Origin of the sequence: Corynebacterium sp. MSK012 (assembly GCF_030232435.1) — a bacterium.
Lineage (GTDB): Bacteria > Actinomycetota > Actinomycetes > Mycobacteriales > Mycobacteriaceae > Corynebacterium > Corynebacterium jeikeium_D.
Genome location: NZ_JASPJU010000013.1, coordinates 1 through 57061, shown reverse-complemented (window position 1 = coordinate 57061; position 57061 = coordinate 1). Strand labels below are relative to the sequence as shown.

The following is a 57061-nucleotide window of genomic DNA, read 5'->3' as shown; positions in this document are numbered from 1 at the left end:
GATGTCCCCATGATTGGCCGCGTGGCTCCAGGACTGACCGTGTCCACCGGCTACTTCCGTCACGGCATTCTGCTTACGGCCATCGGTTCCAAGCTCACGGCCGATGTCGTCGCAGGTCGAGAAAATGATAACGACCCAGCGCTTCTTTCCGCCGTCGATCCATTCCGCTTCAGCGACTAGAGGAGGCTCGCTTATGTCCACCACAACACTCAATGGCGAAGGCTACACACCGGCTGCGGGGGAGATGGTCGCAGATCTCGTCGCAAAGCACACGGGGCACGCGCTTAACGACGACGGCACCGCCGCGAACGGTACCCGCCTGGGGATTGCAGTAGCCGTGGATGGTGCGGTGATTCCGCGTGCCAAGTGGGCGACCACGCCCGTGGCAGGTGCAATCGACATCGTGACAGCAGTTCAGGGAGGCTAGAGATGACCGAGAATTCCGCACAAGCAAATATGTCCGCGCAGGAAAATGAAACCGGGACGGCGAGCGGACTTACACGCGAACCGCTGCGCATTGGCGGACTGGAGTTGAACTCCCGTCTGATTATGGGAACTGGCGGTGCGACCAGCATGGATACGCTGGAGCGCGCGCTGGTGGCTTCGGGCACTGAGCTGACTACGGTGGCGATGCGCCGCTTTACGCCCGGTACGAAGCAGAACGTTTTTGAGATTTTGCAGCGCAACAATATTGCGGCGCTGCCGAATACTGCGGGGTGCTATACCGCTCGTGACGCGGTGCTGACTGCGCAGTTGGCCCGCGAGGCGCTGGAAACCAACCTGCTGAAGCTCGAGGTCATCGCCGACGAGGACACGCTGCTGCCCGACCCGGTCGAGCTGGTCGCGGCAGCGGAGCAGTTGGTAGCTGACGACTTCGTCGTTTTCGCCTACACCAACGACGATCCGGCGCTGGCCAAGCGGCTGGAGGATCTGGGCTGTGCAGCTGTCATGCCGGCGGGCTCGCCGATTGGTACTGGCCTGGGCATTCTTAACCCACACAACATCGAGCTGATTGTGGACCGCGCGAATGTGCCCATCATCCTGGATGCGGGCATCGGTACCGCGTCTGAGGCAGCGCAGGCGATGGAGCTTGGCTGCGATGCAGTGCTGTTGGCATCCGCAGTGACCCGTGCACATGATCCGGTGGGCATGGCCACGGCGATGCGCTTCGGCGTTGAGGCAGGACTGACTGCTCGCGAGTCCGGCCGCATTCCACGGCGTCGACTGGCCCAGGCGAGCTCGTCGTTTGAGGGCATCATCACTGAGCGCGTCAGCGGCGCACGCGAGCAGGATTCTCTGTAATGGCGGAGCAGGGTGTCAATCTTTCGGACCGCGACCTGCGCCGGTACGCGCGGCACCTAACACTGCCGGGCTTTGGTGCCGAGGGGCAGCGAACTTTGCGATCCTCCCGCGTCCTCGTTATCGGAGCTGGTGGCTTGGGATCGCCTGCGCTGTTATACCTGGCCGGGGCAGGGGTCGGGCATATCACAATCATTGACGATGACGTGGTCGACGAGTCCAATCTTCAGCGCCAGGTCATTCACCGTGAGTCCGATATTGGTCGCCCGAAGGCCGAATCTGCCGCGGATGCCGTGCGGCGCCTTGACTCCGAGGCATCGGTGACCGCAATCGTCGGCAGGTTAAGCGTCGACAATGCTGAGGAGCTCTTCGCCACTCACGATGTAGTGCTCGACGGCGCGGACAACTTCGCCACGCGCTACCTGTCCTCCGATGCCGCGGAGCTGACCGGAACGCCGCTGGTCTGGGCCACGATTCTGCAGTTCGCAGGGCAACTGTCCGTCTTCTGGCCTGGCCACGGCCCCATGCTTCGCGATCTTTACCCCGACATCCCCGATCCCGGCTCCGTGCCGTCGTGCGCCGCAGGCGGTGTCCTCGGCGCAATGGTCGGACAGATCGGCTCCATGATGGTCGTCGAAGCTATCAAGGTGCTCACTGGTGTCGGCAAGGTCGCCGTCGGCAAACTCGTGCTTATCGACGCCCTGGAGGCAACCACCCGCCCACTGTCCTTTGCAGCCGACCCGGAGCGCGAACCCGTTTCCGACTTGACCGAAATTGCGCAGGTGTGCGCAGCTTCGTGGACCGAGGATGAGGAGGCCCCGGCGCAGAGCATGCGCAGCATTGGCCCCAACACGGCGCACGAGCTTCTTGCCGAGGGTGTGCCTCTCATCGATGTACGCGAGCCTGAAGAACACGCGGAGGCTGCCATTGCCGGATCTGTGCTTGTGCCACTCGGCAACATTCGCAGCCGTGGGTGGGCTGCGATTCGCGAAGCGTGGGCTGAGCGGAACCTCCAGTCGAACTACCCACGAGTTCTGATTCACTGCCACTCGGGTGCCCGCTCGCAACAGGCAATTGAGCTGTTGGCCAGCGAGATTGAGGCTGATGGCGCCATACCGGAGCTCATCAATCTGGACGGGGGCATTGTGGCCTGGCAGGCTGCGGGGCAGGAGACCGTCGTAAAGCGTGGCGGAACGCACTAATTAGTGGCTACCGCCACGCGCTGTTGAACAGTGTGCCTACGCCTGCGGCTTCAGCGTTGTCGACCACAACTCGGTGCCACGAGTGGTGAGCAGACGGACGGTCATCTCGCGTGAGTCGCCGTCGATATCGACTTCGCCGAAGTGCTGGAAATCCTGTGTGGGGTCGGCGTTGGCATTGTCTTTACCCGGTGCGTGGACGTACTCCACCTTCGGCCCGAAGGTCGAATCCATTTCGTTGGGGCCGAATGCGCCCGCGTGGAGAGGACCGGAGACGAATTCCCAGAAGGGTGCGAAGTCGGTGAACTGTGCGCGCTCTGGGCTGTAGTGGTGAGCCGCGGTGTAGTGCACATCGGCGGTGAGCCAGACGACATTTGAAACATCTTTAATGGCGCTGAGCAGGCGGGCGATTTCACGTTCACGTCCTGCAGGTGCACCGGCGGCACCATTGGATACGCTTTCTTGGTCACCATCGTCGCCGTCGGGGACGATGATTCCAAGCGGTAGGTCATTAGCAACAATCTTCCACGTCGCGCGGGAGTCCTTGAGGGAGTCGATTAACCAGTTGGTCTGCTTTTCGCCAAGGATTGGTTCTTCGGTTGTCGAGCGCGGATTATTGGAAGTGTTTTCTCCCTTGTAACTGCGCATATCCAGAATGAATATGTCTAGCAACGGGCCGTAGGAAACCTTGCGGTAGACGCGCCCATCTACAGCCATTTGTTGATCAATTGGCTGCCACTCATGGAAGGCCTGGTAGGCACGCTTGGCCAGGGTGTTGACATCGCGCTCGGTATAGCGATCATCGTCTAGGACTTCGTTGGGGTACCAGTTGTTGACTGTTTCGTGGTCATCCCACTGGACTAGCTGCGGAACCTGCGCATTGAAGGCCAAGTAGTTCTTGTCCATGAGGTTGTAGGAGTACTGGCCGCGATAATCCTCGAGGGTTTCAGCAACTTTGGATTTGGCTGTCGTGACATGGTTGCGCCACACAGTGCCGTCGGAAAGCGTGACGGATTCATCCAGCGGACCGTCGGCATAGCAGGTGTCGCCTGAGTGAATGAATAGGTCTGGATTGCGCTCCATCATGGTGGAAAAGCCGGTGTATCCACCGATTTCGTCGTTAATTCCCCAACCCTGACCTGCGACATCGCCGGACCAGTGCAGGCGGATGTTGGATGCGCGGTTTGGGGCAGTACGGAAGGTGCCGATAACGGGATCAGAGCAGATTCCAGTATCTGCCTCTTCGAGCGTGACACGATAGAAGATTTCCTGCCCCGGTTCGAGACCGACGACACGTAGACGTCCGGTGCCGTCAGTGTCTGGAGTTAACAGAGAGTTACTGCGGAATACCTTGGCATTCTGGAAGCTCTCAGTTGCAGCAGTTTCAACCACCATATGGGCGGGGCGGTCTGAGCGAGCCCAAATCAATGCGCCGTCGCCGCGGATATCGCCACTTGCAACGCCGTGGGTGAGCTGTGGCCGAGAACGCAGTAACCCTGGGGAGGCCAGTGACGGCGAACCCGGTGTAGCTGAAGCCGCAGCTCTAGAGGCATGAGCGAGCGTGACTGAAGTGGCAAGTGCGGTGGATGCGCCTAAACGTAGAGCGCTGCGACGGGAAAGCTGCATGGAGTCGAACGATAGGTTTTCCACTTTGACGTTCAGTTAAACCAGCGTGAACTCGAAGGAAAAAGTCGCAATTACAGCACAAAGGCTTAGTTATTGAGAATGACTGGGCTTCCTTTTGTAACGTAGATAACCGACTTGGGAGGAATGTGTCTTCCGAGCTGTCTTTTCTGAGACAGACAATCTAGAAGTGAAAGGCGCTGACCCCGATAATGGGATCTACACAAACGCCACAAGTAAAAACGCAAGAAAAGAAGTCGGGCGGTTTTCTTAAGAACCTGCCGACCGACCCGTTGATCTTCACGACAGCGATGGGTTTCATTGTCCTCTTTGTGGCAGTGACCATAGCGCTGGGGGATACCGCTCGGGATGCCTACTCGGCCGCTTCCGATTGGGTTACGTCTAACATGGGCTGGCTGTTCATCGGTGGTGTCTCGGCAAGCTTTATCTTCCTCATCGGCTTGTTTGTGTCCCGCTACGGACGCATCCAGCTTGGCGATGATGACGAAGAGCCCGAATACACCATCGCCGAGTGGTTCGGCATGCTCTTCGCCGGTGGTACTGGCTCCATGCTGATGTTCTGGGGCGTGGCTGAACCACTCAACCACGCTTACAACCCGCCGTTCGGTCAAGAGCCGATGAGCCGCGAAGCTCAGAACACTGCGATGGCATTTACCATCTACCACCTGGGTATTCACATGTGGGTCATCATGGCGCTGCCGGGGCTCGCGCTGGGGTACTTCATTTACAAGCGTCACCTGCCGCCGCGCGTCTCCTCCATCTTCGCGCCGCTGCTCGGTACCCGCATCTACTCATGGCCGGGCAAGCTTATCGACGCCGTCGCCATCATCGGTACCGTCGTCGGTATCGCGGTATCGGTGGGCATGGGTGCGCTGCAGATTAACTCCGGTGCTGCACGTGTAATCGGTACCCCGGAAAGCTCGATGGTGCAGCTCATTCTGATTGCCATCATTATTGTGATTGCCTCGATTTCCGTGGCCCGCGGTCTGGACAAAGGTATTAAGGTGTTGTCCAATGCGAACATTTGGGCCGCCATGGCATTGATGGTCTTCGTGCTGCTCATGGGCCCGACATTGACGCTGCTGCGCCAGACCGTCGATACGACAGGTGTCTACTTGGATGCGCTGCCTCGCATCATGTTCTGGACTGACTCCTACGACGTCAACCCGAATTGGAAACAGGGCGCCTGGACGGTCTTCTACTGGGCCTGGACAATCTGCTGGTCGCCATTTGTGGGCATGTTCGTCGCCCGTATTTCCCGCGGCCGTACAGTCCGTCAGTTCATTGCCGGTGTGATTGCACTGCCGACAATCGTGTCAATCATGTGGTTCTCTATCTTCGGCCGCGCTGGCTTCGAACTGGAAAATGAGCAGCCGGGCATTCTGACGGAACCAGTCGTCGAAGGAGGGGATCCCTCGCCGGCTCTATTTATCCTGCTGGAGCAGTACCCACTGGCAACCCTTGTCAGTGTGTTTGCGCTCTTTGTGATTATGATCTTCTTCGTCACCTCCATTGACTCCGCTTCGATGGTGATGGACATGATGTCTACCGGTGAGGAAAACAAGGCTCCGACCTTCTACCGCGTGCTGTGGGGCGTCATGATTGGTGCTGTGGCAGCTTCTCTGCTGCTGATTTCTGGTGAAACCGCACTGGAAGCGCTGCAGTCTGCCGTGATTGTTATCGGTGTACCGTTCTTCTTCCTCCACTTTGTGATGATGTACTCCTTGGTCAAAGGCATGAGTGATGACCACATGGCAGTGCGCAAGCCGGTTACCCGCCAGTGGGAGAAGACCGATACTCCAGAGAAGTTGGAGAAGCACGAAGCCGCACCCGCGCCGGGCTACGACGAAGAGGGCAATGAGCTGCCGCGCTTTGAGTACACCCACGATGAAGAGGGACGTCTGGTTATTCAGTCCGATGTGGTCGTTGAAGGTGAGTTTGAGTCTGGCGAGAAGTCGGAATCAGAGAGCCCAGAGGAATCGGAGACCAAGTCTGAGTCGTAGTAGAGCACGGTCGCAGTAGTGCCCGGCACTTGTGGCCACGCTATTCACCTATCGTTGCGCTGTAGCGTGGCCATCAGTGAGTAGTGCATCGATAAGAGCGAAGGCAGAGGCCGTAGCCAAACAAAAACGCCGCCCAGCGGAAACCAAAAGTAGTTTCCATGGGCGGCGTCGCTGTGTTCGTCGTAAAGCGAGTGCGGCAGTAAGCCGTGATTAGCTTTACTCGTAGGTGCCTCGGAGGTCCTTGTAGTCCTCATCGTGCCAGTCCACGTTGGCCTGGTCCTTGGTGGTGACACCGACATCAGGCTGCTGCGGAACCTTCGCAATGATGTTGCGGCGGGCGCGGCCGGCGCGGAGCTGGCTTTCGATACGCTCGGCAAGGTTGGCAAGACCGAAGTTGATGGCAATGAGAATGATCGCCACGACGACCAGCGATGGAATCATGGCGCCGTAGTACTCGCCAAGCTGGCGGCCGGAGCGGACAACCTCGACGTAGCCAATCATGTAACCCAGCGCGGAGTCCTTCAGCGCAATAACCATCTGCGAGATAATCGCCGGCAACATGGCGGCGACTGCCTGCGGCAGCAAAATAGTGACCATCGTCTGGCGGTGGGAGAGACCCAGCGCAATCGCGGCCTCACGCTGGCCCTTCGGCAGCGACTCGATGCCGGAACGCAGCGTCTCGCCAATGACGGAGCCGTTGTACATGGTCAGGCCAAACACAACGGCGGCAAAGCCGAGGTAGTTCGACGGAAACAGCTGCCAAAGCGCGAACACCGAGTAGGCGAACAGCATGAGCACCAGCACCGGAATGGCGCGGAAGAACTCGACAATCACCGAGCACAGCCAGCGCACCGGTGCGACCGGGCTCAGCCTGCCGACGCCCAGGAGAGCACCAATCACCAGTGCCAACACAATAGAGACGACAGCCGCGACAATGGTGCTGACCAGACCGGGCAGAATGTACGTGGTCCAAGTGGTGGATTCGAGGAAGAACGACCACTTATTCGCCTCGAACTGGCCCTTGTCGGCCAGTTTCATTCCGACCCCGGCGAGGATCGCAACGGTGATTGCAGCCACGATCCAGGTGAGGGTTCGGTTGAAGCGCTGAGCCTTGGGGCCCGGCGCGTCGTAAAGAACTGTTGCGCGAGTAGCCATTAGCGCTTCACCGCCCATCGCTTGCCAGCCCAGCCGAAGAACAGGCCGGTCGGCAGAGTCAGAATAATAAAGCCGACAGCGATGATGCCGAAGATAATCAGGATATCGCTGGCGTAGTTTTCGGTCATGGTCTTCATCAGCAGCGACGCTTCAGCCACACCGATTACCGAGGCAATCGTGGTGTTCTTGGTCAGCGCGATCAGGGTGTTGCCGAGCGGCACGATAGCGCCACGGAACGCCTGCGGGAAGATGATGTAGCGGAAGCTCTGGCCGAAGCTAAGCCCCAGGGAGCGGGCGGCTTCGGCCTGCCCGAACGGCACAGTATTAATACCGGCGCGCAGGGACTCCGCAACGAAGCACGAGGTGTAGGCAACAAACGCCAACACCGCGAGACGGAAGTTCTGCTTGACAATGAAGGAGTCATTCTCCGCAGCCAGCAGCAGCCCCAAGTTGTAGTAGAGACCCATCGAGGCCAGCAGCACAATCAACGTCAGCGGGGTATTGCGGACAATGTTGATGTACCAGGTCGACAGGGTACGCAGGATTCCCACGGGGCTCACGCGCATAGCGGTGAGAAGCGTGCCAAAAATCAGGGAACCAATTGCCGAAGCAATCGTCAGTTTGATGGTTACCCAGAAAGCCGGAAGCAGTTCCGGCCCCATTTCACTCCATAGTTCTGGATTCATTGTTTGCTCGCACCCCTTCCTACTTCTTCTCTACGAACGACAGATCGCCGATTGCCGGCTTGTCGTCGAGCTCGAACTTGTCGCCCAAATGCTTCTTCAGGATCTTCTGAAGCTCACCGGTGTCGTACAGCGACTCCAGCGCCTCATTGATGGCCTCACGGCTGGCATCATCACCCTTGGGCAGGCCGATGCCGTAGTACTCATTGGTCCAGTAGGAACCATCGGGGTTGCGCAGCTCGACCACGCGGAAGTCGTCGCCGAAGCGTTCCTTGTAGCGCTGGGCGAAGCCCGCGAGAATAGTCGCATCTGTGGTCAGGGCATCGACGACACCCTGCTTCACACCCTCCGCGCATGCGGCGTAGGTATCGAACTCCTGCAGCTGCACCTCCGGTAGAGCGTCCTTGACTTTCTGCGCTGGGGTGGAGCCGGATACAGAACACAGGCGAGTGCCCGGGGCGACGTCGTCAAGCCCCTGAATGCCCTCGGAACCGCGCACCAACAGTGCCTGGTGCGTGACCAGGTACGGGCCGGCGAAGTCGACCGCAGCCAGGCGGCCAGCGTTGATGGAGTAGGTGGCGGCGATCATGTTGACCTCGCCGTTGTTAATCAGCGTCTCGCGCTGAGCGGACGGGGTCTCGCGCCACTCCATCTCGGGCACATCCCAACCGTTCTTGTTGGCGATGTACTCAATGACGTAGCGGGAAACATCGTTGTCGACGCCCGCGAACTCACGGTCCGGGGTGCGCTCGCCGAGACCCGGCTGGTCAAACTTCGTACCCAGCGTCACGTGCCCGGCTTCGATATCGGCCAGCAGGTTTCGGGGTCCGCCGCTACCGCAGGCCGCGAGGCTCATTGTCGTGGCAACTGCTACGACAGCCGCCGCAACTCGCTTGCCGACGACACCTCGGCGGCCCTGGTTGCGACTGCGACCATGGCCTCCTCGTAATAGTGAAAGCTTCATGGTGACCAGCCCCGCCTAGTGTCCGACGATTTTGGCCAAGAAGTCCTTGGCACGATCGCTCTGCGGGTTGGTGAAGAAGGTCTCCGGGTCGGTGTCTTCGACAATCGCACCGTCGGCCATGAACAGGATGCGGTCGGCCACGCGGCGGGCGAAGCTCATCTCGTGGGTGACACAGACCATGGTCATGCCGCCCTTGGCCAGGTCGGTCATGACATCGAGGACCTCGTTGATCATTTCCGGGTCGAGCGCGGAGGTGGGCTCGTCGAAAAGCATGACCTTCGGGTCCATGGCCAGGGCGCGTGCGATGGCGACGCGCTGCTGCTGACCGCCGGAGAGCTGCGCCGGGTACTTGTCAGCCTGTTCCGCAATGCCGACACGGGCGAGCAGCTTGTCCGCACGCTCGCGGGCCTCGGCTTTGGAGATCTTGCGGACCTTCAGTGGGGCCAACGTGACATTGTCGCGAATGGTCATGTGGCTGAAGAGGTTGAACTGCTGGAAGACCATGCCGACCTCAGCGCGCAGGCGGGTGAGTTCCTTACCTTCTTCGGGAAGGAGCTTGCCGTTGATGCGAATTTCGCCGCTGTCGATGGTTTCCAGGCGGTTGATGGTTCGGCACAGTGTGGATTTACCAGAGCCGGAGGGGCCGAGGATAACTACGACCTGGCCAGCTGGGATTTCCAGGTTGATGTCGCGCAAAGCGTGGTAATCGCCGTAGTGCTTGTTCACCTCGGCAATCGAAATCATGCTCTGTGGTGTGGATGATTCAGTCATGGGGGAAAGTATAGGTGACTCACGACACATAACTGCTATCGGTGTTCCTTGTCCGATATTCACCTGTAAAAAGTGACTGCACACCAATTAGTTCTAAAGATCCACGCGATGGCGCCTCGCAACAGGCTTGCGGCCATGCACGAACCAGTAGAAGACGGCCGCGAGAACCACCACAACCGCCAGGCCTGCGTACATCTTGTCGAAGCCCATAGTGGCGGCTACCGAACCAAGCACGATTGGGCCGAGGCCGATGCCCGCGTCGACAAGCAAGAGCAGCGTCGAGATGCCCGTGCCCAACTTGTGTGCCGGGGCCAGGTGCACAGAGATGGTCTGGCAGGCCGGCATCAGCGTGCCGTAGCCCAGGCCGCAGAGCGCACCGGCGGCGATAACGTGCCAGTCAGCGCTAGCGAAAGCCAGAACAAGCAGTGAGATGGTGAAGCACACCAGGCCGATGGCGATGACGGGGTTGTCGCCGCGGCGATCTTGTAGGCGTCCCAGTGAGAAACGCGCCGCCATCATCGCCACCGCATAGGCGATGAAGAAGAAGCTGGCGCCCCTAGTCAGGCCGCTCAGCTGCGAGTATCGGTTCAGGAATGTAATCACGCCCGCATACGCCAGGCCGACGAGCAGCATGAACAGGCCGATTGGCACCACTCTCGGCGTCATGATGTCATCGAAGGAAAACGTGCGCTTCGTCTCGCTTGCCGACGAGTCTTCGGTGGCCTCGTCCTTGGTTGCCACAGTGGCAGGCTCGTTGGGTTGTGGCAGAACGAGCGCCAGCACCAGTCCGACAATGGACAGGCCGAGGGCTGTGGCAAAGAGGACGCCGTAGCCGACCGAACCAATAAGGGCAAGGCCGAGAGCTGGGCCAATCGCTGTGGCCAGGGTGGTGCCGAGCGAAATGTAGCCAGTTCCCTCTGCGCGCCGCGAAGCCGGAATAGCGGTTTGGGCGGCGGCCATCACGGCGGTGGAAGCGAATGCGTAGGTCAGGCCGTGGATGATGCGGATTGCAATCAAGACCGGCAGGGATGCGGCCCACAGGTAGGCGGCACAGGCCGCCACGATGACAGCGAGCGAGCCAAGCATGATTCTGCGACCACCGAAGGTGTCCACCAAGTAGCCGGAAAAGAGACGAGCGATGGTGGCGCCGACCACGAAAGAACTGGCGGCGAAGCCACCGGCGGCATCGGAGGCGGAGAAGCGCTGGACGGCGTAGAGCGCCATGACCGTGATTGAAAGGTAGAACACCAGGTACATGCTGAAGTTAATCAGCCAGCTGATGATGAACGCGGGGGAGAAGAGCTTGTCCTGCCCGTGCTGCTCGTCCTGCTCGTTCTGTTTGTGCCTGTTCTGTGTGGTCGTATGCGTTGTCATGCTGAAGATACGGTCTCTTTTCTCGTTTGAAAACGATCGTGGAATTAGTGCTTTGGCGAAACTGCTTTCCGGCATTTGTATCATGCAAAAATGCAGTTAGGGCTCGAATTATAACAATTGGTTTGTATGATGCAAATGTGCTTTTTCGGCCTTAACCGCATCCGTGGCGCGCTAGAATAGGGGCTGTTCAGCAAACAGATACATCCCGCAGGCCCATTAAAGGGCCGACAAATAGGCGACAAGAGGATTGACTGCCATCGTGCGAAACGACGACCTAGCCGCGCTCGTTTACGAGAACATGCTGCTATCCCGGGTGAGCTCCAGCGGCTACCGACCACATCGTAAGGACATCCTGTTGGATCGCTCCGCCGCAGCACTACTGGCGCGACTGGAAGCGCAGCCGGATATGACAGTCGCCGAGCTTTCCGATGCGCTGGGGCTGGACATTTCTACGGTGCACCGCCAGCTGGCCGCCGCCATGCGGCAGGGGTATATCGCGAAGAGACCCGCGCCGTCGTCAAGCGCGAAGGTGCATAGCGCGACCGACAAGGGGCTAGAGCTGCTGCACCGGGAAATCGAGGCGCGTAAGAAAACCGTCGATGACATTACGCATGGCTGGGAGGACTCGGAGCTCGCGGAGTTCGTGCGATTGATGCGCAAATTCAACGAAGGCGTGGAAGAAATGCGTGGTCATCCATGGCCTAGATAACCGCGGATGCCGGGGTCATGGAATACTTGAGGGCGTGGCTGAGAAAAAGAAGATTGCAAACGTCCTTGCTAACCGATACGCTTCTGCGACTCTGGCGGAGTTGTGGAGCCCTGAGTACAAGATCATCCTCGAGCGCAAGCTCTGGATTGCAGTTTTGAAGGCCCAGGTCGCCCGCGGAATTGAGGTTCCGGAGGGCACTATCGAGGCGTATGAGAAGGTCATCGACCAGGTTGACCTCGATTCCATTGCCGCCCGTGAGCGTATTACTCGCCACGATGTGAAGGCCCGCATTGAAGAGTTCTGTGAACTGGCTGGCACCGAGCACATTCACAAGGGAATGACCTCACGAGACCTGACTGAAAACGTCGAGCAGCTGCAGGTACTGGAGTCGTTGAAGGTTGTGCGTGACAAGGCTGTCGCTGTTGCTGCTCGCACCGCCGAGAAGGCCTCCGAGTACCAGTCGCTGGTCATGGCGGGTCGTTCCCACAACGTCGCCGCGCAGGCAACGACTCTGGGCAAGCGCTTCGCCTCCGCTGCGGACGAGATGCTGCTGGGGGTCGAGCGCGTAGAAGACCTGATCTCCCGCTACCCGCTGCGCGGCATCAAGGGCCCGATGGGCACCGCCCAGGACATGCTGGATCTGCTTGACGGTGACGAGTCCGCACTGGCCTCCCTGGAAAACGAAATCGCTGAAGGCCTCGGCTTCGACCGCGTCTTTGACTCCGTCGGTCAGGTTTACCCGCGCACCCTCGACTTCGACGCTCTGTCCGCGCTGGTCGAGCTCGGTGCAGGTCCGGCATCGCTGGCCACCACCATCCGCCTGATGGCCGGTAATGAGACCGTCACCGAGGGCTTCAAGGAAGGCCAGGTCGGCTCATCCGCCATGCCGCACAAGATGAACGCCCGCTCCTGTGAGCGCGTCCACGGTTTCCAGGTCATTCTGCGCGGCTACATGACCATGCTCTCCGAATACGCCGGTACTCAGTGGAACGAAGGCGACGTTTCCTGCTCCGTGGTTCGCCGCGTTGCACTGCCGGATGCTTTCTTCGCCATGGACGGCATGTTCGAAACCTTCCTCACCGTCCTGTCCGAGTTCGGTGCATTCCCGGCCATGATCGACCGTGAGCTGGAGCGCTACCTGCCGTTCCTGGCTTCCACCAAGATCCTCATGGCAGCCGTTCGCGCTGGTATGGGCCGCGAGGAAGCCCACGAGATCATCAAGGAGCACGCCGTCGCCACCGCACTGGATATGCGCGAAAAGGGTGCTGAGCAGAATCTCACTGAACGTCTCGCTGCAGATGAGCGTTTCCCGCTGGATGCCGCAGGGCTTGCCGACGCTCTGGCGAACCGCCATGCGTTCATCGGTGCCGCGGAATCCCAGGTTGACCGCGTAGTTGCACGTGTGCAGGCTGTCGTGGACAAGTACCCAGAGGCCGCGGCCTACAAGCCGGGCGAGATTCTGTAGCTTCGCGAGCGTCACGCGCGAAACGCGTAAACGCAAAAACGTAAAGACGTAAGGTCCCTTGAAAAACTCTGTCACGTTGGTGGCAGAGTTTTTCTTTGTTTGTTGGCGAAAGCACCAGTGAGCAGCCAAGTTCCTCGGTACGATGAGCGATAAGTATCGAAACCTCTACTCGAAAGGTGCCCGACGTGACATCGGCTGTTAGGACTTCGCTTTCTCGCCCAGGTGCCACATTGAATGTGCTGCGCTGGGTTCCAGAAAATGACAAGGGCGCGCCCATTACTCCTAAGGGAGTGGTGCAGATTGTCCACGGCATGGTCGAGTACGCCAACCGCTACGCCAAGTTCGCCGAGTACCTCGTATCCCAGGGCTATGCCGTCGTCGCGCACGACCATCGCGGCCACGGTATGACTAAGACGGATGCTGGCATCCCGGGCTACTTCGCTGACTACGGTGGCTGGAACTTGATTCTCGAAGACCTCCACGCGGTGCGCCAGTACGTTGATGTAGAATTCCCAGGTAGCAAGCACTATATTCTCGGCCACTCCATGGGGTCGCTTCTGACTCGTAACTACATCGCCAAGTACGGCGAGGGGCTCACCGGTGTCATTATCATGGGCACTGTGTCGTGGCCAGGGGCTAAGGGCGACGCGGGAATGAAGGTGGCAAACCTGCTGGCTAAGATTCGTCCTACCGCGCCGGGCAAGCTGCTCAACACTCTCACCTTTGCTGATTACAACAAGGACTTTGAGCGCCGCACTAAGTTTGATTGGCTCACCCGCGACCACAAGATTGTCGATGCTTATATTGCGGACGACAAGTGTGGTTTCGTTCCCACCAATGCCTTTTTCCGCGACCTTCTCGTCGGCACGCACTACGCGAACTCGCCTGAAGCCTATGAGAAAGCGCCTGATGAGCTGCCGCTTTTCGTGGTTTCCGGTGCCGTTGATCCGGCGGGTGGCGCTGCCTGTGTGACTGAGGTCGTGGGCAAATACCTGAACGCGGGCAAGAAGGACGTGCGCTTTAAGGTCTATCCGGATGGTCGCCATGAGATTCTCAACGAGTTGAATAAGGAAGAGGTCTACTCTGACATTGTGGCGTGGTTGGAGTCCCGCTAGGGGAGCTGGTTAATAGACAAAAAGTATGCCCGTTCGGTGGGGTCGACCGGTGGGCATCTTTTGCTACTTATCCCAATGCGAGTTACTGACTGCGTTTATGTCAGCGGCGGCGGGCCAATGCAAGTTACTGACTGCGTTTATGGCAAAAATGGCCTGAACCTACCGCCTGAAAGTGTCATAAACTCATACAGTTTCACATTTGCAGCCCGTAATCATATTTGGCACCCGTAATATTTGGGTCTGCCCAGTCATTATCTTGAGAATCAGACATACTTTTGTCATGTAACGTTCTTTTTACGCTTTCAGATTTACGCTTGAAGAAAAGGAACCGGCCACATGATCAGAAGAAGACAACTCTCGGCGGTCGTGCTCTCCATCTCCGTGTTGCTGGTGCTCGTAGGCTCTTTTGCGGGAATCACAACAGGGCGTGCACAGGCGCAAGAGGCCGCGAGTACTATCTCGCCAACCATGGTGATCCTGGATGCTTCAGGGTCAATGCTTGCCGACGACGCGGGCGGCCAGACCCGAATGGAGGCAGCGAAGACTGCCACGAGTAAGTTCGCGGGATCGGTGTCAGAGGACTCCGAAATTGGGTTCATGGTCTACGGCACGGAAGTTGGCAATTCGCCGGAGGAGCGGGAAGCTGGCTGTCAGGACATCACCACGCTGCTGCCCGTGCAGGCGGGTAACTCGGCGAAGATTCCTGCTGAAGTAGGAAAGGTCCAAGCCTCCGGCCACACCCCGATGGGGCCTGCGCTGCGTCAGGCTGCCGATGAGTTGCCGAAAGAAGGGCAACGTTCGATTGTGTTGGTCTCCGATGGTGAGGACACCTGTGCTCCGCCACCGGTGTGCGAGGTAGCCAAGGAACTCAAGCAGCAGGGCATTGACCTGGTCATCAACACAGTTGGTTTCCTTGTTGATGCAGGTGCACGTGCTGAACTGGAGTGCATTGCTGAGGCCACTGGCGGTGAGTACCTGGACGCCCAGGACTCCGATTCGCTGGCTGAGTCCATGAAGACGCTGGCGACCCGCACCGCACGCACCGCGCAGTCCAGCGCGCAAGAGATACAGGGTGGCGACGCTCCTACGAGCGCTACCCAGGTGCCTGCCGACGTGGAAACGTTCTCGACCAAGCTGCGGGAAAAGAATCCTGAGTCCGAGCGCAGCATCGGTAATCAGGAAGGCGACGGTGCTGAGTACTTCTCCGTCCCGGTTGCTGAGGGAGAGCGGCTTGCAATTAGTGCGGCTACCGTGCCGGGAGCGTCGTCAGGCGCGACGTTGATGGACCTAGATGTTCGCAACTTCGCGCTCACTATGCATTTGGATGACAGCAGTTGCTTCCTTGCCAATGATTTCGGCAATGGCATCATCGACTCCAATGGCCCCTTTTTCGCATCGATAACAACCAAGCAGTCCGGGGGCGCTGAGGGGGACTGTAAGCCGGGCAATATGGTGTTCTCCGTGGCTCGGAAAGGCGGCCCGTTTGAAGGCCAGGACATTCCTGCAGAGGTGACTATCAAGCGCTTCGCCAACGAAAACCTGACCGATGTGCCGGAGGCCTTCCCGTCCGACAAGGAGAGCTTGAACCCTCCACCCGCGACACCAGAGGTAGATCAGGCTAAGAAAGTCACCCCAGGTTCGTGGTTCGATGACGCCACGGAACTTACTGCCGACAGCATCAGCAGCGTCACGGCCGACATCGTTCCTGGTGAGACACACGTGTACAAGATCAAGTCCGAGTATGGGCAGCAGCTCCGCGGCGCCGTCAAACTCATTGACGCCCCAGAAGCGGACAAGCTTGCACAGATCTCCGGCCTGGATATCAAGACGCTGAACTCGGCACGCCAGCTCGCCGGCAGCGAGGAAAACCGTCCGGCCAATGAACACCAGATCGGTGAAGAGACTACATTTGGTAACTCGGCCCGGATTAACTATCGCAATCGGATCGGCGAAGATAGTGAAAAGTCGGGCGATTACGAGGCTGAAAGAGCCTGGTTGGATGGCGACCAGTACATCGTTGTCTTCTTCAACAACAGCTGGGGTGCCGGTCAATCCCACGATGTCGCGGGTGTTCAAAACGTCCCGGTGACTTACCAGCTGACCACGGAGTTGGTCGGCGAGAAGATTCCGGGCCCAGCTTTTGAACAGGTCGCGCACAAGTCGCCAAGTAGCGAGGCCCCGACTAGTAGCCAGCAGAATCCGAAGGGCACCGAAGAAAACGAGGATGACGGCTCTTCCAACATGATGTGGTTCTCTATTGGTGCAGTTCTGTTAGCCGTCGTCGGCGCGGCAATCGCGTTGACCCGTAAGTAACGCTAGAGCGTCCAGTACACGCCGAATCGGTCAGGCTTGACGACGGCTTCCGTGCCCTCGGCAACCTCAGCGCCTGTTAGGCCAAGCGCTTGGCAGGCGCTTTCGACCTCTTCGGCCGAATCGCTGGAGAGGCGCATCGCCACACCGTCGCCGAAGGTGAAATTGTGCATGCCCGGCGAGTCGAGCGTCATGAAATTCCCTGACCCGAAAAGCCGGTTGTATACCTCGGTGGCGGCGGCAGCCTGTGGTTCGTCGCCTGTCCACATGAAGTAGGGAATAACGGCGGGATTCGCTGTCTTTGCGGCAGCGTCCGTGCTTGCAGCCCCGCTGGTTAAGGAATCAATCATCAGTTGCCAGTTGACCCCATTGCCGTCGACCAACCAGCCAAAGAGCGGCGAGAAATCGTAGCTGGTCAGGGGCATGAGCGTAGCACCACCGCTGATGGTTTCATCACCCGCCATCAGATGCTCCCACAGTCTGCGCAGCTGGTTTTCCTGACCAGGGGCAAATCGCACCATAAAAGACACAGCGGGGGTTAATCGGCGGTTCCCGTTCTCAATGAGTTCAAAGTCCATCCCGCCGATGGTGAGCGTGGTGGAGTTGGGCTTGATGTTGGAGTGAAAACCTTCGGCGTAAAACCGCGCAGCGGCGCGGGGGTCGTCGTTAAGCGCGATCACGGCCGAGATAGAAACAGTCATGAAAATGAGCCTAACGACGAGCGCCTAACCGCGCAGAGAACGCAGCGTTTGATCCTAGTCAGTGAAGAATCTTCATACGGCGATATCCCCAGTAACGCTGCGCTGATTAGGGGATTTCAGTTAGTGGCGTGGGCTCTGCTCGCGAACTAGGTCTGCAAATCTGTTGATGTAGTCGCGAACAAAGTCCTCAGTGCTTGACGACGTGAATTCTCCTTGTTCGTCAATGAGTGTTGGCGATTGTCCCAGGAAGACCTCTGGCTGACCGAGCATCGGCATGTCGAAGTACGACAGCGCGAGTCGCAAGTTCTTCTGAGAGCTATAACCGCCCATACGGCCGACGGAGTGGCTGATAATTCCCGCGGGCAGGTTCTTCCATGCCACATCACCGTTGGGCTTAGATCCGATGTCAACGGCATTCTTCAGAGCTGCAGGAATTGTGCGGTTGTTTTCTGGGGTGACAAATAGGATGCCATCGCTGGCTTTAATGGTTTCCCGGAAACTGGTGTATTCCGCGGGAGTCGCAATATCGGACACTGCGGGGTCGTCGTAGTCGAAGTTGTAGAGAGGGAGGTCACGAATCTCGACGATGTCGACTTTGAAGTCATCGGGGAAGTACGTGGCTGCCTTGAGTGCAATCTTTCGTGCATAGGAGGCTCGACGCAAGCTTCCTACCAGGATAGAAATCTGTGCAGTCATGCGAATGTTCCTTTCTTAGGATGTATGGGGAAAGACGTGGATTTAGAAATCCCAGTCTTCATCTGCGGTGTCTTCGGCTTTTCCGATGACATATGCGGAGCCAGAACCGGAGAAAAAGTCGTGGTTTTCATCTGACCCCGGGGTGAGGGCGGCGAGAATCTCGGGCTTGAATGCGGTCTCATCATGGTTAAACCGCTGCGGGTAACCCAAGTTCATGAGCGCTTTGTTGGCGTTGTATCGAATGAAGTTGGCAACGTCGTCGTAAAGCCCGAGTGGTTGGTATAGGGCTTCGGAGTACCTTAGTTCGAGCTGGTATAGCTCGTCGAGAAGCTCGAAGACGAAAGCCTTCATCTGCGCTTGCGTGGCGCTGTCGTAGGTTTCTACGCCTCGCTGGAACTTGTAGCCGGAGTAATAGCCGTGAACAGCTTTGTCGCGCAGAATCAGGCGCACCATGTCGGCGGTGTTGGTCAGGATGCCTCGTGATGCGAAGTGCAGCGGGAGGTAGAAGCCGGCGTAGAGCGAGAAGGACGAAAGAAGCGTTGCTGCCGCCTTTCGCTTGAGCGGAACGTCGCCATAATAGTGTTTGAGCACAGCTTTTGACCGAGCCTGCAGGATGTCATTGGCGACTGCCCATTGGTAGGCAGCGTCGATGTCAGGGGTATTGGACAGCGTGGAAAATACTGAAGAATAGGACTTTGCATGCACTGCTTGCATGAAAGCGATATTCGTGTAGACGGCCTCTTCATGTTCTGTGCGGGCATCTTGAATTTGGGAAATCTCTCCGACAGACGCCTGGACTGTGTCGAGCATGGTCAGTCCGGTGAAGACCTTCATGGTCAGCTCGCGTTCTAGATCGGTGAGGCGTCGCCAGTCTGCAAGGTCATTGGACAGTGGGACTTTTTCGGGCAGCCAAAAATTTGCTGTTAGGCGATTCCACACTTCGAGATCTTTGTCATCGTGCACTCGGTTCCAGTTGATTGGCCGAAGGCGGGCAGCTGGGTCCTTGCGAAAAGACGGTGGCGTAGTTGAATAGCTGTAGATGTTCAAGAAGTAGCGCTCCTCCAGAATTTTTCCAGGCCCTCTTTGACGTTTTCCACATCGTGGTCTGTCCCCAGTAACTCGTAGTGGTATAGCTCCGGGACCTGGCATTTTGCAGAAATGATGGCTCCGGCTATGCAAAAGTCGGTGCCGAAATTTGTGTTGCCCGAGGTGATGACACCGCGGATGAAACTCCTGTTGGTTTCGTCGTTGAGAAAAGCGATGACCTGCTTAGGCACCGCGCGGCGCCGACATCCGCCGCCATAAGTCGGTGTGATCAGGACAAATGGGCTGCGAACGCGAATCATTCCGTCTTTTCGCGGATGTAACGGGATGCGTGCTGCTGGTTGAGCCAGCTTTTGGACGAACCGGTGAGTGTTTTCAGAAGCACTGGAGAAGTACACGATTCGGGGTGACTCCTCCGGTGGGAGTTCCGTGAAAGTCAGCGGCGTCTTCGATGATGAAGACACTCGATTACCTCCTATGTTCAATCGATTGAACATAGAATAGAGGAGTGAATGGGATGTCAACAAGGCGTTGCTTACGTGCGGTTGAACAGTGCTTAGTCACGCAACTGCGAAGTAAAGCCGCGACTCTGCATTAACGGCGGAAAAATCCAGCAGCTAACTATCAAGGCGAGAAAGTGGCGGGGTTGCCGGCGGGGGGGGGGGGAAGGAGACGGTGTCTCTCTGGGGGGGGGCATGCCAGTGGTGCCCTCGGCAAAAGCACAACTGGGAAAACAAAAACGCCACGCTTTGGAAAGGTCCAGTCAATGAGGAGACTGGTTTTCCAAAGCGCGGCGTTTTCTACAGCGCTTTCGTGTCAACTACTTCAGCGGACGAACACTTCCGGTGAAGTGCGGACGCTTCTTCTTGCGATCCCACGCGACAATGTTGACTGCGCGGCCGATGTTGGAGCTGCCCTCAGTCAGGTTGTGAGCAGCACCTGCACCGTCACCGGTGTGGGTGAGTGCGACATTGATGGTGGTCGGCAGAACGACCGGCGCACCGAAGGAAATCTGGAACTCGTACGACTGACCCGGCAGAACCTGTGCCTCAGCCAGCGCGCGGGAGGCGGTGTACATGCCGTGTGCAATCGCTGCTGGCATGCCCAGAGCCTTCGCGGAGACAGAGGTGATGTGAATCGGGTTCCAGTCACCGGAAACCTTGGCCCACTTGCGGCCGGTGTTGCCAGCCAGCTTCCACTGAGCGGTGGGGAAGGGAACCTTGAACTGCTCGCGTTTGATGGTCTCGGCGCCGGACTTGATGGCCTCACGCTGTGCCTGGACCTCTTCGAAGCCCTCGGCATCCTTCAGGCGAACGCCCTTGGCCAGATACACCGACTGCTCCTCGACCAAGGTGGCGCCGGATGTGGACGATGTAACAGTTGACTCCAGAACAACCTCAGTGCCCGAGCGGTGAGCGCGGAATGCGGCAACCTTCACCGCGATATCAACTTTGCCACCGAGTGTGACAGGCGAGATTTCGCGGTAGGTGTTCTCGGTGTGGACCAGGCCCATCATCGGCAGCGGGAAATCATCCGCAGCCATTAGCTCCATCTGGATGGGCATGATTAGGGCGTGGATGTGGCCGAAGAAAGCCTGTTCAGACTTCGGGGCGCCAACGACGTCGCGGAAGTCCTGGTCACGGTCGGCATCGACAGTGACGCCCTTGACCACTAGTTCATCGACCTTGATTTCGGTGGAGTTCGGGCGTTTCTTCGCCGAACCAGCAGCTGCCTTGGCGTAGAGCGGAACCAGATTGGGAATGGCATCCAGGGTCTTAGCCATAAGTTTTCCTCTTTCCTCCTTATCGGGAGCCTATGCGGAAGCCGCGACTTCGCTTAGGCGCCGACGATGTTCTGACCGCAGACGCGCAGGACGTGACCATTGACGCCGAGAGCGCGGTCGGAGACCAGGAAGGCGATTGCCTGGGCGACATCGCCCGGCTGGCCACCCTGCTGCAGCGAGTTCACGCGTCGAGCAACCTGGCGGTTGACGAACGGAATAGCAGCGGTCATGTCGGTCTCGATGAAGCCCGGAGCAACAGCGTTGATGTTGCCGCCGCGCTTAGCGAACTCCTCAGCGTAAGCCTCGACCATTGCGATAACGCCGGCCTTAGAGGTGGCGTAGTTGGTCTGACCGCGGTTACCTGCGATACCGGAGGTGGAAGCCATGGTGGCAATACGCGGAGCCTTCTCGAAGGCCTTGTGGTTCAGCAGCTGCTCGTTCATTTTCAGCTGAGACTCGATGTTGACGGCGATGACCGAGCCCCACTTGGCGTCGTCCATGTTGGCGAACATCTTGTCGCGGGTGATGCCTGCATTGTGGATGACGATGTCCAGGCGGCCGTAGCGAGCTACAGCGGCATCTGCAATGGCGTTGCCGGCGTCGTCGGCAGTGATGTCCTGCTGCAGAGCCAGGCCACCGAGCTCGTTGGCAACCTTGGACAGAGCCTCGCCAGCCTGCGGAACGTCGATGACGATGACCTCTGCGCCGTCAGCCTTGAGCTGGCGAGCGATAGCGGCACCGATACCACGGGCGGAACCGGTGACAGCGGCAACCTTGCCAGCCAGCGGCTTATCCCAGTCGGCCGGGATCTCACCAGCGTCGGAGGTGACGCGGAGGAACTGGCCGTCGATGAAGGCCGAGCGGCCGGAGAGGAAGAAGTGCAGGGAGGAAATCACGGACGGTGCGGTGACCGAGACACCCGGAGCAACGAGGATACCGTTGGCGGTGGAGCCGCCACGAACCTCGTGGCCGAGGGAGCGAATCAGGCCCTCGATACCACCGGCGACAGCGTTCTCAGCGATCTCGGCCGGGGTTGCGTTGTGGTGAGCATCCTTGGCGCGGGAGACGGTGACGATGCGGCCACCCTTGTCCAGCTTGCGCATGTGCTTTGCAGCAGCGAGCACTGGGCCCTGCAGCTCTGCCGGACGCTTGGCCTCAGTGGCGACGAGGACAATGGCACCAATCTTGTCGTCAGCGGCGGTGCCACGACGGACCTGCAGGCCCCACTCAGCCAGCTGGGCTGCAACTGCGTCTGCATCTGCACCCTCGCCGGTGACGAGCACCTTGTCGTTGTTCAGCAGCGGACCGCCCGGCTTGTGGCGGCGCAGGAACGGTGGCTGCGGCAGGCCAGCGGCCTTAGCCAGTCCAGTGAGCGGACCACCGTTGACGAGTTCCTGGTACTTATCGGTCATGGAAAATTCTCCTTGAAAGTAAAAGTGTCTTTATCGGTGGTGCGCTTTTAGACGCGAGCCTCGAGAACTGCGACAACACCCTGGCCGCCCGCAGCACAAACGGAGATCAGGCCGCGAGTGGTCTTGCCGGTCTCGTCTGCCTTCTGGCGAAGCATCTTGGCGAGGGCTGCCACAATGCGGCCGCCGGTAGCGGCGAATGGGTGGCCGGCTGCCAGGGAAGAGCCCTTGACGTTGAGCTTCTCGCGCGGGATGGAGCCCAGCGGGCCTTCCAGTCCGAGCTTGGTGCGGCAGAACTCCTCGTCCTCCCATGCCTTCATGGTGGACAGGACAGTGCCGGCGAAGGCCTCGTGGATCTCGAAGAAGTCGAAGTCATCGAAGGTCCAGCCGTTGCGGGCCAGCAGGCGCGGGGTGGCGTAAGCCGGAGCCATCAGCAGGCCCTCGTCGCCATGGACGAAGTCAACTGCGGCTGCCTCGGAATCGACGACGTCGGCAAGCACCGGCAGACCGCGCTCAGCGGCCCACTCCGGGGTGGAGACGAGGACGGCGGAGGCGCCGTCGGTAAGCGGAGTGGAGTTACCAGCGGTCATGGTCGGCTCTGCTTCCAGACCGCGGCCGAAGACTGGCTTGAGCTTGGCCAGCTTCTCCGGGGTGGAATCCGGGCGCATGTTGGTATCGCGGGAAACGCCCTTGTACGGGGTGACGAGGTCAGTGAAAAAGCCCTCGTCGTAAGCGTTTGCCATGTTCTGGTGGGAAGCGGCGGCGAGCTCGTCCTGCTCAGCACGGGTAACGCCCCACTTGGCGGTGGTGATTGCCTGGTGCTCACCCATGGACAGGCCAGTACGCGGCTCACCGGTCGACGGGGTGTCCGGAGCCAGGTCGGATGGACGAGCCTTCAGGAAAACCTTTGCCATGTCCAGAGTGGACTTCTGGCGGCTGGCCTCCAGCAGGATCTTGCGCAGACGGTCGTTGACAGCAATCGGAGCGTCGGAGGTGGTGTCCACGCCGCCGGCGATGGCGGAGTCAATCTGGCCCAGCTTGATCATGTTGGAGACAGAGTTGAGGGCTTCCATGCCGGTGGCACATGCCATCTGAATGTCGAAAGCCGGGGTGTCCGGCGCCAGTGCGGAGCCGAGGACACACTCACGGGTGAGGTTAAAGTCACGGGAGTGCTTCAGCACAGCGCCGGCGGAGACTGCACCGAGGCGTTCGCCGCCGATACCGAAGCGGGCGACGAGACCGTCGATTGCAGCAGTCAGCATGTCCTGGTTCGACTCGTTAGCGTATTCCTTATTAGAACGAGCGAACGGAATGCGGTTACCGCCGACGACGACTGCGCGGCGCAGAGAGTTATTGTTGGCCTGAGCTGCCATGTGATTGTTCCCTTCAAAATCCTTGAAGTGTGACGTGAATTACTAAATTTAGACAATACTGGTATCGGTGTTTTCTGTCACGTTTTTAGAAATATTTTTGCCCAGTCATCTACCGTGCGGGGGAGGTGAGGGGTAAACACCGTCGTTTACCTGTGAAAAATTCGATGGGCAGCAGTCCGGAATCTCAAAATTTTTCCCGCCTGACGACGGTAATTGCGTCAATCCCCACTAGTTGGGGTGGTGGCCGGAGGTATCAATAGAGTGCAAAGGCGTATAGGGGTTTAGACTTTATCGCCATGCGACCTGAACTTTCCTCGTATAACCATCTTTCCGCGGGCAAGGTCCGGGAAATCTACGAGATTGACCCTGAGACTCTGCTGCTTGTGGTCAGTGACCGTATTTCTGCCTTCGACCACATTCTGGAGACCCCGATTCCTGACAAGGGTCGAGTGCTCACCGCGATGAGCGTGTTCTTCTTCGACGAGATCGACTTTCCGAACCATATGGCTGGCCCGGCTGACGATGAGCGCATTCCGGAAGAGTGCCTCGGCCGTGCGCTGGTGTGCAAGAAGCTGGACATGCTGCCATTCGAGTGTGTCGCACGTGGCTACCTAACCGGCTCGGGTCTCGTCGAGTACAAGGAAAACGGCACTGTCTGTGGCATTGAGCTGCCAGAGGGCCTCGTCGAGGGCTCCAAGTTGCCAGAACCGATTTTCACCCCGGCCACCAAGGCCGAACTGGGCGAGCACGACGAGAATGTCTCCTTCGACGCCGTTGTGGAGTCCCTGGGGCAGAAGCGTGCCGAAGAACTGCGCGATGCCACCCTGCGTATCTACACCCAGGCTGCTGAACTGGCTGCTAAGCGCGGCATCATCCTGGCCGACACCAAGTTCGAGTTCGGTCTCGACTCCGACGGCAACCTGGTGCTGGCCGACGAGGTCCTCACCCCGGACTCCTCCCGCTACTGGCCAGCCGACTCCTACCAGGAGGGTTCGGTTAACCCGAGCTTCGACAAGCAGTACGTCCGAAACTGGCTGACCTGCTCCAAGTCCGGCTGGAAGAAGGACGAGGGCACTCCGCCGCCAGCGCTGCCGGGTAGTGTTGTGGAAGCAACTCGCGAGCGGTACGTCGAGGCCTACGAACGACTGTCGGGCCGCCGCTTCTCGGACTGGATTGGAGAACCTGCGTGAGCGAAGTGACCTTGGACTCGGCATCCGTCGGCAAGCCTGCAAAAAAGGATTTGCCCGCACCCCGTGCACAACGGAAGCCGGTGACTCGGTCCTTCCACGGAAGGGACTTCACCGATAACTTCGAGTGGCTCCGCGATAAGGAAAACTCCGAGGTTATCGACTACCTAGAGGCTGAAAATGCCTATACGGAGGCTTTTACCTCCGATCTTGACGGCACCGCGGACGCGATTTTTAAGGAGATCAAGTCGCGCGTGCAGGAGACCGATATGTCGGTCCCAACTCGCCTTAATGGCTGGTGGTACTACTCGCGCACGCAGGAGGGTAAGTCCTACGGGATGAGCTGTCGCGTGCGTGCGGAGGCCGGTGACGGTCTTGCCGCGTGGACTCCGCCGACCATCGCCGACGATGCCCCGGCACCAGGAGAACAGGTCATCCTGGATGCCAACGAGCTGGCCGAAGGCCATGATTTCTTCGCCCTCGGCGCAGCGAGCGTCTCCGCGGACGGCAATCTGCTGGCCTATTCCACCGACGTCACAGGCGACGAACGCTACACGCTGCGCGTAAAGGATCTGCGCACGGGCGAACTGCTTGACGACGAAATTGCGGGCATCGCCGCAGGTGCTACCTGGGTCGGCTCCGAGTGGATCTTCTATCAGAAGGTCGACGAAGCCTGGCGGCCGGATTCCGTGTGGCGTCACCGCGTGGGCACCTCTACCGAGGATGACGTCTGTGTCTTCCATGAGCCCGATGAGGCCTACTGGGTCGGAGTCGGTACGGTACGCAGCGAAAAGTACCTGATTATTGAGAGCTCCTCGAAGATTACCTCCGAGGTTTGGTACCTGGACGCCAGTGACCCGACCAGTGAGTTCGCCTGCGTGCGCCCGCGCGAGTCCGGTGTTGAATACGACATCGACCACGCCGTCATTAGTGGCCAGGATATGTGGCTGATTACACACAATATGACTGGCTCGAACTTCGCACTGGCCATGGTGCCGGTGGGGTCTTTCGACAGTATTTCGGATCTCACTGAGCTGGTCCCGCACCGCGATGACGTCCGTGTCGAGGGCGTTGACTGCTTCGCTGGGCACATCGCGTTTGGGTACCGTCGCGGCGGTATTGGGCGTGTGGCGCTGGCGGTATTGGCGCAGGACGAGGATGGTGCTGGCTCCGCTGAAACGGGCGATGCTGCCGACCCAGTGCCAGCGTCCGCTGTGAACTTCGTCGAGCTCGAATTCGACGAAGAGCTCTACTCCGCAGGCACTACCGGCAACGCTGAATGGGACACCCCGGTGTTGCGCTACGCCTACGGCTCCTTCACCACGCCGTCGCAGCTCTGGCAGATTGATATTGCCTCGGACAAGCGGGTGCTGCTCAAGGAGCAGAAGATTCGGGGGGAGTTTAATCGCGGTGATTACGTCGCCAAGCGTGAATGGGTGAGTGCAGCCGACGGTGCCCAGATTCCGGTATCGATTATCCACCGCGCGGACCTGGACCTGAGCAAGCCGAATCCGACGCTGCTCTACGGCTACGGTTCCTATGAAGCCTCGATGGATCCTGGCTTTTCCATCGCGCGACTGTCGCTGCTGGATCGTGGGATGATTTTTGTCATTGCACACGTCCGCGGTGGTGGCGAAATGGGCCGCGGCTGGTGGGAGAACGGTCGCGCAACCACGAAGAAGAACACATTCACTGACTTCGTCGCCGTCGCTGACTACCTGCTGGATTCTGGGTGGACCACACGCGAGCAGCTGGTAGCACTCGGCGGTTCGGCGGGCGGCATGCTGATGGGCGTGGTCGCGAACATTGCTGGCGATAGGTTCGCGGGCATTCAGGCCGTGGTCCCGTTTGTCGACTGCCTGACATCCATGCTGATGCCAGAGCTGCCGCTGACCGTGGTGGAGTGGGATGAGTGGGGCGATCCCTACCACGACCCGGAGGTCTACGACTACATGGCCTCCTACGCGCCGTACGAGAACATCTCGGCCGATGCGAAGTACCCGAAGATTCTCGCGATTACTAGTTTGAACGACACCCGCGTGCTCTACGTGGAGCCGGCAAAGTGGATCGCCAAGCTGCGCGAGGTTGTCGGAGGTCAGCCGGGGCAGTTCCTGCTCAAGACCGAGATGTCCGCAGGTCATGGTGGTGTTTCCGGTCGTTACGAACGCTGGCGTCAGACTGCCTTCGAGTACGCCTGGATTGTCCACACTGCTGGTGCGGTGGAGTAACGGCATGGATATGCGCACGCTGCTGTCCGCGCAGGGTTTTGACACCGATTCGCTTTCCGACGATCAGTTGGCCGTCTACCACACCCTTTTTCGGCGGCGGGATGTGCGCCGCGAATTCGCCGGAGAAGTGGTGGACAGGGAGCGATTGATGCGCGTGTTGGCGGCGGCCCATGCAGCCCCGTCGGTGGGGCTGTCCCAACCGTGGGACTTTCATATCATTCAGAATCCGGACCGCCTGCAGCAGTTTGCCGACCACGTAGCCGGACGTCGCGCTGAATTCGCGGCCAAGCTCGAAGGCGAGCGGCGTGAGACCTTCAATCCGATTCAGATTGAAGGAATCGTGGACTCGGGAACGGGCATCGTCGTCACCTATGACCCGACCCGTGGCGGCAAGAACATTCTCGGCCGCGACACCGTCGATGACACCGGCCTCATGTCAGTCGCGCTGGCTATTCAGAATCTGTGGCTGGCTGCTACGGCAGAGGGGCTCGGCGTCGGCTGGGTCAGTTTCTACCATGAGGATTTCCTGGCTGACTTTGTCGGTGTCGAGGCACCCGTGCGCCCGGTGGCCTGGCTGTGCATTGGTCCAGTAACGCACCTGGCCGAGGAGCGTGACTTGGAGAAGTTCGGTTGGCGCAAGGGACTGGCTCTCGATGAGGTTGTGCATTGGGGATAATCCGCGCTGCAGACGCACATTGATGTGCTGCGATGGCGCTTTTTGAACTCTTATTTGAAAGGCTTCTGAGTATTCTCCAAGCCTTGTCCTCTCCGTTACCAAAAATTTACATACGCCTGTTTTTGTTGAATCCATGGCAGGCAGTGGGGTGCAAGAACAGATTCGGACGACCGACCAGGTCATTCGTCCAGCGGGCAAAGAGCTCGTAACTGTTGACGGTGGTGTGGTCGGTTCGCCGCTTTTGGTGTCGGTGTCGGGTTTGCGCGATGGCACATTGCTCGACGTCGCTCGTTTCGTGGCAGCGATGGAACAGCGCGGTATTACACCGTCTCTGCTGGTAGCGCCGCATGCGGGTAAAAACTGGTCGTTGCGGGAAGCTCCGGCGGTGCTGGATTGGCTCCGCCGTCGTAGCGATGACGGCATCGAGATTGTTCTCGCGGGGTTCGATCAGTCAGTTCGAGGCCGAGGCGCGGAATTTGCGTCGTTAAGCGAACATGAAGCGCGTTTGCGCCTGACCGCCGCAACGCGCCAGATGCGTGCGATGGGTTTTGAGACGGACGTCTTTGCACCACCGAAGTGGACCATGTCGCCCGAGACCATGAACGTGCTGCCGGAGCTGGGCTTCCGAGTGGCAGCGGACCGAAATGGTGTCCGCGACCTGACCACTGGTGCTGTTGATCCGACTCGCGTGCTGGCTATCGGCGAGGGCTTCGGCGGCGCCGGTTGGTGGCGCCGTGCGGTGCGCTCCTCGGTGCAGCGCTCGCTGGAGAAGGGCCGCGCGGTGCGCATCTCCGTTAACGCTTCGAAACTGCGGGAGCACAAGCTGCGCCAGGATGTTGTCGGCATCATTGACCAGGCGGTCGATGGGGGTGCGCAGCCGGTCAACCACTCTTCGGTGCCGCTGGGCCGCGAGCTCTTTGAAGGCATGGAGCAGGTCGGCTAGTCGCTACCTCTGACGGCTATCGGGGGACTGCCCTAGTGTGGGGTTTATGAGCAATCTCTTCGACATCCCAGTGACCACCATCGACGGCAACGAAGCAACGATGAATGACTGGGCAGGCCACGTTCTGCTTATCGTCAACACCGCCTCGGAGTGCGGTTTCACGGATCAGTACGACGATCTGCAAGGACTTTTCGACGAATTCGCACCCCGTGGCTTCTTCGTCCTCGGCTTCCCCTGCAATCAGTTCGGTGGGCAAGAGCCCGGCAACGCCGAGGAAATCAAGCAGTTCTGCCAGCGCGAATTCGGCGTTACCTTCCCGCTCTTCCAAAAGACGAAGGTCAACGGCCATGGCGCGCACCCACTGTACAAGCTGTTGAAGGAAACCCCGGACGCCGACGGCGAGGCTGGGGATGTGAAGTGGAACTTCGAAAAGTTCGTTGTCTCGCCCGAGGGTGAGGTCATCGGCCGTTTCCGCTCCAAGGTCTCGCCTGACGACGATGCTCTGCGCGACCTCATCGAGGAAAACTTGCCTATTTAAACTTGGCTATTTGGTGGCGTCCAGCGGTGCCTGCTCGAAGTAGCCCGTGGCACCGTAGCCCACGATGCCACCTCGGTTGCGCAGGGTCATGCTAGCTAGACCGACCTTGCCAAGCTCATCGCCACCGATGGTGACCCAGTCACCCTGAACCGCGACAACCATGTTGGCGTGCACCCCAAGGCCTGCGGGGTAGCGGTAGAAAATGATGTCACCCACCTGAGGAGAGAAGTCCTTGTCGGTGACGAAAGCATCATGTGCCTTGTAGGCATCCATGAGCTGTTCGACATCCGTAACCAGCCATGGGTTCTCGGCTGCGGCAGCCGAATCCTCGGGCGTATCAAAGACCGGAACACCCGCGGACGCGAGCAGGAATGACAAGAATGGCGCAGTCCAGGAACCGGAGCAGTCGACCGTGTTGCCGAATGCGTCAAGGTTTGGATTCAGCTTCGCGGTCTGGTTCGCAGCTGTGGGTGCAGAACCCGGCCTGGTGGCAGCAGCGGCGGCGACGGCATCTGCATCAGCAGTTGGGTCTGCGTCTGAATTCGGGTGCTCGCCGACCTTGGGGATAACGCTGCGGATGTCGTCATCAGTAGCGCCACACGCCAGGCCGAAGTAAACCTCAGGGGAGGGCTGCTCCTCGTACTGATAGCGCGCAACATCCTTCAGAGCCTGCTGATAGTAAGGGCGGTCTGCCTCGGTGCGGGGGAACGTGCCACCACGCCACGCCAGAACATTGATAGGACCGAAGAGCGTGAACCACCCGGCGAAGAGGAATACCGCCGTCAGTACCAGGATGGAAACAGGCGGGATAGCGGCGCGAACACGTTGCAGCATGCTCGGTGAGGATGCGTTCTCCTGGCCGTCGTCAAGCGATGGTGAGGAAGACTCAGACCGTGCTGCGTGAGGCTGCTGTGCGGGCACAGGCGCGGGTGAATCGGTGGTCATATCTTCTCAGGATAGTAGGCGGCGCTGCGCTCGTCCTTGGCGAGTGCGTCTGAGCCGTACGTAATGGCCTAGTCTGCGGCTCCTGCTGCAGAAGAGGGCGTGCAGTTAAACTGTGGTTCATGACTTCACCCGACATGCGTAACGAGGCCGAGCACGACCCTCGTGAGGATCTGCCGAGCTTCCTGCGTGAGCCGGACAAAATAGACAAGCTTCTCTATGCATCGCTGATGCTGGTTGCCGTGTACGGCTTTGCAATCATCCCGTTCCGTGCGGTTTTGCTGCTCAAGTACACGTTCTTGCACACATGGCTGACAGGATCGAATCTGTCGGTGCTGATTCTCGCGTCGGAAAACGAGGACCGGCCGCTCTTCCTCTTCGCTGTTGTAGTGATTGCGGCGCTTTCGACAATCAAGTTCATGCCGTTCTTCTACTGGATGGGCAAGAAGTGGGGCACGGAATTCATAACGATGAGTTTCGGCGGACACCCACCGCGATGGTTTAAGAAGATGGAGAACTTCATCTATGAACGCATCGGGCTGAGTGTGCTGGCATCGTTTGTGCCATTCTCGCCGATTCCGGCCACGATTGTCGTGGCCATCGGTGGTATTGCGAAGGTGCGCGGCTGGGTAGTAGGCGTGTACCTCTTCTTCTGTGCCGCAATGCTCAAGTGCTTCTACCTGTACTTGGGCCTGAAGTTTGGCCCAAGCATCCAGGGCTCCCTGCAGACGATTGACCGGTACGTCACCTACATCACCTTCGCGCTGATTGGCTGGATGTTCCTATCCATCTGGTGGAAAAACAGGAAGCCGGGTAGCCAGGCGGCTTAATCCTGTTCGCGCTCAATCAGCGGCAGCGGGCTGTACTTGTCACGCAATGCCTTCAGTGACAGATCGTGAGCGTGCAGGCGCTTGTCCTCATCCGTCGTCGGCTGGAAGTGCGGTACCGGCTGCGGGTTGAAATCGTCATCAATTGCGACATACGTCATGGTCGAATGCAGTGCCTTGCGCAGGCCGCCGACACCCTTGCGGGGCTCACAGCAGTAGACCTGCACCGACAGGTGCATCGAGGTCGTGCCTGTACGCAGGATGCGTGCGCGCACCTCAACCAGGTCGCCAATGTGGATTGGGCTGTAGAAGCGAATACCACCTGCGTAGACAGAAATGGTCTGGCGCCCTGCCCAGTTGGTGGTAACTGCCGTCGCAGCCTCGTCGATCCACTCCATGGCGGTGCCGCCGTGGACGTTTCCGCCCCAGTTGACATCGGTCGGCTTTGCCAGGAAACGTGTGGTCAGTTCGGGTGCGGAAGAGTCCGCGGAGTAGGTCTGCGCGCGCATGCTGGCTTCGATGTCGCGGCGGAGCTCAAAACGGGAAAGAGCGGCTTTCTCAACGCGCTCTTCTTCCTCTGTTTGCGGCACCCACTTCGGCACCGGAGTCGACTTACCGTTTTCATCCATGGCCACGAAGATCACCAGGCAGTCAGCTGCGCGGGTGAACTTGCCCTCGCGCGGATCAGCCGAGAGCACTTCGTTGACGATGTGCATGGAACTGCGACCGGTATGCGCAATCTTGGAGCGCACCTCGACAATGTGGCCGCTGGGAATCGGGCGAGTGAAGTGAATGTGACCGAAGTACGCAGTCACGCAGTAGCGTCCCGACCAGCCGGTCGCGCAGGCGTAAGCGGCCTTGTCAATCCACTGCAACACACGGCCGCCGTGGACAGAATTGGTTCCGGCCATAATGACATCGGTCGGCGATGCCATAAAACGGAGTACAAGAGATGGTGACGCTGGAGCATGCACCTGTTCAGCTTTTTCAGTTGACTGCGTATCCATATATGAAAGCATAACTCTAGGATGAGGTTATGGTATCCAAAATCTCGCCTTTCGACGTTCGCAGCGCTCTTTCCACCGCCGCACCCTGGGCGGCGCAACGGCTTCTCGGCCGCGAATTGCTATCTGACCAAGAGGCTGCCTCCTTCATCGGGCCGGATGGGGCGCAGGGGTCGTCGTTAAGCCGTGCGAGCCTTGCCAAAGCGGTGCGTCTGTCCGTGCGGATGCTCGCCCAAGAGGCTCCGGGGCATAGCGTCGAGGTGCGCGTGCCGCCCTTCGTCGCGGTCCAGTGCATTGAGGGCCCCAGGCACACGCGCGGTACGCCGCCCAATGTCGTGGAGATGTCGCCGGAGATTTGGCTGGGACTCGCGTGCGGAATGATCACGTTAGAGCAGGTGCAGGCGCACATCGATATGTCGGGCACGCGCGCGGCGGAAATTGGGAATCATCTGCCGGTGGCGCGCATTTCTTAAAGCCCGTGGGGGGATGCTGAATTGGTGCCTAGGCGGGTGGGGCTATTAGTGTGAATGTCGTGGCCGATACCAACATTTCAGGTGCACCAAAGTCCAAACTTTTGCCAATTTCGCCTTACGACGATCTGGGAGAGACATCCCCGCGCGAAGAATGTGGCGTTTTTGGCGTTTGGGCACCTGGCGAAGACGTGTCCAAACTCACCTACTATGGCCTGTTTGCCCTGCAGCATCGCGGCCAGGAAGCCGCCGGTATCGCAGTCGGCGACGGCGACCAAATTCTCGTATTCAAGGACCTGGGCCTTGTTTCCCAGGTTTTTGATGAGCAGACGCTCGACGCTCTGAAGGGGCACGTAGCGGTGGGGCACACGCGCTACACCACCGCCGGCGCTCCTGCGTGGGAGAATGCACAGCCGATGTTCCAGATGGCCTCTGACGGCACGGACATCGCGCTGGGGCACAACGGCAACCTGACCAACCACCTCACGCTGTTCCATGAGGCGGTCGACAAGGGTTTACTGCGTGAAGAGGGCGAGCTGCCCAGTGACTCCGCAATCATGACCACTTTGCTTGCCGACGAAACCGGCAAGATTGACCACCCCGAAGATTACGGCTGCAGCACCAATGTAGAAGCGGCCGCGATGGCACTGCTGCCGCGTTTGAAGGGTGCTTTCTGTCTTACTTTCACCGATGGCGAGACGCTGTACGCCGCGCGTGACCCATACGGTGTGCGCCCGCTGTGCCTGGGGCGCCTGTCCGGTGGCTGGGTAGTCGCATCCGAGACTTGCGCGCTGGATATCGTCGGTGCATCGTTCGTTCGCGAGATCGAGCCAGGCGAGATGGTGACCATTGATGCTTCCGGTGTGCGTTCGCAGCGTTTTGCCGAGACCACCCACGCTGGATGCATTTTTGAGTACGTCTACCTGGCCCGCCCGGACTCCAACATCCGTGGTCGCTCCGTCAACGCGGTGCGTCTTGAGCTGGGCCGCCAGTTGGCACGTGAGTTCCCGGCTGACGGTGACCTGGTGATGCCGGTGCCGGAATCCGGTACCCCGGCCGCTGTTGGCTACGCCCAGGAATCGGGCATCCCGTTTGGTCAGGGGCTGACCAAAAACGGCTACGTGGGGCGTACCTTCATTCAGCCTTCGCAGACGATTCGTCAGTTGGGTATCCGACTGAAGCTGAACCCACTGAAGGAAGTTATCGCCGGTAAGCGCTTGGTCGTGGTCGATGACTCCATCGTCCGCGGCAACACTCAGCGTGCCCTGATTCGCATGCTGCGTGAGGCTGGTGCGAAGGAAGTGCACGTGCGCATCGCCGCACCGCCGGTGAAATGGCCGTGCTTCTACGGCATTGACTTCGCTTCCCCGGGCGAGTTGTTGGCCAACGGTGTCGATGAGAATGACATTGTCGCCGGTATCGCAACCGCGATTGGTGCCGACAGCCTGGGATTTGTCTCTATCGATGGCATGGTCGCCGCTTCCGAGCAGGCAAAGACCGAAGTCTGTTGTGCGTGCTTCGATGGCAAATACCCGCTGGGGCTGCCGGAGGGCAATCCGAATGCGGCAGCGGTGGAAAGGATGCAGGCAGCCCAGGCTGCCAAAGCCGCAACGAGCAATTAGCCTCGAAACCTCCTTAGAATGAACTACGAGAACTGAACCGAGAACGAAGCGCAAGCGGTGCCGTGGATTGCAGCCGTTGCTTTGTTCCCGGTCCGCCAATACTCCCGGATACGGCAGTAACGCCGCCCGGGGGAGAAAGTTTAAAGCGAGAGCCTCTAATGACCGAGAACGTTTCTGGTGCTTCCTACGCTGCAGCCGGTGTCGACATCGAAGCCGGCGACCGCGCCGTTGAACTATTCGCCCCGATTGCCAAGAAGGCCACTCGCCCAGAGGTCCGTGGCGGGCTCGGCGGTTTTGCCGGCCTGTTTGCACTGGGCAACTACGAAAAGCCGCTGCTGGCCGCATCCTCCGATGGTGTGGGGACCAAGTTGGCCGTGGCGCAGGCCGTCGGCAAGCACGACACCATTGGCCTGGACCTGGTCGCCATGGTCGTCGATGACCTGGTCGTGTGCGGTGCCGAGCCGCTGTTCCTGCAGGACTACATTGCAATTGGCAAGGTCGTGCCGGAGCACGTCGCCGAAATCGTTTCCGGCATCGCCGAGGGATGCGTCCAGGCGGGTTGCGCACTCCTGGGTGGCGAGACTGCAGAGCACCCGGGTGTGATGGAACCGGGTGAGTACGATGTCTCCGCTACCGGCGTCGGTGTCGTGGAAGAGGACAAGCTTCTCGGCCCGGACCGCGTGCGTGAGGGCGATGTCATTATCGCCATGGAGTCCTCTGGACTTCACTCCAATGGCTACTCGCTGGCTCGCTACGTTCTCCTGGAGAAGGCCGGTCTGGAGCTCGACGGTTATGTCGAGGACTTCGGGCGCACCCTCGGTGAGGAGCTGCTGGAGCCAACCAAGATTTATGCGAAGGATTGCCTGGCTCTCATGAACGAGGCCGAGGTCCGCACTTTCTGCCACGTCACCGGTGGTGGATTGGCTGGCAACATGGTTCGCATCATGCCGGAAGGCCTGACCGCCGACATGAGCCGCGCAACTTGGACCCCGGGTCCGATTTTCAAGACCATTGCTGAGCTCGGCAACGTCTCCCGCGAGGAGATGGAGAAGACCTTCAACATGGGTGTTGGCATGGTTGCGATTGTTTCCGCAGAGGACCGCGATCGTGCCCTGGCTCTGCTGACTGCCCGCCACATCAACGCTTGGGAGCTGGGTACTGTCCGCAAGAGCGAGGCTGGCGAGGACGGGGCTGTTTTGCGCGGCAGCCACCCGCGCTTCTAAGCGTCGGCCGGCCGTCGGTTTACTGCGACGGGCGGCCGGGGACTGGGCCGGCTGGTCTGCCGTGGAGGGCGGCCTACTGATGCGACGGGGCGGTCTAGATTCTGGGTTGCACAACGGAGATCCCAGAAAACCACGGGCTGCAAATGTGAAACTGTATGAGTTTATGACACTTTCGAGCCGTTTTTCGGGCGATTTTTGTCATAAACGCAGTCAGTAACTCGGATTGATTCGCCGCGGCCGAACATAATCGGCCGAGCATAAACGCAGTCGACGAAGCAAAAGCAAGCACCCACCAACGGAATCGTTGGTGGGTGCTTGCTTTATTGAAATAGAAACGCTTTGCGGAAAATACGACAGCGGTTAGCTTGCGCTAGCTGTCGCGACCAGCGCCTGAGGCCCATTCCTCCCAGTCAGAGTAATAGTCGTCTCGATCGGACTCGTTCGACTTGCCGACGAGTTCCCGCTGCAGACGTTCCAAATCCATTTCTGGTGAATCGTACTTGAGCTGCCGGGCAACCTTCGCCTGCTTTGCTTTCGCACGGCCGCGACCCATGGCCTGACCCCCTTGTGTAATCCGTGGGACGGCACGGGGATACGGCCGACCCACTTATGTCTTATTGCGTTAATTCCTGTAAGACACCATAGCTGATTTTTAGACGAAGGGGTTACGCGGGGAGGCCCATAGTGGGTCGTGTCCTCGCGCTCAGGCAACTCAATATGCGTAGTGACCTGGGGAAATGTCCTTTCTGAAAAAGAATGGAAAAAGTTATTTTTTCACCACTCTGTCTGGTGGCTTTACCTATTTCCTGTTACCTATTTCCCACGCAGGCGGTTGATGGCCACACGGCCCGGCGGCAGCTGCTCAACGCGGTCGATGGAGGAAGGGTCGACGGCCACGGCGCAGTCACCCACCACAAGGCCCTCGCGCTCCTGAGCTGAGCGTTTAAGCAGAGCCAAAGCAATCGGGCCGTAATCGGCATGTTGCACGACGGTGCCCACGCGGCCCACGGCGCGCTTGCCCATCATCACTGGATTGCCGGTTTCCGGCAGGGTGGCCGAGCCGTCGAGCTGCAGCATCACCAAAACTCGTGGGGAGCGACCAACATTGTGGACACGTGATACCGTCTCCTGGCCGCGATAGCAGCCCTTGTCCAAGTGCACGGCAGCCGTGTCGAATTCAGAAGCAATCCAGCGGGGAGCCTCATGCGGAATCATCTTCTCGTCTACGTCGATTCCCAGCTCGGGCCGCAAGGAGACTACGCGTTCGGCCTCCCAGCCCATCAGGCCGACTGGGGAGGCGCCAGCGGCCACCAGCGCGTCCCAAGCACCGACTAAATCCTGTCGGCGTACGAGCACATCCACACGCCCGCCGCGTGGCCACGGCAGGTGCCGGACGTAGGAATGTCCCACAGTCGTAGCTTTACCCACCTGCGGGAATGCGAGACCAGCGGCTACCAGGACCTCAGGGGCATTCGGCCCCATGACGGAAATAATCGCCCTTTCTACCTCAGCAATTTCCACCTTGGACCAGAACACCATCATGTTCAGGTACTTCAACAGGGAGTCGAAGCCGGCAGGGGGCACGTCGATAAGCACGGAATCGTCCAAAACAGTCAACGTCATGTGATGGAGAACGTGACCGTTTGCATCCAGGTTCAGTGCTTCAGTGACAGTGCCGGGAGCGGCTTCGTCGACCTTCTGCGAAAAAAGTGTGTTGAGGTAAGTCAGGCGATCCTCGCCAGTGACCTCAATAACGCGGTAATACGAGCGATCTACTACTCCGCAGTCCTCCTGCAGGTGACGTTGCTCTACCAGCGGACGGCCGTAGTGCCATGCCACGCTAGCTTGCCCTGTGGTTTGCTCAACGGTTTTCGCTGAGTTTCCGTCTGGGGCGTTCTCTGAGGCCTTCTCCAAACCTTCCATCTGTCCGCCCAGTTCGAGGGCAGCGGCGCCAGCCACGTGAGACATCAAAGGACTTACATACTCAACACTCACTCCCTCATGTTAACCAGAAATCCTCAAATTAAGCATGGATTAAGCTTGTGTGTATGACGGATTCGCTTTCTTCTCTAGTGCTTATCGACGTCTTTGCAGACGGCGGCCCGATTGCTGTCGAGGCAGGACAGCCATTCCTCTACGCGGATGATCTCGGAGCTATTCGCGGCGACGGAGTTTTTGAAACACTCCTGGTCAGGGGTGGTCATACCTGTAATACCGACCGGCATGAGAAGCGATTCGCATCGTCAGCACTAATGCTGGATTTGCCAGCCCCAGATCTGCAGCAGTGGCGGGCGGCTACCGAGGTCGCACTACAGGAGTTGCGCGATAGGTCAATTGAGGGGGATGCGACGTTGCGGTGGGTTTACTCGCGTGGTCGCGAGTCCACTGGAAAGCCGACTGGCTACGTTTTGGCTAGCTCTGCGGAAAGGGTGGCGGAAAACCGTCTGAAGCCGGTATCGGTCATGCTTGCAGAGCGCGGTTTCTCGCTCGACCTTGGCTCCCGTGCACCGTGGGCGCTCATCGGCGCGAAAACGTTGTCATACGCAGCTAATGTGGCCGCTTTGCGCTATGCCAAGTCCAAGGGTTTTGACGATGTCATCTTCACGTCCGCAGAGGGCAAGCTCTTGGAAGGCCCAACATCGACCATCATCGTTCAGCGCGGCAATGAACTGCTGACTCCCAACCCCGGTGAAGGAGTGCTGCCGGGCACAACTCAGGCAGCGCTGTTTGAAACAGCCGCCAACTGCGGCTGGAAAGTCACCCCGACGGTCCTGGTGCCCGGGGACCTATTCACCGCCGATGCGGTATGGCTGGTGTCTTCGGTGCGTATCGCGGTCGTGGTTAAGTCCATCGATGGTGAGCCCATCCGGCAGCCGGATGCAATCGCGGAAAAGGAATTCCGCGACCTGTGTGACAAGGCGCTGGCGACGCAGTAGGGCGCCAAACGGTGGGGCTTGACGCAGTAGAGCCCCGCAGTAAGGCCACACAACGTCCGTCGTAAAGCGGGGAGAACCTAGCCCGCGTAGCGCTTGAGCTGCGCGGACATGCGGGGAGCGAATTCCTCATCCCGCAGGCGCTCGTCTACCCACCCGAGATCGTTGTTCGGCATCAGACCGTAGAGGCGCTTGCCCGGGCCAAGGGATGCAGGACCGGTAGCAGTGACCATTGTGGAGGCTGCTTGCAGCTCCCATGCGCGCTCGGAAACCGGCTTGCCGTAGTAGATCTCAGTGACGCCGGTGGAGTGGACGCAGATGAACTCAATCTCGTCCTCGTTGTTAATGCGCCAAAATCCTGTTTCGCGCTGGTCAGGGCCGGTCGGCTTGCCTTCTTCGTCCAGCTTCCAGATGCGCGACTCATACTTCAGGTAGTTCTCGCCATCGTGGCTGAAGATGAGCTGCTGGCCGAAGTTGTACTCGCCGTCGACGACAGTGTTCGCCTGCCCCTCACCGCGCCACACGCCGACCAGCGGCAGTAGTGCCAGCAGGCCGTCGTGAATATTCGGGCCGAAGCGCAGGTTAGCGGTCTCGTCGGGGATCGGGAGCCCCTCAAGCTCAGTGATGTTGCGCGTAGCGGTGCTCTTGGCCTGTTCGGCCGCGCGGTTGATGGCCTCGTTGCCGTCGAGGCGAGGGGCTTCCGCAGCTGCAGGCTCCTGTGCAGCGGCGTCTGTCTGGTTGCTGCCATTCTTCTCGGTCATGCTTCACACTCTACCGCTGAAGCTCTTGTGGCCATGTATGGGCTGTTGTCGCATGGTGCTAACGCTGCACCGACGCTTAACGGCGATGCTTGACGACGGCCTTAGCGACGCACCCGACAGTTCTTCTCCGGCAGCTTCTCCGTGGATTGAGCTGACGCCTCGGCATCCTGCTGGGATGTCGGCGGCATGAAGTTTGTTGGCGACACGGTGCACAGAATCTGTTCGCCTTCGATGGTGATAGAACCGCCCGACACGTACACGCGAGTCGCCGGCATGCCCATCGGTATCTCTGAATCCCGCAGCGTCAGAGCGAAGGTGTCCATGATGTGCTGCGTATCAGCCTCAGACAGCTCAGGTTTGATGTGGCTTTTAGAATCCGTTGGGGACGAGGGCGCAGAAATAATCTCCATCGGCGTAATGACCACGTCGCGGCTGACAATGCGCAACTTTGCCGTGACCTGAGTTTTTCCCTGCCATCCGGCTGGTGTGGCCTCGAAGATAGCCTCGGTCTCCCAGCCGCCGGTGGGGGAGGAGTCCTTCAGGCTCTGGATGCTCAAATCGGTCAGTCCCAGCTTGTTTCCCAGAGAGACACCGTCGAGCGAGAGCTTAGTGAAGTACTGCTTCGTCGGCGATTCTGGGAAATTACCGCTGAGCACTGCCGATGCCGGGATCTTAACGTTGGAAGCTCCGTACTCCAGAGATACCAAGCCGAAGTCGGGCACCTCGACATCGCGGATACGCGAGGTTACGGAGCTCCACTTACCCGTAACAAAGGAAGACAAGTAGGCCTTGCCACCAATGGCGACGTATGGGGTCATCTCCAGCTGAGCAGTCTCCTGAATATGCTCGGAGAGCTTGTACTCCGCATGGCTGGCGAAGCCCATGTCGGTGGCAATCACCAGCGCGGCAACGGCGAGGATAGAGCCACCGATCTTCTTCTGTCGTCGGGAAATGGACACACTCTATTAGTACCCCATCGCTTTTGGCTCAGACGACATCGGGGAAGTGTTGAATTCGCTGCTGTGTATAGGGTGGGGCGTATGAACGTAACCGAACTGCTTGACGTAGACACCACCGCCGCCGATACGCTACTGCAGCACGCCCACTCCGCCGACGGCGTGGAGGCGTTCGGCGAGGCTTTCGTCCGAGGGCTTGACGACGAATCTTTCGGGCATCGACACTTTGCGATTATTGAGAACGACCGTTACTTGGGCCTGGCCGCCGTTGCGCCGGATGCTGTGGAGATGGTTGTTGACCCGGAGTTTCGTAAGCAAGGAGTGGGGGCGAAGCTGCTTGCGCACATCGATGCTGAGGTCGGCGAGCGCCTGCCTGTCTGGGCTCACGGTGATGTCGCCGGTGCCAGTCGTTTGGCAGAGTTGACGGGACGCAAGGTCATCCGCGAGCTGTTGCAGATGTCCATTTCGAGCTCAGCGTTGGAGAAGGCTGCGGGGGCCGTCGATAAGCGCGATGATGTTGAAGCGCTAACCCTGACTGCGGCACGCGCGAAGTGGGGTGAGGCGGCCGTGGATCGGGCGTGGTTGGCTGTGAATAACGAGGCGTTTGACTGGCATCCGGAGCAGGGCGGTTGGTCGCAGCCACAACTCGATCGCGCTCGGAACGTGCAGTGGTTCGACCCGGAGGGCGTGTTCTTTGCTGCGGATGTGGCCGGGGCGCGCGACAGTGCGGAGGAGATCTGCGGTTTCCACTGGACGAAGTGGCACGCTGAGGAGTCTGTGCCAACTGGTGAGGTGTATGTGATTGGGCTGAGCTCGAAGGCACGCGGACGTGGTCTCGGACGATGGCTGACCAACGTTGGGCTTTCCTATCTCCGAAACCGGGGAGCGGAAAAGGTAATTCTCTATGTCGAAGGCGACAATGCGCCGGCAGTGCGCACGTACCGTGCGGTCGGTTTTGAGGTGGCCCGCCGTGATGTGATGTACGGCGCGTAGATGCGACGGTTCGGTTTATTGGGGGAGTTATTGAAGGCGAGCTAGGGGGGGCGAGCTTAGCTTTATCTCAGTTTTAGGTGGTTTTCCTCTGGTGCAGGGGCAATTATCCTTGTGATTTTGGGTAGATGCTGCCCAATCCTCAGTGTTTCAGGGGCGCATTTTAGGGCCTCTTACAGGGAAAATGAGGATAAATAAAGAATTACTTGCGCCGTTCACCAATTGTTAATGTTCTGAACAGGTTCCGGTTACTATCGGTAGATAGGTTCAGCGCAGTGGACCGGAGTGTGGCGGTTCCACGTGAACTGTTTCACTCATTGTGTAAAACCCCGGAGGATTTACTGTGCTGAAGAAGAACCGTGCGGCATCTGTCATTGGTCTGGCCGCTGTTGCAAGCCTTACCCTGGCTGCTTGCTCTGAAGAGGGCGGCGAAGGCGCTTCTAACGTTGAGGGTCTGGCTGACGTCACCGGTGAGCTGCAGGGCGAGGGCGCTACCTCGCAGCAGCGCGCCATGGATCTGTTTGCCACCAAGTTTGAAGAGACCGGCTCGACCCTGTCGTACAACGCATCTGGCTCTGGTTCCGGTCAGACTCAGTTCATTGCCGGCACCGTTGCTTTCGCTGGCTCCGACTCCCCGCTGAAGGAGAAGGACGGCAAGGACCAGGTCGCAGAGGCTAAGAAGCGCTGCGACGGTAACGAAGCATGGCACCTGCCGATGGTCATCGGTCCGGTTGCCGTTGCCTACAACCTTGAGGGTGTTGACGTCGCTCTGACCCCGGCTCTGGTTGCTGAAATCTTCGACGGCAAGATCACCAAGTGGAACGACCCGAAGATCGCTGAGGTCAACGAAGGTGTTGATCTTCCGGAGAAGGACATCAAGGTTGTCTACCGCTCTGAGGAGTCCGGTACTACTGATAACTTCATGAAGTTCCTGAGCGCAGCTGCTCCGGAGCAGTGGAAGCACGAGGCTTCCAAGTCCTTCCCGACTGCTACTGGCCAGGGCGCTAACGGTTCGGCTGGTGTTGTCAATGAGGTCGCCAACATCGACGGTGCTATCACCTACGTCGAGGCTGGCTTCGCTGAGGACAAGGACCTGGGCATCGCCAAGATGGACTTCGGTCATGGCCCGGTTGAGCTGAACAACGACACCGTCGGTAAGGCTCTGGATTCCGTCACGTTCAAGACTGAGGGTCACAACATGGTTGTTGACACCGACGCTCTGTTCGCAATGGATGAGGAAGGCGCTTACCCGCTGGTTCTGACCACTTACGAAATCGTCTGCTCCGCTGGTTACGACGAGCAGACTCGTGACCTGGTTAAGAACTTCCTGAAGGTTGTTCTGGAAGAGGGCCAGGGCCCAGAGCTCGAAGAGCTGGGTTACATCCCGGTTCAGGGTGAGTTCAAGGACAAGCTGTCCGCAGCGGTTGACGCTATCAAGTAATTCTTTGCGCGCAACGCGGGTGAAAGCAGAGTTGGCTCTGTCGTTACCCGGTTGGCGCGAGGATCACTTCAGCCGGCCACGCAGATCTGAGCTGTAGGCCGAAAACCTGACGTAGACCGGTTGGCTTTATATATCGACACCTCAGTTGATTGGGTACCGCTCGTAGAGGGGTACTGAGGCCAATCGGTCTTCATGTGCGTTGAAGCACAAATCACTTCTACTTAGGAAATGAGATCATGAGTTCCTCGACTCCCATTGAAGGGAAGCAGGAGGCTGTAGACAGCAGTCTGTTGCAGTCCTCAGCACCGCAGGTGGATTCCTCCGGCGACGAGAGCTCGGAAGAGCAAGCCATTCAGTCCGGCGTTGTTCGTCCTGGTGACCGAATCTTCAAGATTCTGGCGGTAGGATCTTCCGCATTGGTGACTGCTGCCATCATCGCAATTGCAGTGTTCCTGCTCCTGCGCGCAGTTCCGGCAATGTCCCGTAACGAAGCGAACTTCTTCACCTACACCGAACGATGGAACCTGGCGGATACCTCCGCCATGTACTTCGGTATTCCGAACATGTTTCTGGTGACCGTCGCGGTTTCCATCCTGGCGCTGATTCTGGCTATGCCGGTTGCGCTGGGTATTGCTATCTTCCTGACTGCCTATGCTCCAAAGAAGATGGTCAAGCCGCTGGGTTACCTCGTGGATTTGCTGGCCGCAGTGCCGTCGATTGTTTACGGTCTGTGGGGCTTTATGGCTCTCGGTCCGGCCTTGGCTGGTCTGTACGGGTGGTTGGCTAAGACACTGGGCTTTATCCCGATGTTTGCCCTGTACCCAAACTCGCCGGCATTCGAGACCGGTCGAAACCTCTTCACCGGTGGCATTGTGCTGGCAATTATGATTCTGCCGGTTATCGCGGCTACCACCCGTGAGGTCTTTGTTCAGACCCCGCGTGGTCACATTGAGGCATCGCTGGCTCTCGGTGCGACCCGTTGGGAGATGGTCAAGCTGGCTATTCTGCCATTCGGTCGTTCTGGCTTTATCTCCGGCTCGATGCTGGGTCTGGGACGTGCTCTCGGTGAGACGATGGCTCTCTACCTCGTGATCTCCCCGTCCTCGGCATTCCGTGGCTCGCTTTTCGATGGTGGTACCACCTTCGCAACCGCAATTGCTAATGCGGCACCAGAGTTCAATGACAACCTCAAGGCCGGCGCATACATGTCCGCAGGTTTGGTGCTGTTCTTGCTGACCTTCGTGGTCAACTCCGCAGCCCGAATGATTGCGAAGAAGTAGCAAGGTCGTAGGAAAAGAAACGAGAAGTAACAATGACTAGTTCAACTACTGATTCTTCGCCTCACGGCCCTGCAGACATGGTCCCCACCACGGAGTCGGCTTTCACCCAAATTAAGGGTTCCCGCAAGGTGGCAGACAACGTCTCCACGGTCCTCATTTACTGCTGCATGGCTCTTGCCCTGATCCCGCTGGTGTGGGTTCTCTTCGAGCTTGTCGTCCGAGGCACCCCGTCACTGCTGAGTGGTGAGTGGTGGACTGCTTCCCAGCGTGGTGTCACTGTTGGTGCGTCTGCCGGTGGTGTTGCTCACGCAATCGTCGGTACCTTGGTTCAGGCTCTGGTCACGACTCTCATGACCGTGCCGTTCGGTATCTTCGTCGCCATCTACTTGGTCGAGTATGCAGGTAACTCCCGTCTGGGCAAGGTCACCACCTTCATGGTCGACATCCTCTCCGGTGTGCCGTCGATCGTCGCGTCGCTGTTCATCTACTCGATGTGGGTGGTCATGTTCGGCATGAGCCGTTCCGGTTTCGCTGTCTCGCTGGCGCTGGTTCTGCTGATGCTGCCGATCGTTGTGCGCAACACCGAGGAAATGCTGCGCATCGTTCCGCACGAGTTGCGTGAAGCCTCTTACGCTCTGGGTGTTCCGAAGTGGAAGACCATTTTGAAGATTGTGCTCCCGACCGCACTGTCGGGCATCGTCACCGGCGTCATGCTGGCCGTCGCCCGCGTCATGGGTGAGTCCGCACCGATGCTGATCCTGGTTGCAACCTCGCGAATCATCACCTATAACCCGTTCGGCCAGTCGCAGTCCTCGCTGCCGCTGTTCATGCTGGACATGTACAAGGCCGGTAATACCGGTGCGGCATTCGACAAGATGTGGGGCGCAGCGCTCACGCTGGTTCTCATCATTGCCCTCATCAATATCCTGGCGCGCTTCGTATCCGCCAAGTTCTCCGTCAAGAGCAGTTAATGCTGGGCGCCTAACGTCCGCTATTTCAAGGAAGGTTTTTGAAAGACCATGGCTAAGCGCCTAGACCTTAACGATGTCAACATCTACTACGGCGATTTCCACGCTGTGCAGAACGTCGACCTGCACGTCCCGCCGCGTTCCGTTACCGCATTCATTGGCCCGTCCGGCTGTGGTAAGTCCACCGTGCTCCGTTCGCTGAACCGTATGCACGAGGTCATCCCGGGTGCCTACGTCACTGGCGAGGTGCTTCTCGACGGCGAAAACATCTATGGCCCGAAGATCGATCCGGTCTCCGTTCGTAACACCATCGGTATGGTGTTCCAGCGTCCGAACCCGTTCCCGACCATGTCCATCGAGGACAACGTCGTGGCTGGCCTGAAGTTGGCCGGTGTTAAAAACAAGGCTCATCTCCAGGAGGTTGCCGAGAAGTCCCTGCGCGGCGCCAACCTCTGGGATGAGGTCAAGGACCGCCTGGACAAGCCGGGTGGCGGCCTCTCCGGTGGTCAGCAGCAGCGTCTATGCATCGCACGTGCAATTGCAGTTGAGCCGGAAGTTCTGCTGATGGATGAGCCGTGTTCCGCACTGGACCCGATTTCCACCCTGGCAATCGAGGACCTGATTCATGAGCTGAAGGAAGAATTCACCATCGTCATCGTGACCCACAACATGCAGCAGGCAGCTCGTGTGTCCGATCAGACCGCATTCTTCTCCCTCGAGGCAACCGGTAAGCCGGGTCGCCTGGTTGAGGTTGGCCCGACCAAGAAGATCTTCGAGAATCCAGACAAGAAGGAAACCGAGGACTACATCTCCGGTCGCTTCGGCTAAACGCTTTGCGTATGCCGTAATAAGCCAATAAGAGCCCCGTACTTCACGCGTGTTCACGCGAGGTACGGGGTTCTTATTGTTGTTGCAGTTTATGAGATTGCTGTTTGTTTCGGTGTGGGGCCGGGGGTGAAAATAATGTTTGTTTTGGGGCGGAATTGTCTGTTTGTTATCGGGCGGGGTAATCTTCCGAAGACGCAATCGAGCGTCCCCCGGAAAACTGTAGAGGGATCTGGGTAAATATATTTACATAGGAGTTATTCAATTATGGATAACCAGCAAAACGCGCAGTTCAATCCTCAGTTTTCCCCTGTGGGTGAGCAATCTTGGCCAGTAATCGCCGAAGAGAAAGCGCCGAAGCCAATTGTCGGTTACATTGCACTTGTAGTTGCGATTATTGGTTTACTCGGTTGTATCCCGGGGGCTTTGATTATTGGTTGGGTGGCGCTACCGGTTGCATTTATTTTATCGGTCGTCGGACTGTTTCAGCGCGCAACTACCAAAAAACCAGCTCTTATCGCTCTGATTCTTTCTGTGTTGGGATTGCTCATTGCGCCAATTGTATTTGTTTCTTCGGTAGGCAATGCCGTGGATGATGCGTTCAATCGGGATACGACTGCCTCTAGCCCGGATGGAAGCAAATCTGATTCTTCCGATTCTGGTGCTGCGGGCAGTAGTCGGGAGAATCCGTTGCCGATTGGAACGACCATCGAAAGTGAGCAGTGGGCCATTACTATCGATAGCGTAAATCTAAACGCTAACGATGAGGTTCTGGCGGAAAATCAGTTCAATGACCCTGCTCCAGAGGGGTTTGTATACGGACTTGTGCATGTTACTGCAAAGTACAAGGGGAATGACCCTCAGGGGCAGAGTTCCTGGCTTGGTATTAATTATGTAACTGCAGGTGGCCAAACCACGGACGAAACGGAGCTTTGGGCGGTGGTGCCTGACGAGTTTGACACCCTCGAGACGGTGTATGAGAACGGCGAAATCGCAGGTAACGTGGTAATCGTTGTGCCCATTGATGGGGCAGATCAGGGAGTTCTGGCAGTCACCCCAGATTTAATGTCAAAGAAGTCTTTTGTTGCTGTCTCTTGAGTAGCGGCTGTCTCTTGGGCCGCGGGGATGGACACGATATAGGAATCGGCATTCTCCAGACATCTAACGCGAAAAGTAATCGCACAAACAGTTACTGACTAGGTTTATGACAGGTGAATAGCGTTTACAGGCGGTAAAGTGTCATAAACCTAGTCAGTTTCTCGGTTTGAGGCGGTGTTGTGGCTGGGGCAGTGTTTAGCCTGGTGTGGCTTAAAAACAGCTCCACTTCGGTTTAAAACCCCGTGCCAGTTGGCCCATCGACGCAGCTCAACAGCCCCCAACATCTCTACAGCTCAGCCCAACACCCAGCCCCGCCCAGCCCCCCAACAGCCTGCAGCTTCACGGACCTACATCCGCAGGTGACGCTCCAAGGCCTGCAGGCGTTGGTTAAAGCTGCGCTGGTCGCGCTCATCCTCGAGCTTGTCCAGGTAGACATCGCGCTTGTAACCGGTGGCCAGGTAAATAATCCGGGCGGCAACCTCGACAGCGTGATCCGCGTAACGCTCGTAGAAGCGGCTCAGCAGAGTGACATCCACTGTCTGCGCAGGGGAGTGCGGCCAATTATCGTCGTTGGTCAGCGTAAACAGGTGCTGGTGGATGTCATCGATGCTGTCATCGGTCTTATCCAAGGCCAATGCCTGGTCAACGTCGTAGTCGATGAGCACCTGACGGGTTTCGTGCGTCATCTGTTCAGATACGGAGGCCATCTCGCGGAAGAACCCCTCCACGGGCTCTGGTAGTGCCTTGTTCGGGTGGCGACGCCGGGCAACGTTGGCAATATGCACACTCAATGCGCCCATGCGGGAGATGTCCTCGACAATGTAGAGGCCACTGACAATCTGTCGGAGATCACCAGCCACAGGAGCTTCGCGGGCCAACAGCTCGAAGGCTCGCTGCTCCGCATCCTGGCGCAGGTCCTCGAGAGAATCAATCTGGGAAAGAACTGTTTCAGCCGAGACCAAATCAGCCTCGAAGAGGGCCTTGTTCGCAAGCTTGTGCATGGAGCCAACTCGGTCACACATCACAATCAGGCTGTGGGCCAAGTTGTCCATTTGTTCTCGGTAGACAGTGCGCATGCGTTCCATAGTAGGCAATCCTCAACAACGTCGCGCGTTAGTGGGGAGCCCCCAATTACCCCTCGTAAAGTTATGTAAACACTCGCTCAGAACCGAAGCTTAGCCACCGGAGTGCATAATCTCCGCGCCCTCGGGCACGGTGTCGTCCTCCGGGTCGTCCAGCCAGCCCTCCGGCAATACCACCTTTGCAGGGGACCCCTGTCGGCCGCGGGCGCCGTCGGCGTCCTCCGGGCGGGCGTGGGCGCTGGGGCCGTCGTAAAGCGGTGCGAGAATCTCGTCGAGCGTTGCCAGCGAATCGACGCGCGCAAGAGACTTCCGCACCTCACTGCCGGCAGGGTATCCCCGCAGGTACCAGGCAATGTGCTTGCGCAGGTCGCGGCAGCCCTTACGCTCGCCCTCGTGCTCCACGAGCAGTTCCGCGTGACGACGGATAATCCCCGCGACCTCACCAAATGTTGGTGCCGGCGGCACTTCTTCGCCACGCAGCTCGGCGGACAACTGCGCGAACAGCCACGGGCGGCCAAGGCAGCCGCGACCGACGACGACACCGTCGCAGCCGGTCTCGTCGAGCATTTTGCGGGCATCGGTGGAGGCGAAGATATCGCCGTTGCCAAGCACTGGGATATCGCTGAAGCCGGAGTCGACCATGTGCTCCTTCAGCCGCGCGATCTGTGACCAGTCAGCGTGGCCGGAGTAGCGCTGCGCTGCAGTGCGGGCGTGCAGAGCCACAGCCTGGGCGCCCATCTCGGCGGCGATGCGGCCGGCGTCGAGGTGCGTGTGGTGCTCGTCATCGATGCCGACGCGGAACTTCACGGTCACCGGGATGTCCGTGCCCTCCGTGGCCTTGACCGCTGCGGCGACGATGTTGCCGAAGAGGCGACGCTTATATGGCAGCGCCGAGCCGCCGCCCTTGCGGGTGACCTTTGGTACCGGGCAACCGAAGTTCATGTCGATGTGGTCGGCGAGGTTTTCGTCGACGATCATCTTCGCGGCCTCGTAGGTCCACTTCGGGTCAGTGGTGTAGAGCTGCAGGCTGCGGGGGTTCTCGTCGGGCGCGAAGGTGGTCATGTGCATGGTCTTCTCGTTGTGCTCGACCAGTGCTCGCGCGGTGACCATCTCGCAGACATAGAGGCCCGAGACCGTGCCTGTACGCTGCAGCTCCTGCTCGCGGCACAGCGTGCGGAATGCCACGTTGGTGACACCGGCCATCGGAGCGAGTACCACGGGGGAAGCGAGCTCAAAGGGGCCGATGCGCATGTGCGCGGACGTGGCATCGGCGGGCTTGGCGGCGCTGAGTGGACTCGTGGAGGTATCTAACACGTACAGTATTGTGTCACGCTGAACTGCCGTTTTCGAATCTGTTTTATCTGGCGGATCGGATCGCCCCGGTTAGCGCTGCGTCCGCGGATGCCTGACGACGATCACCGTTCGGCGCCCCCTCCCACCGGGCAGGTCGGTGGTATTGCGGAGAATTTCCAGGATGTGGTTCGACTCTTCGTCGAGGTGTTCGGTGGGTTCGTCGAGAAGCAGGATTGGCGCTGTGCTGACAAGCGCACGGGTAAGAATGAGCCTGCGCCGCTGACCACCCGAGAGACTGTCCGCGCCGCTGTCCAGAATCGTGTCCAGGCCGTCGGGTGCGGCATCGACCCAATTGCGCAGGCCCACGGCGTCCAGCACGGAGTAGATGTCATCGTCGCTGATCTGCGGGTTACCAATAGAGATGTTGTCCCGCACCGTCGTGGCGAAAATGTGCTCATCCTCGGCGACGAAGCGCACCAGGTCGCACTGCTGCGTGCTTTCGTGGGGCTCTCCGGCACTTGTCGCACTGCGCCACAGCTCGCGTCCGTCTCCGTCAGTGATAGTCACCGTGCCCGCAACCGGCGGGATTAGTCCGGCGATTGTTTTCAGCAGCGTGGTCTTTCCGCTTCCCGACGGCGCCGTGATCTCCCGGTAGTCGCCAAAGGTGACCTCGAAGTTTTGCATCGGCAGTTGAGCTGGCTGGGCAGCGGGCCCTTCCGCAGTATTCGAGCTGTTGTCGTCGGGGTAGCCCACGATCAAGTCTTGAACCTGCAGAGTTGGCCGAACTGCCAGGTGGTTCTGAGGGAGCGTGGACGTGTGAATTGGCGCTGTGGGGGCTGGGGACGAGCGCATGGCATCCGCTTCCTCTGATTCGCTCGCACTTGACGCGAGCGTCAGCAAGGCTTCCCTCGATTGCGCCAGTGTTTGCGCAGCAGCTGGCAGCGGACCAACCGCTTCAAAAGCAGCTAGCGGCACCAGAACCAGAACTGTCAGCCACTCGGGGGAGTGCAGCAAACCGCCTCCAGCGCCCCCGGCCGAATCCGTCACCAACCATGACGCTACGACCACGGTCAGGACAGCGGTCAACACGCTAGCCGCGGTGCTCAGTGCGGAGGCGCGGGCATTTGCTCGACCTGCGGCGTCATCGATGGCCGCAACCGTTTTGCTGGAGGATGACGCGGCAGAGACTGCCTCATCCAACTGGCCGTGGATACGCAGGCCGGCGGCGTCGGAAAGCAGCGCTTCGACGGCAGCGGCATGCGACTGAAGCGCGGCCGCGCGACGCTGACTTGAGCGCGCAGTGGCGCGATACGTCAGGTAAGGAGCAACACCGCCGGCCAGAAGCAGTCCCACCGCCAGGAGAACCGCAGCGGCAGGCGAGAGTAGAGCCACAAAGATGACGGCGATGAGGGAGGTCATCAGCGCCACCAACGCGGGCACTATTGAACGCACGACGGCATCGGCAAGTGCGTCAATATTCGCCCCGAGCGCTGTGACAATATCGGAACGCTCACGCAGCGCCAGCGTACGGTCGGCCACGAAATGCTCCCATAGCTTCACGCGCGAGCGCTCGGCGGTTCGCAACGCCACATCGTGGGAGACCAACCGGTCGAGGTATCGAAACGCAGCTCGCGAAATACCCAGCGCGCGCACAGACGTCACCGCCAAGGTGATGTCCATCAGCGGTGGCATCTGCCAAGAACGCGTAATCAGCCACGCCGACACCACGGTCAGACTCAGCGCGGACAGCAGCGTGATGGTGCCCGCCAACACCGGCCAAACCAGGTCGCGGGGTTTCACCAGGCGACGAAGCGCTTGCAGAGTAGTCATCGCGACTGCACCTCCACCACGCCGTCGGCGGCCGCAATCAACAGCGGATCATGGCTGGTGGCAATCACTGTGGCTCCGCGCCGGGCACGTGCGTGCAGGAGCCTAATCACGGACTGCGCACTGTCGGTATCCAGGTGAGCTGTCGGTTCATCGAGGAGGACGAGGTCGCGGGTGTCGTCGGCAAGCTCGCGCCGAAGCGCCTCCCGCTGACGTTGCCCGAGCGAGCGCCGCGAATTGTCTCCCACCGTCGCTGCGTCCAACACTGGGCGCTGGGGCAGCCACGCGATGCGCCGCAGCAGATCCTGGTCACGGAGAATGCGCTGGCCGTCGCGAATAGTTACGGAGCCTTCCAACCCCTCGTGCACGATGCCGGCGACCGCAAGCAGCGCTGTCGTCTTGCCCACGCCGTTCGGCCCCGCCAGCACCGTCACTGTGCCTGGCTGCGCGATGGCGCTTAATTCACTTGGCCGCACGCCGTCTCGCCCCGGCGCGGAAAGGCGTTCGAACACGACCGTGGGGGCGCTGTGGACACTGCTTGACGACGTTCCTTCGGCCACCTCTTCCACAGTTTCAGAGGTGGTGTCTGTGGAGTTTGGAGTCTGGCCAGCGTCCTTGTCTAACAGTTCCGTGACTTCGGTGGCAGCGACCACACCGTCCTGGGCGGCGTGGAATTTCTGGCCAACCTGGCGCACCGGGCCATAGATTTCTGGGGCGATGATGAGCACTGCCAGGCCGGTTGCCAGCGTCATGTGGCCTCCCAGAAGTCGGAAACCGATGCCGACGGCGATGAGGGCGATTGACAGGGTGGTGAGGAATTCCAGGACCGACGCGGATAGGAAAGCGATGCGCAGGACCTCCATGGTGGATTTCCGGTGGCGGGTCGACAGGCGCTTGATTTCCTCGCTGGGGGTGTCGGCCATGTTGTGCGCTTTGAGCGTTGGCAGGCCGATGACCAGGTCGAGAATCTGACCACGCACCGTGCCGATGTCGGCCAGACGGCGTTCTGTGCGGCCCTCAGTGAGGCGACCTACCAGCCACATGAACAGTGGAATGAGTGGCAGCGTGACAACCGCGATGGCAACCGATGGGAGGTCCAACCATGCGACTGCGACCAGTGCCATCGGGGTAGCCAGCGCTGCGGCCACCAGTGCGGGGAGGAATTCCGCCACGTAGACGGCCACACCATCGAGCCCGACCGAAAGCAATGCGCGCCAGTGCGCGGTGTCGACAGTGCGAGGATCGCGCAGAGCCAGGGCTCGCAGTGCCCGGCTGCGCAGGTCTGTGGCCACGCGTGCACCCGCAGATTGGCCGAAACGCACGAGCGCGTAGGAGCAGGCCACCCGAACGAGTACAGCGGCCGTGGCTATCAGCGCGAATAATGTCCAATTAGGAGTTGCCTCACCCAGAACCTGCGCCGTAATAGTGCCGATTGCCAGCCCCAACGCGATTGTGGCACCTGTGCTCGCGGCGGTCAGTGCGCCCGCGAAAATGACCCAACGCCAGGCTGGGGCCGACAGCTTGAATAGTTTCGGATCGACAGGTGCCACTTTTTAGAAACTAACCTCCAACGGACGGTCTACTGTGAGACCTTACGTTCAGCCATCAACCGCTTGCGGAATACCCAGTATGTCCACGTCTGGTAGGCAATCACCAGTGGGGTAATCACCAGCGCGGTCCAGGTCATGATTTTCAGCGTGTAGGGGTTAGAGGCGGAATTCCAGATATCGAGGGAGACTCCGTCGGCAAGCGTCGTCGGCATCAGGTACGGGTACATGGCGCCGAAGACAACGGTGGTGACGGCAGTCACGGTGACGGCGGTTGCGGAAAAAGCGATGCCATCGCGGTTGCCTACGGTTGCGGAGATGGCAATGACCAACCCCGCGACGGCGATGACGACAACAGCCCACAGCCAGGTCTTTCCGTAGCCCAGCTGTGTCCAGATGAGGAACACGCCGCCAAATATCAGCGCCGACAGTGCCGGAATTCGAGCGGCGTTGCCGACCTCGTCGCGTAGCTTGCCGGCGGTCTTCAGCCGCAGGAACGTAACTGCGTGAAGAGCGAACACAGCCGCAAACGCAATCCCGCCGACCAGGGCGTACGGGTTCAGCAACCCGAGCAGGGTACTAAAGCCGGAGTCCAAGTTCTTGTCGGCATTCAGCGGGACACCGCGCACCAGGTTCGCGACCGCTACGCCCCACAGAATTGGAGGCAGCCAGGAGCCGAAGATAATCGCGCGGTCGCACCAGGCGCGCCAGTGCTCATCGTTGACTTTGAAGCGCCATTCCAGCCCGACGATACGGACAATCAACGCCACCAGAATCAGGAAGAGCGGCAGGTAGAAGCCGGAAAACATAGACGCATACCATTCCGGAAACGCCGCGAAGAGCGCGCCGCCAGCGGTAATTAGCCACACTTCGTTGCCGTCCCATACCGGCCCGATAGTTCCGAGCATCGCTTTACGACGCGGTTCATCGCGGCCAACGAACGGCAGCAGCATTCCGACGCCGAAGTCAAAGCCCTCGAGAAGGAAGTAGCCGGCGAACAGGAACGCGATCAGGACAAACCACAAAACGGGAAGATCTAATCCGAACATGTCAGAGATACATCCTTATCTACTTTGTGTCCTCAGTCGCGGAGACTTCGGAGTCGGGGCTGGCAGCGGACTGGGCATGGACCTTGTTGAATCGAACCGGAGACGAGATGATCGCGCCCAGATTGGTAGCGATTGGTGACGACGGGCCAGCGTGCTCGGGGTCATTGCCGATGGCGTTGATAGCCTCAGCGGATTCGGTCGGAGGTCCGGCAATAACTGCGCGGCGAATCAACCAGAACCACACCACTGCCAAAATCAGGTAGAGCAGGGTAAAGCCCACCAGGGTGATAATCACCGTGGCCGGTGCGTGGTCGGACACACCCATATCGACGGTCATGCGAATCAGCTCGGTGCGCGGGTCGCCCGCGTGATCCGGGTTCGGGTGCACAATCCAGGGCTGACGGCCCATCTCCGTAAAGATCCAGCCAGCGCTGCTGGCCAAGAACGGGAACGGAATCGCGAGGATACTGCAAGCGGCGAAAATGCGGGCTCGCTTGCCCGTCGGCACGCGCCCCTTGCGAGTAAATAGCCAAGCGAAAAACGCGATAGCCAGAGAACCGACCATGAGCCCAATCATGGCGCGGAAAGACCAGTATGTGACGAACAGATTCGGAGAGTAATTGCCTGGGCCGAAGACCGCCTCAGCTTTTTCTTGCAGGTCCTGCACGCCCTGGAGCGTGACGCCACTGAACTTGCCCTCGGCCAGGAAGGGCAGCACCCATGGCACCTCGATGAGATGCAGCACCGAGTCGCAATTGTTGTGCGTACCGACGGTCAGAATCGAGAACATTGGATCTGTCTGCGTGTGGCACAGGGACTCGGCCGATGCCATCTTCATCGGCTGCTGCTCGAACATAAGCTTGGCCTGGATATCGCCGGTGATAAACACCGCCAGCGAGCTGAGCACAGTTGTCCAGAGCCCGACCTTCATGGACTTGTGAAACGTCCGTTCGTGAACAGTATTGCTCTGGCCACCGCGGCGGCTCTGAACCAGCCACCAGCCACTGACGCCGACAACGAGCGTGCCGGCGGTAAGGAAAGAGCTGGCCACGGCATGCGGGAAAGCTGCCAAGGCAGTGGAGTTGGTCAACAGTGCGCCAAAGTCTGTAAGCTCTGCGCGGCCGGTTTCCGGGTTGTAGACCGCGCCTACAGGATGCTGCATGAACGAATTGGCGACGATGATGAAATACGCCGAGATATTCACCGCAATAGCGACAATCCAAATCGAGAGCGTGTGCATCCAGGTGGGAATACGCCCCCAGCCGAAAATCCACAGTCCCAGGAAAGTGGATTCCAGGAAGAATGCGATGAGGCCTTCAAGAGCCAGCGGGCCGCCGAAGACATCACCGATCATGCGGGAGTACTCCGACCAGTTCATACCGAACTGGAATTCCTGGACGATACCCGTGGCTACGCCCATGGCGAAGTTAATAATGAAGATGGTGCCGAAAAGCCGCGTCGCTCGGTACCAAAGGTCATTTTTCGTCGTGGCCCACAGTGTCTGCATGAGCGCGACGAGCGGAGCTAGACCAATTGTCAGTGGGACAAAAATGAAGTGGTAGACGGTGGTTATGCCAAATTGCCAACGAGATATATCGACGACATCCATGTTTCCTCGACTGAAAAAGTAGACATAAACGATGCGTGTACTTCGTCGGATTTGTCGAAGCCTGCATCAAGTGCCCGCAGTATTCCTGCTTATTAATTCAGTCGGACAGGAGGGGTAAAAAGTTCCGGGGTGTGAACTTATCGACGCGGGCAGGGCAAAACTCGCGGAGGGCAATTATTAAAAACAAGCGCGTAATTGCTAGGCTATTTTGTTGCGCGGGCCTTTAGCTCAGCTGGTAGAGCTACGGACTTTTAATCCGCAGGTCGCGGGTTCGAGCCCCGCAGGGCCCACAAGCACGCAAAACCCCAGGTTATTAACGGCCTGGGGTTTTGTCGTATCTTGCCTGCATTTGCTCTCCGCGGTACCTATTTTTCCCGCTTGTGGTAGCCCATCCGTGGCTTGAAGCCCGCCGGGTGCTTGAGCTGCGCCACTGCATCGGCGACTATCAAGCGGAAGCGTGGCTTCATCGGTGGCATCTGTGAGATCTGGAACCATCCGACATCAGTGGATTCATCATCAGCGACATAGGGGACGTCGTCGCCAACAACACTGCAGCGCATGGAGATATCCAGATATGAGGCAACATCGCCGTTGAGGTGTTCGATAGGGCCAACGGCGCCAGTGCCAAGCAGGGCCTCAACTGTGACATCGAGTCCCGTTTCTTCCTTTACCTCTCGCACGGCGGCGTCGTGAGGCTGCTCGTCCGGGTCGATAATTCCGGTGACTGGGGTCCATTCACCATTATCGGAGCGACGAACCAGCAAGACCTCGGGCAAGGCGTACATCGGTGCATTCGGCGGAACATCGCGAATGACGATAGCCGTGACACCGGGGAGCCAGAGCGGAGCGTGGCCCACTTTTTCGCGGAGCTGAACAATGAAATCCGGAATTGCCATAGTTGCGAGTTTATCTGAGTACTAGTAGCGTCCGCGGAAATAGTAAGAAACTCCAGTTCAACCGTAGATTTTGGGAAAAGGGTACTTATCCTCTATAGTTCTTTACGTTGCTAAGAGCGCGCGCAATTGCAATGTTCATACACTGCAGATGTACGCGGAATATGCCATTGAGTGGCCAACTCTTTGCAGCGTTAAGTCGGGCTCCCATCGTCTAGAGGCCTAGGACTCCGCCCTTTCACGGCGGCAACACGGGTTCGAATCCCGTTGGGAGTACCACTAAAAATCATGATGGCCCTGTGGCGCAGTTGGTTAGCGCGCCGCCCTGTCACGGCGGAGGTCGCGGGTTCAAGTCCCGTCAGGGTCGCAATTCTAAACGCCAGTTCCGGTTGGAGCTGGCGTTTTTTGCTTTTGGTTAGTGGTGCGCTGGGCGTCGGCGTGGGTAATGGACAAAAAGTGTGTCTGATTCTCAAGATGGTGACTGGTGAGAAGCCAAAAACTACGGGCTGCAAACGTGAAACTGTATGAGTTTATGACACTTTCAGGCCATTTTTCGGGCTATTTTTGTCATAAACGTAGTCAGTAACTTGCATCGCCCCAACGCCGCCAGCCATAAACGTAGTCAGTAACTCGCATCGGTGTCACTGGGGGAGAGGGGGGCTTTACCCGGGTTTGGTGGGGAGAGCTTTTGCCACAGTCTAGGTTGTCCCGAGACCCGGGGCTGGATGTCAGTTTTCAACTTAAAATATCCGCCATGAACTGGCGATTTGCTTATGTTCAACGCTGTTCTGTAGAGTAACAACTCGTGCACAGCGCTGGTAATCCAGAAAGATGAGCACAGCATTTAAGGCCCTGTGGCGCAGTTGGTTAGCGCGCCGCCCTGTCACGGCGGAGGTCGCGGGTTCAAGTCCCGTCAGGGTCGCCACTTGATTAATTTCAAGTCTGGCCAGATAGCTCAGTCGGTAGAGCGTCCGCCTGAAAAGTGGAAGGTCAGCGGTTCGATCCCGCTTCTGGCCACAATTAATCCCCAGCCTGGAAACGGGCTGGGGATTCTTTGTTTTACCAGATGTTTGTCGGGTTAAGTAGCAAAAAGTGTGTCCGCTCGGCGTGTTGCGGGGCGGGCACACCGTTTGTTACTTCATGGGGCCTTTT

Annotated in this window: 51 protein-coding genes and 5 tRNA genes (1 of these 56 cut by a window edge); 30 read left to right on the top strand and 26 right to left on the bottom strand. The window is 58.9% G+C overall.

All coding sequences use genetic code 11. The annotated features are described in order from the left end of the window. The 4 genes in view from thiO to QP977_RS09840 are tightly spaced (at most 29 nt apart) and all read left to right on the top strand, a layout consistent with a single transcriptional unit that may run on beyond the window. Positions 1-180 carry the 3' portion of a glycine oxidase ThiO gene (thiO, locus tag QP977_RS09855; protein WP_246821845.1) on the top strand. Its footprint begins 1017 nt before the window's first position, so only the last 180 of its 1197 coding nucleotides appear in the window; the start codon falls outside the window, past its left edge; it ends in the stop codon at positions 178-180. Between the two features lie 13 nt (positions 181-193). Next, positions 194-427: a sulfur carrier protein ThiS gene (gene thiS, locus QP977_RS09850; protein WP_049189685.1), complete on the top strand. Its 234-nt coding sequence runs from the start codon at positions 194-196 to the stop codon at positions 425-427. 29 nt (positions 428-456) lie between these two features. Then, complete coding sequence (locus QP977_RS09845; protein ID WP_070601152.1) at positions 457-1302, top strand: thiazole synthase; 846 nt, start codon at positions 457-459, stop codon at positions 1300-1302. After that, positions 1302-2501: a ThiF family adenylyltransferase gene (locus tag QP977_RS09840; protein WP_070438815.1), complete on the top strand. Its 1200-nt coding sequence runs from the start codon at positions 1302-1304 to the stop codon at positions 2499-2501. Before QP977_RS09845 ends, QP977_RS09840 begins: the two co-directional genes overlap by 1 nt. Positions 2502-2537: 36 nt before the next feature. Here QP977_RS09840 and QP977_RS09835 read toward each other — a convergent pair whose 3' ends face one another. Next, complete coding sequence (locus QP977_RS09835) at positions 2538-4124, bottom strand: alkaline phosphatase D family protein (RefSeq protein WP_070827675.1); 1587 nt, start codon at positions 4122-4124, stop codon at positions 2538-2540. A gap of 209 nt (positions 4125-4333) precedes the next feature. Between QP977_RS09835 and QP977_RS09830 the strand changes: the two genes are divergently transcribed. After that, entirely contained in the window at positions 4334-6145 is a 1812-nt protein-coding gene (locus QP977_RS09830; protein ID WP_070827673.1) for a BCCT family transporter, read from the top strand. 216 nt (positions 6146-6361) lie between these two features. Here QP977_RS09830 and QP977_RS09825 read toward each other — a convergent pair whose 3' ends face one another. The 5 genes from QP977_RS09825 to QP977_RS09805 form a co-directional block, all read right to left on the bottom strand. Beyond that, entirely contained in the window at positions 6362-7300 is a 939-nt protein-coding gene (locus tag QP977_RS09825; RefSeq protein WP_070827671.1) for an amino acid ABC transporter permease, read from the bottom strand. Then, positions 7300-7986: an amino acid ABC transporter permease gene (locus tag QP977_RS09820; protein WP_048733083.1), complete on the bottom strand. Its 687-nt coding sequence runs from the start codon at positions 7984-7986 to the stop codon at positions 7300-7302. Before QP977_RS09820 ends, QP977_RS09825 begins: the two co-directional genes overlap by 1 nt. A gap of 19 nt (positions 7987-8005) precedes the next feature. Beyond that, positions 8006-8947: a glutamate ABC transporter substrate-binding protein gene (locus tag QP977_RS09815; RefSeq protein ID WP_070827669.1), complete on the bottom strand. Its 942-nt coding sequence runs from the start codon at positions 8945-8947 to the stop codon at positions 8006-8008. Positions 8948-8962: 15 nt separating this feature from the next. Next, complete coding sequence (locus QP977_RS09810) at positions 8963-9691, bottom strand: amino acid ABC transporter ATP-binding protein (protein ID WP_042388208.1); 729 nt, start codon at positions 9689-9691, stop codon at positions 8963-8965. A 120-nt stretch (positions 9692-9811) separates the two neighbouring features. Next, the gene (locus QP977_RS09805) at positions 9812-11092 is read right to left on the bottom strand and encodes an MFS transporter (protein WP_284847274.1); all 1281 of its coding nucleotides are present in this window, start codon (positions 11090-11092) and stop codon (positions 9812-9814) included. Positions 11093-11351: 259 nt separating this feature from the next. On the opposite strand from QP977_RS09805, the gene QP977_RS09800 reads away from it, so the two are divergent. The 4 genes from QP977_RS09800 (at position 11352) to QP977_RS09785 (ending at position 16694) form a co-directional block, all read left to right on the top strand. Next, complete coding sequence (locus tag QP977_RS09800) at positions 11352-11801, top strand: MarR family winged helix-turn-helix transcriptional regulator (protein ID WP_070827681.1); 450 nt, start codon at positions 11352-11354, stop codon at positions 11799-11801. A 34-nt stretch (positions 11802-11835) separates the two neighbouring features. Then, the gene (gene purB / locus QP977_RS09795) at positions 11836-13266 is read left to right on the top strand and encodes an adenylosuccinate lyase (protein WP_070827668.1); all 1431 of its coding nucleotides are present in this window, start codon (positions 11836-11838) and stop codon (positions 13264-13266) included. Between the two features lie 185 nt (positions 13267-13451). Next, positions 13452-14381 (top strand): alpha/beta fold hydrolase, encoded by a 930-nt coding sequence (locus tag QP977_RS09790; RefSeq protein ID WP_070827666.1) that lies wholly within the window; start codon positions 13452-13454, stop codon positions 14379-14381. A gap of 336 nt (positions 14382-14717) precedes the next feature. Further along, positions 14718-16694 (top strand): vWA domain-containing protein, encoded by a 1977-nt coding sequence (locus QP977_RS09785; protein ID WP_070827664.1) that lies wholly within the window; start codon positions 14718-14720, stop codon positions 16692-16694. A 2-nt stretch (positions 16695-16696) separates the two neighbouring features. On the opposite strand, the gene QP977_RS09780 is transcribed toward QP977_RS09785, so the two are convergent. The 7 genes from QP977_RS09780 to QP977_RS09750 form a co-directional block, all read right to left on the bottom strand. Beyond that, positions 16697-17392, bottom strand: a complete 696-nt coding sequence (locus QP977_RS09780) for a VOC family protein (RefSeq protein ID WP_049173075.1) — start codon at positions 17390-17392, stop codon at positions 16697-16699. A gap of 120 nt (positions 17393-17512) precedes the next feature. Continuing rightward, positions 17513-18088 (bottom strand): NADPH-dependent FMN reductase, encoded by a 576-nt coding sequence (locus tag QP977_RS09775; protein ID WP_016421405.1) that lies wholly within the window; start codon positions 18086-18088, stop codon positions 17513-17515. Positions 18089-18130: 42 nt separating this feature from the next. After that, positions 18131-19135, bottom strand: a complete 1005-nt coding sequence (gene nrdF / locus QP977_RS09770) for a class 1b ribonucleoside-diphosphate reductase subunit beta (protein ID WP_076773175.1) — start codon at positions 19133-19135, stop codon at positions 18131-18133. After that, positions 19132-19596: a class Ib ribonucleoside-diphosphate reductase assembly flavoprotein NrdI gene (nrdI, locus tag QP977_RS09765; RefSeq protein WP_016421403.1), complete on the bottom strand. Its 465-nt coding sequence runs from the start codon at positions 19594-19596 to the stop codon at positions 19132-19134. Before nrdI ends, nrdF begins: the two co-directional genes overlap by 4 nt. A gap of 356 nt (positions 19597-19952) precedes the next feature. Further along, positions 19953-20915: a MaoC/PaaZ C-terminal domain-containing protein gene (locus tag QP977_RS09760; RefSeq protein ID WP_016421402.1), complete on the bottom strand. Its 963-nt coding sequence runs from the start codon at positions 20913-20915 to the stop codon at positions 19953-19955. Positions 20916-20968: 53 nt separating this feature from the next. Beyond that, a complete protein-coding gene (locus QP977_RS09755; RefSeq protein WP_048732093.1) occupies positions 20969-22327 on the bottom strand; it encodes a 3-oxoacyl-ACP reductase in 1359 nt (452 codons plus the stop codon). Between the two features lie 47 nt (positions 22328-22374). Next, positions 22375-23697: an acetyl-CoA C-acetyltransferase gene (locus tag QP977_RS09750; protein ID WP_016421400.1), complete on the bottom strand. Its 1323-nt coding sequence runs from the start codon at positions 23695-23697 to the stop codon at positions 22375-22377. A 296-nt stretch (positions 23698-23993) separates the two neighbouring features. On the opposite strand from QP977_RS09750, the gene QP977_RS09745 reads away from it, so the two are divergent. The 5 genes from QP977_RS09745 (at position 23994) to QP977_RS09725 (ending at position 29269) form a co-directional block, all read left to right on the top strand. Next, on the top strand, positions 23994-24887 hold the full coding sequence (locus QP977_RS09745) for a phosphoribosylaminoimidazolesuccinocarboxamide synthase (protein ID WP_038626496.1): 894 nt from the start codon (positions 23994-23996) through the stop codon (positions 24885-24887). A gap of 5 nt (positions 24888-24892) precedes the next feature. Then, complete coding sequence (locus QP977_RS09740) at positions 24893-27112, top strand: S9 family peptidase (RefSeq protein WP_371441084.1); 2220 nt, start codon at positions 24893-24895, stop codon at positions 27110-27112. 4 nt (positions 27113-27116) lie between these two features. Continuing rightward, positions 27117-27788 carry a 5,6-dimethylbenzimidazole synthase gene (gene bluB / locus QP977_RS09735; RefSeq protein ID WP_049173072.1) on the top strand — a complete coding sequence of 224 codons (672 nt, stop codon included), beginning with the start codon at positions 27117-27119 and terminating at the stop codon, positions 27786-27788. A gap of 133 nt (positions 27789-27921) precedes the next feature. Beyond that, positions 27922-28731 carry a polysaccharide deacetylase family protein gene (locus QP977_RS09730; protein WP_222865562.1) on the top strand — a complete coding sequence of 270 codons (810 nt, stop codon included), beginning with the start codon at positions 27922-27924 and terminating at the stop codon, positions 28729-28731. A gap of 46 nt (positions 28732-28777) precedes the next feature. Further along, positions 28778-29269, top strand: a complete 492-nt coding sequence (locus QP977_RS09725) for a glutathione peroxidase (RefSeq protein ID WP_049173070.1) — start codon at positions 28778-28780, stop codon at positions 29267-29269. A gap of 6 nt (positions 29270-29275) precedes the next feature. On the opposite strand, the gene QP977_RS09720 is transcribed toward QP977_RS09725, so the two are convergent. Further along, positions 29276-30214, bottom strand: coding sequence for a hypothetical protein (locus tag QP977_RS09720; RefSeq protein ID WP_224783816.1), 939 nt, complete (start codon positions 30212-30214; stop codon positions 29276-29278). A gap of 119 nt (positions 30215-30333) precedes the next feature. Here QP977_RS09720 and QP977_RS09715 point away from each other — a divergent pair, with 119 nt between their 5' ends. Then, entirely contained in the window at positions 30334-31041 is a 708-nt protein-coding gene (locus tag QP977_RS09715; protein WP_049193818.1) for a hypothetical protein, read from the top strand. Here the strand turns inward: QP977_RS09715 and QP977_RS09710 are convergent. Beyond that, positions 31038-32045 (bottom strand): acyl-CoA thioesterase, encoded by a 1008-nt coding sequence (locus QP977_RS09710; protein ID WP_016421392.1) that lies wholly within the window; start codon positions 32043-32045, stop codon positions 31038-31040. The two genes, QP977_RS09715 and QP977_RS09710, sit on opposite strands and share 4 nt — an antisense overlap. A 29-nt stretch (positions 32046-32074) precedes the next feature. Here QP977_RS09710 and QP977_RS09705 point away from each other — a divergent pair, with 29 nt between their 5' ends. From QP977_RS09705 to purM, 3 genes are all read left to right on the top strand, one after another. Next, complete coding sequence (locus QP977_RS09705) at positions 32075-32515, top strand: sterol carrier family protein (RefSeq protein WP_016421391.1); 441 nt, start codon at positions 32075-32077, stop codon at positions 32513-32515. Between the two features lie 50 nt (positions 32516-32565). Continuing rightward, on the top strand, positions 32566-34134 hold the full coding sequence (purF, locus tag QP977_RS09700; protein ID WP_016421390.1) for an amidophosphoribosyltransferase: 1569 nt from the start codon (positions 32566-32568) through the stop codon (positions 34132-34134). 158 nt (positions 34135-34292) lie between these two features. Beyond that, positions 34293-35357 (top strand): phosphoribosylformylglycinamidine cyclo-ligase, encoded by a 1065-nt coding sequence (gene purM / locus QP977_RS09695; RefSeq protein ID WP_016421389.1) that lies wholly within the window; start codon positions 34293-34295, stop codon positions 35355-35357. A 370-nt stretch (positions 35358-35727) separates the two neighbouring features. Here the strand turns inward: purM and QP977_RS09690 are convergent, their stop codons facing one another. Continuing rightward, positions 35728-35910, bottom strand: a complete 183-nt coding sequence (locus QP977_RS09690) for a DUF3073 domain-containing protein (protein ID WP_005511943.1) — start codon at positions 35908-35910, stop codon at positions 35728-35730. A 260-nt stretch (positions 35911-36170) separates the two neighbouring features. Further along, positions 36171-37325, bottom strand: a complete 1155-nt coding sequence (gene ygfZ, locus QP977_RS09685) for a CAF17-like 4Fe-4S cluster assembly/insertion protein YgfZ (protein ID WP_284847273.1) — start codon at positions 37323-37325, stop codon at positions 36171-36173. Between the two features lie 80 nt (positions 37326-37405). On the opposite strand from ygfZ, the gene QP977_RS09680 reads away from it, so the two are divergent. Further along, on the top strand, positions 37406-38293 hold the full coding sequence (locus QP977_RS09680) for an aminodeoxychorismate lyase (RefSeq protein ID WP_070827663.1): 888 nt from the start codon (positions 37406-37408) through the stop codon (positions 38291-38293). Positions 38294-38370: 77 nt separating this feature from the next. On the opposite strand, the gene QP977_RS09675 is transcribed toward QP977_RS09680, so the two are convergent. Both QP977_RS09675 and QP977_RS09670 read right to left on the bottom strand, forming a co-directional pair. Further along, positions 38371-39051 (bottom strand): heme-binding beta-barrel domain-containing protein, encoded by a 681-nt coding sequence (locus QP977_RS09675; protein ID WP_016421386.1) that lies wholly within the window; start codon positions 39049-39051, stop codon positions 38371-38373. Between the two features lie 101 nt (positions 39052-39152). After that, the gene (locus tag QP977_RS09670) at positions 39153-40010 is read right to left on the bottom strand and encodes an LmeA family phospholipid-binding protein (protein ID WP_070653392.1); all 858 of its coding nucleotides are present in this window, start codon (positions 40008-40010) and stop codon (positions 39153-39155) included. Between the two features lie 81 nt (positions 40011-40091). Between QP977_RS09670 and mshD the strand changes: the two genes are divergently transcribed. The 6 genes from mshD to QP977_RS09640 all read left to right on the top strand — a co-directional run bounded on the left by mshD (position 40092) and on the right by QP977_RS09640 (position 46609). Then, the gene (gene mshD / locus QP977_RS09665) at positions 40092-41000 is read left to right on the top strand and encodes a mycothiol synthase (protein WP_069359332.1); all 909 of its coding nucleotides are present in this window, start codon (positions 40092-40094) and stop codon (positions 40998-41000) included. 340 nt (positions 41001-41340) lie between these two features. After that, on the top strand, positions 41341-42438 hold the full coding sequence (pstS, locus tag QP977_RS09660; protein WP_070827661.1) for a phosphate ABC transporter substrate-binding protein PstS: 1098 nt from the start codon (positions 41341-41343) through the stop codon (positions 42436-42438). Between the two features lie 236 nt (positions 42439-42674). Then, positions 42675-43718 (top strand): phosphate ABC transporter permease subunit PstC, encoded by a 1044-nt coding sequence (gene pstC / locus QP977_RS09655; protein ID WP_016421382.1) that lies wholly within the window; start codon positions 42675-42677, stop codon positions 43716-43718. A gap of 77 nt (positions 43719-43795) precedes the next feature. Further along, positions 43796-44689, top strand: a complete 894-nt coding sequence (gene pstA, locus QP977_RS09650) for a phosphate ABC transporter permease PstA (RefSeq protein ID WP_049173081.1) — start codon at positions 43796-43798, stop codon at positions 44687-44689. A 48-nt stretch (positions 44690-44737) separates the two neighbouring features. Continuing rightward, entirely contained in the window at positions 44738-45514 is a 777-nt protein-coding gene (pstB, locus tag QP977_RS09645; RefSeq protein WP_016421380.1) for a phosphate ABC transporter ATP-binding protein PstB, read from the top strand. A 264-nt stretch (positions 45515-45778) separates the two neighbouring features. Beyond that, positions 45779-46609 carry a hypothetical protein gene (locus tag QP977_RS09640; protein WP_083310842.1) on the top strand — a complete coding sequence of 277 codons (831 nt, stop codon included), beginning with the start codon at positions 45779-45781 and terminating at the stop codon, positions 46607-46609. Positions 46610-46956: 347 nt separating this feature from the next. On the opposite strand, the gene phoU is transcribed toward QP977_RS09640, so the two are convergent. From phoU to QP977_RS09610, 6 genes are all read right to left on the bottom strand, one after another. Continuing rightward, on the bottom strand, positions 46957-47694 hold the full coding sequence (gene phoU / locus QP977_RS09635) for a phosphate signaling complex protein PhoU (protein WP_080969597.1): 738 nt from the start codon (positions 47692-47694) through the stop codon (positions 46957-46959). Positions 47695-47784: 90 nt separating this feature from the next. Then, a complete protein-coding gene (dusB, locus tag QP977_RS09630; RefSeq protein ID WP_070605400.1) occupies positions 47785-48942 on the bottom strand; it encodes a tRNA dihydrouridine synthase DusB in 1158 nt (385 codons plus the stop codon). A 132-nt stretch (positions 48943-49074) separates the two neighbouring features. Continuing rightward, complete coding sequence (gene cydC, locus QP977_RS09625) at positions 49075-50814, bottom strand: thiol reductant ABC exporter subunit CydC (protein WP_284847272.1); 1740 nt, start codon at positions 50812-50814, stop codon at positions 49075-49077. Next, on the bottom strand, positions 50811-52361 hold the full coding sequence (locus QP977_RS09620) for an ABC transporter ATP-binding protein/permease (protein WP_080969598.1): 1551 nt from the start codon (positions 52359-52361) through the stop codon (positions 50811-50813). The genes cydC and QP977_RS09620 overlap by 4 nt, the downstream gene beginning before the upstream one ends. Before the next feature lie 29 nt (positions 52362-52390). After that, a complete protein-coding gene (gene cydB / locus QP977_RS09615; protein ID WP_284847271.1) occupies positions 52391-53407 on the bottom strand; it encodes a cytochrome d ubiquinol oxidase subunit II in 1017 nt (338 codons plus the stop codon). Between the two features lie 19 nt (positions 53408-53426). After that, positions 53427-55016, bottom strand: coding sequence for a cytochrome ubiquinol oxidase subunit I (locus QP977_RS09610; protein WP_070643088.1), 1590 nt, complete (start codon positions 55014-55016; stop codon positions 53427-53429). A gap of 217 nt (positions 55017-55233) precedes the next feature. Between QP977_RS09610 and QP977_RS09605 the strand changes: the two genes are divergently transcribed. Continuing rightward, a tRNA-Lys gene (locus QP977_RS09605) sits at positions 55234-55306 on the top strand. A gap of 75 nt (positions 55307-55381) precedes the next feature. On the opposite strand, the gene QP977_RS09600 is transcribed toward QP977_RS09605, so the two are convergent. Further along, positions 55382-55912: an NUDIX hydrolase gene (locus QP977_RS09600; protein WP_016421372.1), complete on the bottom strand. Its 531-nt coding sequence runs from the start codon at positions 55910-55912 to the stop codon at positions 55382-55384. A 200-nt stretch (positions 55913-56112) separates the two neighbouring features. Here QP977_RS09600 and QP977_RS09595 point away from each other — a divergent pair. The 4 genes from QP977_RS09595 to QP977_RS09580 all read left to right on the top strand — a co-directional run bounded on the left by QP977_RS09595 (position 56113) and on the right by QP977_RS09580 (position 56926). Continuing rightward, positions 56113-56188, top strand: a tRNA-Glu gene (locus QP977_RS09595). Between the two features lie 14 nt (positions 56189-56202). Beyond that, positions 56203-56276: transfer RNA gene (locus QP977_RS09590), tRNA-Asp, on the top strand. 481 nt (positions 56277-56757) lie between these two features. Then, positions 56758-56834 (top strand) — tRNA-Asp (locus QP977_RS09585). Positions 56835-56853: 19 nt separating this feature from the next. Then, positions 56854-56926 (top strand) — tRNA-Phe (locus tag QP977_RS09580). Positions 56927-57061: the final 135 nt, after the last annotated feature.

Excerpts from the sequence above, each read along its gene's own strand:
- thiS (WP_049189685.1), top strand. The coding sequence starts at position 194 with ATGTCCACCACAACACTCAATGGCGAAGGCTACACACCGGCTGCGGGG.
- QP977_RS09845 (WP_070601152.1), top strand. The coding sequence starts at position 457 with ATGTCCGCGCAGGAAAATGAAACCGGGACGGCGAGCGGACTTACACGC.
- QP977_RS09840 (WP_070438815.1), top strand. The coding sequence starts at position 1,302 with ATGGCGGAGCAGGGTGTCAATCTTTCGGACCGCGACCTGCGCCGGTAC.
- QP977_RS09835 (WP_070827675.1), bottom strand. The coding sequence starts at position 4,124 with ATGCAGCTTTCCCGTCGCAGCGCTCTACGTTTAGGCGCATCCACCGCA.
- QP977_RS09830 (WP_070827673.1), top strand. The coding sequence starts at position 4,334 with ATGGGATCTACACAAACGCCACAAGTAAAAACGCAAGAAAAGAAGTCG.
- QP977_RS09825 (WP_070827671.1), bottom strand. The coding sequence starts at position 7,300 with ATGGCTACTCGCGCAACAGTTCTTTACGACGCGCCGGGCCCCAAGGCT.
- QP977_RS09820 (WP_048733083.1), bottom strand. The coding sequence starts at position 7,986 with ATGAATCCAGAACTATGGAGTGAAATGGGGCCGGAACTGCTTCCGGCT.
- QP977_RS09815 (WP_070827669.1), bottom strand. The coding sequence starts at position 8,947 with ATGAAGCTTTCACTATTACGAGGAGGCCATGGTCGCAGTCGCAACCAG.
- QP977_RS09810 (WP_042388208.1), bottom strand. The coding sequence starts at position 9,691 with ATGATTTCGATTGCCGAGGTGAACAAGCACTACGGCGATTACCACGCT.
- QP977_RS09805 (WP_284847274.1), bottom strand. The coding sequence starts at position 11,092 with ATGACAACGCATACGACCACACAGAACAGGCACAAACAGAACGAGCAG.
- QP977_RS09785 (WP_070827664.1), top strand. The coding sequence starts at position 14,718 with ATGATCAGAAGAAGACAACTCTCGGCGGTCGTGCTCTCCATCTCCGTG.
- QP977_RS09780 (WP_049173075.1), bottom strand. The coding sequence starts at position 17,392 with ATGACTGTTTCTATCTCGGCCGTGATCGCGCTTAACGACGACCCCCGC.
- QP977_RS09775 (WP_016421405.1), bottom strand. The coding sequence starts at position 18,088 with ATGACTGCACAGATTTCTATCCTGGTAGGAAGCTTGCGTCGAGCCTCC.
- QP977_RS09760 (WP_016421402.1), bottom strand. The coding sequence starts at position 20,915 with ATGGCTAAGACCCTGGATGCCATTCCCAATCTGGTTCCGCTCTACGCC.
- QP977_RS09755 (WP_048732093.1), bottom strand. The coding sequence starts at position 22,327 with ATGACCGATAAGTACCAGGAACTCGTCAACGGTGGTCCGCTCACTGGA.
- QP977_RS09750 (WP_016421400.1), bottom strand. The coding sequence starts at position 23,697 with ATGGCAGCTCAGGCCAACAATAACTCTCTGCGCCGCGCAGTCGTCGTC.
- QP977_RS09745 (WP_038626496.1), top strand. The coding sequence starts at position 23,994 with ATGCGACCTGAACTTTCCTCGTATAACCATCTTTCCGCGGGCAAGGTC.
- bluB (WP_049173072.1), top strand. The coding sequence starts at position 27,117 with ATGGATATGCGCACGCTGCTGTCCGCGCAGGGTTTTGACACCGATTCG.
- QP977_RS09730 (WP_222865562.1), top strand. The coding sequence starts at position 27,922 with ATGGCAGGCAGTGGGGTGCAAGAACAGATTCGGACGACCGACCAGGTC.
- QP977_RS09725 (WP_049173070.1), top strand. The coding sequence starts at position 28,778 with ATGAGCAATCTCTTCGACATCCCAGTGACCACCATCGACGGCAACGAA.
- QP977_RS09720 (WP_224783816.1), bottom strand. The coding sequence starts at position 30,214 with ATGACCACCGATTCACCCGCGCCTGTGCCCGCACAGCAGCCTCACGCA.
- QP977_RS09715 (WP_049193818.1), top strand. The coding sequence starts at position 30,334 with ATGACTTCACCCGACATGCGTAACGAGGCCGAGCACGACCCTCGTGAG.
- QP977_RS09710 (WP_016421392.1), bottom strand. The coding sequence starts at position 32,045 with ATGGATACGCAGTCAACTGAAAAAGCTGAACAGGTGCATGCTCCAGCG.
- QP977_RS09705 (WP_016421391.1), top strand. The coding sequence starts at position 32,075 with ATGGTATCCAAAATCTCGCCTTTCGACGTTCGCAGCGCTCTTTCCACC.
- purM (WP_016421389.1), top strand. The coding sequence starts at position 34,293 with ATGACCGAGAACGTTTCTGGTGCTTCCTACGCTGCAGCCGGTGTCGAC.
- QP977_RS09690 (WP_005511943.1), bottom strand. The coding sequence starts at position 35,910 with ATGGGTCGCGGCCGTGCGAAAGCAAAGCAGGCGAAGGTTGCCCGGCAG.
- ygfZ (WP_284847273.1), bottom strand. The coding sequence starts at position 37,325 with ATGTCTCACGTGGCTGGCGCCGCTGCCCTCGAACTGGGCGGACAGATG.
- QP977_RS09680 (WP_070827663.1), top strand. The coding sequence starts at position 37,406 with ATGACGGATTCGCTTTCTTCTCTAGTGCTTATCGACGTCTTTGCAGAC.
- QP977_RS09675 (WP_016421386.1), bottom strand. The coding sequence starts at position 39,051 with ATGACCGAGAAGAATGGCAGCAACCAGACAGACGCCGCTGCACAGGAG.
- mshD (WP_069359332.1), top strand. The coding sequence starts at position 40,092 with ATGAACGTAACCGAACTGCTTGACGTAGACACCACCGCCGCCGATACG.
- pstC (WP_016421382.1), top strand. The coding sequence starts at position 42,675 with ATGAGTTCCTCGACTCCCATTGAAGGGAAGCAGGAGGCTGTAGACAGC.
- pstA (WP_049173081.1), top strand. The coding sequence starts at position 43,796 with ATGGTCCCCACCACGGAGTCGGCTTTCACCCAAATTAAGGGTTCCCGC.
- pstB (WP_016421380.1), top strand. The coding sequence starts at position 44,738 with ATGGCTAAGCGCCTAGACCTTAACGATGTCAACATCTACTACGGCGAT.
- QP977_RS09640 (WP_083310842.1), top strand. The coding sequence starts at position 45,779 with ATGGATAACCAGCAAAACGCGCAGTTCAATCCTCAGTTTTCCCCTGTG.
- phoU (WP_080969597.1), bottom strand. The coding sequence starts at position 47,694 with ATGGAACGCATGCGCACTGTCTACCGAGAACAAATGGACAACTTGGCC.
- dusB (WP_070605400.1), bottom strand. The coding sequence starts at position 48,942 with ATGCGCATCGGCCCCTTTGAGCTCGCTTCCCCCGTGGTACTCGCTCCG.
- cydC (WP_284847272.1), bottom strand. The coding sequence starts at position 50,814 with ATGACTACTCTGCAAGCGCTTCGTCGCCTGGTGAAACCCCGCGACCTG.
- cydB (WP_284847271.1), bottom strand. The coding sequence starts at position 53,407 with ATGTTCGGATTAGATCTTCCCGTTTTGTGGTTTGTCCTGATCGCGTTC.
- QP977_RS09610 (WP_070643088.1), bottom strand. The coding sequence starts at position 55,016 with ATGGATGTCGTCGATATATCTCGTTGGCAATTTGGCATAACCACCGTC.
- QP977_RS09600 (WP_016421372.1), bottom strand. The coding sequence starts at position 55,912 with ATGGCAATTCCGGATTTCATTGTTCAGCTCCGCGAAAAAGTGGGCCAC.